The sequence below is a fragment of the Bradyrhizobium agreste genome (assembly GCF_016031625.1).
Lineage (GTDB): Bacteria > Pseudomonadota > Alphaproteobacteria > Rhizobiales > Xanthobacteraceae > Bradyrhizobium > Bradyrhizobium agreste.
Map to the genome: position 1 here is coordinate 1 of NZ_JACCHP010000023.1, position 57,107 is coordinate 57,107.

Below are 57,107 nucleotides of genomic sequence, written 5' to 3' on the forward strand. Positions count from 1 at the left end.
CAAATATCCCACCCGCCCCCGCCGATGCCGCCGCGCGCCGCGCTGCCAAGCCGGCCATCGTCTACCCGGCCGGGACGATGCCCGGGCCGGATATGGCCACGCTCGAAGCAGCCCGCCGTGCGGCGGTCAAGACGCACGAGCTCATCGTGCCGCCACGCGATGCCCGCGCCTTTCGCGTGGCGCGCGGCCAGTTCTTCCGCATCGTCAGCATCGAAGGCCCTCAGGTCGGCGACCTCAATCTCTGGAACGCGGACGATCTCTCCGAGCGCTTCTTCAGCGGCAAGACGCGGGCGCTCCATGGCACGCATGTCGGCATCGGTGACCGGCTCTGGAGCAATATGCCCTATCTTCGGCCGATGGCGACCATCAGTCACGATACGCTTGGCTGGTACGGCTTCGACGCGGATGGCGCCGGCATTCACGACGTGATCGGCACGCGCTGCGACCCTTATACAAATCTCCTGTTGAACGGCACGGTTTACGATTTTTGCTGTCACTCCAACCTGTCGCGTGCGCTGGCGACGGAACTGAAGATGGAGCCGCATGCAGTGGAGCATCATGTTCACGACGTGCTCAACGTCTTCATGTGCACCGGCTTCACCAAGGACACGCACCAGTATTTCATGAAGGCAAGTCCGGTCCGGCCCGGCGACTTCATCGAGCTCTTCGCGGAGATCGACCTGCTCGGCGCGTTGTCGGCCTGTCCCGGTGGGGACTGCAGCGCAACCCATTCCAGCGATGCCGCGGCATGCCATCCGCTCAAGATCGAAATCTTCGAGCCGGATCGAACGACCCTGAAGGGCTGGACCTGGCCCACGCCGAGCGCTTATCACCGTCGCCACGGTGCGCATGCGGGAAGCTGAATCTCAGTCCTCGACCGGCAATCCATCGCCGTGCGCATACCAGTCCGCACGTGATGCCCACTGCAGGTGCCGGTCGCGTGCCGGCAATTCTCAAGAGGGCGCGGCCGATTCCGAGCCCGACCGCCTCACGCGAACTGCGCGATGCCGTGACCGACGGACCAGTTCTCCTTGGGGGCATCGAGCACGTTCACGAACACGTCCTCGGGGCGGATGCCGGGGCTTTCGCCGAGCAGATCGGCGATCCGCCGATAGAGTGCCTTCTTCTGCTCGGCCGTGCGCGAGGCGAACACGGTGATCTGGATCAGCACGGCGTCTTCGCTGCGCGCGACGCCGTAGGCATTGCCGCAGCGGAAGTTGGCCGGCTCATGCTCGGTGATGGCCATGAACGCGTCGCCTTCGGGCACGTTCAGGGCCTCGCGCATGGCGCGGTAAAGTCCGTCGAGTATCGCCTGCCGGTAGCCTTGCGACTTGCCGGCGCGCATCGAAATGTGGAGGAGAGGCATCGCGCGGCCTTTGCATGCGGCCCGACCGGCACGGTGATTTGAACGCCGCCGGTCCCGGCCAATTGAGGAAAACGGACTATCAATCTCAATCAATTTTTGACACGATGTCTAGAAAGCGCATTTTTGACGGCGTGTCAAATATTTTCCGGAGCCAAGCTTGAGACCGCGCGAGTTCGATCATGACGAGGTCCTGCGCGTCGCGTTCGACCAGTTCTGGCGCAAGGGCGTGCGCGGCACCTCGCTGTCCGACATCGCGCGCGATGCGGCGGTCCAGCGCGGGAGTCTCTACAACGCCTTCGGCAGCAAGGAGGCACTATTCCTGGAGGCCTATGAACGCTACGCGGGCGATTATCTCGCAGCACTGCATAAGGCGCTCGCAGTGGGATCCTTGCGCAAGCGCCTCACCTCGTTCTTCGATTTGACCATCACCAATTTTCGCTCGGGCACGCCGCCGCGCGGCTGTCCGACGACGCGCGGGCTGATGGAGCTCGGCGCCGCCGAAGGCGAGGGGCTCGACGACAACGCGCGCCAGGCTTTTGCGCGCCTGATTTCACGCATCACCGCAATGCTTCAGGACACGTTGGTGGCCGCCGCGGCGCGGGGCGAGTTCGACGGCAATCCTGCGGCTGCGGCGCTGCACATCGTTACCGTGACGCGCGGTCTCGCCGTGCTCGAGCGTGCCTTTGGCGACGAGCCCCAATTGCGCAAGATCGCCGGGCACACGATCGATCTCGTGCTCGGCAGGACGGGCGGATAGGTGTCAGCACAGCGCGAGCGCGTTGACCGCGATCGTGAACGATCTCGTCAATGCAGTGTCGCGCTGCCCACAAACCAGCTCTTCATCGCCCTCATCCGGTCATGCTGGAAAGACTGCGCGTGCCGGTCGGGCAGGATGAGGCCGGCCATGCGGAAGATCGTTGCGAGCCCCTGGACCGGCGCGAGCGCCCAATCGGCGCCGACCGCCGGCAGCCAGCGCTCGAATTGCTCGCGCGCGACATCGACGCGATCCTGCTGGGCCGCGGCAATCGCGCGCAAGATTCCGTGCTCGCTGTCGGACATGCGCGGACAGGTGGGGCAGTGCACCTCGATCGCGGTATGTGCGGTGCAGGCAAAGATCTCGATGATGGCTTCCAGCGACAGCACGGCATCGCCGACGCGGAAATGGTCGTACACCTGCTGGATATCGGCCGCCGTCGGAACGGCGCTTCCGCTGCGTGCCTTCGCCCGAAATCCCCAGACGAAGAGCCGCTCCGCCGCGCTCAGCGCAGGAAGGTCGAGGGGCCTGGTGTCAGTCGGTCGATGCATCGTGCCTCTGGCCTCCGGCTGCGCTCGCGCCAGCGCTGGCGCGGTTGATCTGTGCCGATCGTTCAGCCAGAGGGCTCTCCAAGTCAACGCGCGCAGAGCCGATGTCGAGGTGTTCTAGATTGGAAGAATTCGTATCTCGGAAGCAGCCGGTCGCTCGCCCTCGCAGCCATGGAGCAGCAGGGCTGCGCCCGCTCCCGCACAATTGCGGGGATGCCGGAACCCGAATGCTTAAAGATTTGCTAAGGGACTCGGGATAAACTGGCATATCAGCCATCCAATTCTTGTGAGCACCGATGATTTTCTCGCGCATCAGTTTCAAGCTGGTCCTGATTGTCGGCATCAGCCTCCTCGGTATGATCGCGCTGGTGCCGATCGCGCTCTCGACCCTGCGCGCGCAGATGGTCGCCGACCGTCAGGCCAAGACGCAGCAGATGGTCGATGTCGGCTACGGCATCCTGGCGCATTACCAGAAGCTCGAGAGCGAAGGAAAACTCTCGCGCGAGCAGGCGCAGGCCGCCGCGATGGCCGAGATCAAGATCCTGCGCTACGACAAGGTCGAGTATTTCTGGATCAACGACATGACCCCCAAGATGGTCATGCATCCGATCAAGCCCGAGCTTGACGGCAAGGATCTCTCCGGGATGAATGATCCCGCCGGCAATGCACTGTTCATGGGCTTCGTTGACGTCGTCAACAAGCACGGTGCGGGCTTCTACGGCTATCTCTGGCCGAAGCCCGGCTTCGACCAGCCGGTCGGGAAAATCTCCTATGTGAAGGGCTTTGCGCCCTGGGGCTGGATCATCGGCACCGGCATCTATCTCGACGACGTCGACGCCGCCTTCCGCCAGAACGCGACGACATTCGCCTATATTTGTCTCGCTGTGCTGGTCGTGGTGCTCGGCGCTTCGTTCCTGATCGGCCGCAGCGTCACCCGGCCGCTGGCCCGGATCACCGCGCTGACCGAGCGCCTTGCCGCCGGCGACAGCGCCTTCGACGTGCCCTACACCGACCGCCGCGACGAGGTCGGCGGTCTCGCCAAGGCGCTCGCCGTGTTCAAGGACAATGCAGCGGCGGTGAGCCGGATGCATGCCGAGCAGCAGGAGCTGAAGCAGAAGGCCGACGACGAGAAGCGCAAGACCATGGCCGATCTCGCCGGCAAGTTCGAGGCGAGCGTCCAGGCCGTCGTCCGCGACGTCTTCGACGAGGCCCGCGCGATGCAGCAGGCCGCGCAGGGCATGTCGGAAACCGCGAACAAGGCGAGCGACCGTGCGAGCTTCGTCGCCACCGCCTGCCAGCAGGCCTCGGGCAACGTGCAGACGGTGGCCTCCGCCGCCGGCCAGTTGTCCGCCTCGATCGCCGAGATCAGCCAGCGCGTGGCGCAGGCCGCGACAGTGGCCGACAAGGCCGCCGCCGACGGCCAGCGCACCAACGACACCGTACAGGGCCTTGCCGCCGCCGCGCACAAGATCGGCGAGGTCATCGACCTCATCAACCAGATCGCCTCGCAGACCAATCTGCTCGCGCTCAACGCCACCATCGAGGCGGCGCGCGCGGGCGAAGCCGGCAAGGGTTTTGCGGTGGTCGCGAGCGAAGTGAAGTCGCTGGCGAGCCAGACCGCGAAGGCGACCGACGAGATCGGCGCGCAGATCACCGCGATCCAGGCCGAGACCAATCAGGTCGTCGGCAACATCGAGAGCATCCGCGCCACCATCATGGAAGTCAACGAGATCTCCTCGTCGATCGCCGCCGCGGTCGAGGAGCAGGGCGCCGCGACGAAGGCGATCGCGCACAGCGTGCAGGAGGCGGCCTCCGGCACCGACCAGGTCTCGCACAACATCTCCGGCGTCACCGATGCGACCGCCGAGACCGGACAGGCCGCTGGCCTCGTGCTGCAATCGAGCGGTCGGCTGACCCAGAAGCTGCAATCGCTGCAGGACGAGGTCAGCGCCTTCGTTGCGGGTGTGCGGGCGGCGTAGCGGCGCGGATGCGGTCTGCCGCGGCGCGGACAATTCGCCGCGTCACCCTCGCGTGCGGCCCGCTCGAAATTCCGGCTTGCGGGAGCGCTCTTCGCGAGCGGTGTTCTCGCTCTTGACGATCGCGGTTAAAGTGCCGAAGCAGGTTCATCGAACCTGCCGACCCGCGCCTCGCTGCGTGGGCATGGAGACTGCCGCATGCCGTTCAAGAAGCTCCTGATCGCCAATCGCGGCGAGATCGCGATCCGCATCGCCCGCGCGGCGGCCGATGCCGGCATCGCGACGGTCGCGATCCATCCTGCGGACGATGCGCTGTCGCTGCATGTGCGTGTTGCGGACGAAGCGATCGAGATCCCCGGCCGCGGCGCGCGGGCCTATCTCGACGTCGAGGCCGTGGTGAAGGCGGCCAAGAGCGCCGCGTGCGATGCCGTGCATCCCGGCTATGGCTTTCTCAGCGAGAACGCGACCTTCGCGAAGGCCTGCGCCGCCGCTGGAATGACCTTCGTCGGGCCGCAACCGGCCGCGCTCGAACTGTTCGGCGACAAGGTTGCCGCACGTCAGCTAGCGAAGCGCTGCGGCGTGCCGATCATTGCCGGCACCAGCGGGCCGTCCTCGCTGGAGGAGATCACCGCATTCTTTGCCTCGCTCGGCAGCAATGCTGCGATCGTGATCAAGGCGATGGCTGGCGGCGGCGGCCGCGGCATGCGCGTGGTGGAGAACGCGTCCGATCTTTCGGAAGCCTATGCGCGCTGCCAGTCCGAGGCCAAGGCGGCGTTTGGCTTCGACGGCGTTTATGCCGAGCGGCTGATTCGGCAGGCACGCCACATCGAGGTCCAGATCATCGGCGACCGCCATGGCGCGATCTCCCATCTTTGGGAACGCGAATGCACCATCCAGCGCCGGCACCAGAAGCTGATCGAGGTGGCGCCGAGCCCGTCCTTGAGCGATGCCCTGCGCGGCCGCATCATCGAGGCGGCAAGGCAGCTGGCGGGTGCAGCGTCTTACGACAATCTCGGCACGTTCGAGTTTCTGGTCGACGGCACTGCCGAGGACAGCTTCGCTTTCATCGAGGCCAACCCGCGGCTCCAGGTCGAGCACACCGTGACCGAAGAGGTGCTCGGCGTCGACCTCGTCCGCGCCCAGCTCGCAGTCGCGGCCGGCAGCACGCTGGCCTCGCTGGGTTTTGCGCAAGCGTCGATCCCGAAGCCGCGCGGCTATGCCATGCAGCTTCGCGTCAACATGGAGACGCTGGATGAGACCGGCGCGACGCATCCGACTGGCGGCGTGCTCGCGGTGTTCGAGCCGCCGTCGGGCCCCGGCGTTCGCGTCGATAGCTTTGGCTATGCCGGCTACAAGACCAGCGCCGCTTTCGATTCGCTGCTGGCCAAGGTGATCGTGCACTCGCCGAGCGAGGCCTGGCACGACGTGGTCGCGAAAGCCTCGCGCAGCTTGCGCGAGTTCCGGATCGACGGCGTGGTCACCAACATCGCGTTTCTTCAGGCGGTGCTCGCGCATCCCGATTTCAGGACCAACCGCATCGCGACCGATTTCATCGACCGCAACATTGCCAAGCTCGTGGAAGCATCGGATGGCGCGGCCAGGCCGCTTTATTTCGCGGCAGCCGAGCGCAGCGGTGGCCACAGCGCGGAGGCGCACGTCGCGCAAGTCGTGCCCGAAGGCACGGTGATGGTCGCGGCGCCCTTGCAAGGGACCATCGTCACCATCCAGGTGAGGGAAGGCGAGATCGTCCGCCCCGGCCAGCAACTCGCCGTGATCGAGTCCATGAAGATGGAGCATCTCGTCATGGCCGAGCAGGGCGGGCGGGTGACAAAACTCGTTGCCGGTGACGGCGTCACGCTGCTGCATGGCGAGCCGATCCTCTATCTCGAGCCGCTCGACGTCGCGGCCGACAGCACGACGGCGGAAGCCGATGTCGATCTCGATCATATCCGCCCCGACCTTGCCGAGCTGATCGCGCGTCAGGCCAATACGCTCGACGAGAACCGCCCCGCTGCGGTCGAGCGCCGCCGCAACACCAACCAGCGCACCGCGCGCGAGAACGTCGCCCAGCTGGTCGATGACGGCTCGTTCATGGAGTACGGCAGCCTCGCGATCGCGGCGCAGCGCCGCCGGCGCAGGCTCGACGATCTCATCAAGAACACGCCGGCCGATGGCCTCGTCATGGGCGTCGCCACGGTGAATGCAGAGAGGTTCGGGCCTGAAGACGCGCGCTGCATCGTCGTCGCCTATGACTACACCGTGCTGGCGGGCACGCAGGGCCACATGAACCACAAGAAGATCGACCGCATGCTGACGCTCGCGGAAGACTGGCGCGTGCCGCTGGTGTTCTATGCCGAAGGCGGTGGCGGCCGGCCCGGCGACACCGATCGGCTCGGCATGACCGGCCTCGACGGCCCGTCCTTCGTGCAGTTCGCACGGCTCTCGGGTCTCGTCCCTGTCGTCGGGATCGTCTCCGGCTATTGCTTCGCCGGCAATGCCGCGATGCTCGGCTGCTGCGACGTCATCATTGCTACCAAGAACGCTTCGATCGGCATGGGCGGCCCCGCGATGATCGAGGGCGGCGGCCTCGGTGTCTATCATCCGGCCGAGGTCGGCCCTGTCTCGTTCCAGTCGCCGAACGGCGTCATCGACATCCTGGTCGAGGACGAAGAAGAGGCGACATCTGTCGCGCAGAAATACCTGTCCTATTTCCAGGGCGCGGTGACGGACTGGGAGGCCGCCGACCAGCGCCTGCTCCGCCGCGCCATCCCCGAGAACCGCCTGCGCGTCTACGACATCCGCAGCGTGATCGACCTCGTCGCCGACAAGGATTCCGTGCTGGAGCTGCGCCGCGACTACGGTATCGGCATGATCACGGCGCTGATCCGCATAGAAGGCAAACCATTCGGCCTGATCGCCAACAATCCGCGCCATCTCGGCGGCGCCATCGATGCCGATGCCGGCGACAAGGCTGCGCGTTTCCTCCAGCTCTGCGACGCCTTCGATCTGCCTGTTGTCTCGCTGTGCGACACGCCCGGCTTCATGGTCGGCCCTGAAGCGGAGAAGACCGCGATCGTGCGCCACGTCTCGCGCATGTTCGTGACCGGCGCCAGCCTCACCGTGCCGCTGTTCGGCATCGTGCTGCGCAAGGGCTACGGTCTCGGCGCGCAATCGATGATCGGTGGCGGCTTCCATGCCTCCTTCTTTACCGCGGCCTGGCCGACCGGCGAGTTCGGCGGAATGGGCCTGGAGGGCTACGTCCGCCTTGGCTTCCGCAAGGAGATGGAGGCGATCGCCGATCCCGAGGAGCGCGAGACCTATTACCGCAACAAGGTCGCCGAGCTCTATGCCAACGGCAAAGCGGTCTCGATCGCATCCGTGTTCGAGATCGACAATGTCATCGATCCTGCCGAGACGCGGCGCTGGATCATGGCGGGCCTGCGCACGGTGCCGAAGCCCGGGCCGAGGACGGCGAAGAAGCGGCCGTGCATCGACACGTGGTGAGGTTTCGTGCCCCAGTGCCCGCGAGAAAACGCTGGTTTGCGGCCGCAATAGCCGGTATCCCGGAGCAGATCTGCGCATCGCCGTCTCATCGTCGCTGGACGGCGTCTTGCCGATGAGACGAAGGATACGCGTTTCGATGACCGAACCCGCTTATGTCGCGGTGGACTGGGGCACCAGCAGCTTCCGGCTCTGGCTGGTCGATCGCGCCGGCCAGGTGCTGGCCGAGCGCCGCAGCGGCGAGGGCATGCTGGCGGCGGCGAAGGTCGGCTTTCCCGCCGTGCTGCAAGCGCATCTTGCCGCGGTGCAGGCGCCCGCGCATCTGCCGGTTCTCGTCTGCGGCATGGCCGGGGCCAAGACCGGCTGGGTCGAGGCCGGCTATGTCGACACGCCGGCACGGCTCTCGGCCGTCCTGAAGCAGGCCGTGCGCGTACCGGGCGAGGCGCGCGATATCCGTATCCTGCCCGGCATCGCCCAGCGCGATGCCAAGGCGCCGGACGTCATGCGTGGCGAGGAGACGCAATTGCTCGGCGCGCTCGGCCTCGATGCCGCAGGCGAGGCGCTGGTCTGCATGCCCGGCACGCATTCGAAATGGGTGCGGGCGAAGGACGGCACTGTCGAACGATTTTCCACCTTCATGACCGGCGAGCTGTTCAGCGCTGTCTCGCGCGAGACGATCCTTTCGCTCGCGGTCGCCGGCGCTGATGACGCCGAAGATGTTGCGAGCTTCAAGGCGGCCGTCAAGGCCGCGTTCGACGCTCCGGCCTTCGCCGCCAACCTGCTGTTCACCGCACGGTCGCGCCAGCTTCTGTTCGGCGGCTCGCCGGCCGCGGCGCGCGAGACGCTGTCGGGCACGTTGATCGGCGCCGAGCTGGCGGCGGGGCTCTCCGGCGCGGTGCCGCAAGCGGGCGTTCAACTGATCGCCTCGGGGCGGCTTGCGGCGCTGTATCGGCTCGCATTCGAGGCGCTGTCGGTGACCGCCAAGACGGTCGATGCGGATGAAGCCGTCCGCCGCGGCCTGTCGATGGCGGCTGCCGCGATCTGGACGAATTAGAAGGACTGCGAGAGATGAGCGTTCCCTTTCCGCCGATGCAGCGGCCGCTGGTCGCGATCCTGCGCGGCATCAAGCCCGAGGAGACCGAAGCCATTGTCGGCGTGTTGATCGAGGCCGGCATGACTGCGATCGAGATTCCCTTGAACTCCCCCGATCCATTCCGCTCCATCGCGTCGGCGGTGAAGCAGGCGCCACCAGACGTTTTGATCGGCGCCGGCACGGTCCTAACCACGGCGGATGTCGATCGGCTCAACGATGTCGGCGGCAGGCTGATGGTCTCGCCCAATGTCGACACTGAGGTGCTGGCGCGCGCGCATCAGCACGGCATGGTGACCATGCCTGGGGTGTTCTCGCCGACCGAGGCGCTGCTTGCGGCGCGATCCGGCGCGTCGAGCCTGAAATTCTTTCCGGCGAGCGTGCTCGGCGCCGCCGGCATCGCCGCGATCCGCGCCGTGTTGCCATCAGGCGTGATGATCGCCGCCGTCGGCGGCGTCTCCGACCAGAACTTTGGAGAGTACATCAAGGGCGGCGTGACCGCCTTCGGGCTCGGCTCCAGCCTCTACAAGCCCGGCATGACGGCAGCGGATGTCGCAGCGCGTGCGAAAGCGACGATCGAGGCATACGATCGGGCGATCGCGCAGACCTGAGCCGGGCGACCGTGCTAACCGCGCTTCGGCAAAGGCGCGGGCAGTTGCTCGTGACGGCGCTGCAAGCGGTGCCAGTGCAGCACGATGCCGATCAGCAGCGCCGGCACGAAGCCGAGCGCGATCAGGAAATGCGGCAGCTGCTTCGGCGAGATCAAGGCGATGGCGATATCGGAGATCAGCCACAGCGCTGCGAACATCACTGCAAAATCCGTTCGCGGGCAGCGCAGGTAATAGAACACGGCGGTGAAGACGATCGCGGGGCCGATCGCGACCGCGATCAGGATCGCGGTCAGCTCCTTCGGCGTCAACGCGTCGAGCACCATCGACGCCAGCAGCCAGAGTGCGGCGAACATGGCGACGATGTCGAGCGGATACCGCAATCCAATTCCTCTGGCGAAAGGCGCGCTATCGTTGGGGCCGGGACTGCGGCCGTCAAGTGAAAATGCGCTTACTCCTCGTCACGTCCTGGCGTCGGGCGCAGCATGAAATGACCGAAAGCGGTGGCGATCGGCTTCGAAGCATCGTCCTGCCAGGCCCGCGCCTCGAAGGCTACGATGCGTCGGCCCTGCTTCACGATCGAGACGTCGGCCAACGTGTCGAGCGCGCGTCCGGAGCGCAAATAGTTGACGGTGAGGCCGATCGGCTTGGGCGGTGCGGCGGCGCCGAGCTCGCGCGCCACCCCGACGATCGCGGTGGTCTCGAGGAAGGCCCCGGTCATGCCGCCGTGGATCGCAGGCAGGATCGGGTTGCCGATGATCTTCGGCGAGAACGGCATCGTCAGCGTGCCGTCGTCGTTGACGCGGATGCCGAGGCAACGCGCGAACGGGCTGCGCGCGAACGAGCCGTCCGGATCCTCCGGCGCCTCCAGCGTGGGGATGCTGCGTGCATCCATTCGGCGATCGGCGAGCATGTTGGTGCGGTTGGCGCCGATCATGAAGCAGGCAGTCGCGGTCGCGACCGGATCGTCTTCGGAGTCCTGATAGGCGGTGGAGCGCACGAAGGCAATCGAGCGCGTGGTGCGGTAGCAGACCGAATGCGCCTTGATGTCGAGGCCGGGCGTTGCCGGCTTCTGATAGTCGATGCGCAAGTCGAGGGTCGCGATCGCGCGGGTGCCGTCGAGCGCAAGCTGCACCGCCATGCCGCAGCTCTCGTCCAGCATCGCTGTGACGACGCCGCCGTGCAGCACGCCGGTCTCGGTGTCGCCGACGAAGACGGGACGATAGGGCAGGCTCGACCAGGCCTCGCCGGGCGCAAAGCGGTCGAGCTGGAGCCCGCTGATATGGCCGTAGTCGGAACGGCGCCCCTTGATCGCCTCGGCGAGTTCCTCGAAGGCAAGCGTGGTCGGTCTGGTGCTCATGGGGATCTTCTAGACCAGTGCCGGGCCTCGCGCAAAACCCCGAATGAGCCCCGCACGGGGCGGTTTGGTCTCGACAGGGCGCGCTGAAGCGCCGATGGTGGGCGCTCCGTTCGTCGATGAACTGCAAGGAGCGACCATGGCCGACCCCGAAACGCCCTCGACCGCCCAGGGGCCCGTCACCATTTCCACCTCCAGCGCCGAGCGGGCGCCGATCATCTATTTCGACGGCGCATCCTGCTTCGGCCACCACAATGGCGCGATCCAGATCGAGCTCGCCGCAAACCTTTTGATGCCGGTCGGCGCCGCCGTCAGGGTCGACGTGGTCCAGACCGCGCATCTGCGTTGCAGTGTCGCCGCAGCGCTGGCGCTGCGCGAAGCGCTCGACAAGGCGCTCGCGATGTACCAGCAGGGTCAGAAGCAGCCGGTTGCGGAGGAGATACCGGCGGTGAAGAACTGAGATCGCAATTGACAGCAAACTTTCTTTGCGCCACCTTTCGTGCAGGTTGATACGACCTGCCGGTTGCACCCTCCGTGGAATGGTGAACGTATCGAGCCCTGATCGGCCCCCCTTTGCCCGAGCGACCGGGTCAGCAACGCAACCACCTGACACACCTGGATCGCTCATGCAGAGGACGAACCGATGCGCGATTTTCGCGATGCCAAGGCTATGGCGCACACCCTGCGCGAATCCCTGACCACCAAGGCCATTACCATCAGCCACAGCGAGAGCCTCGAACTCGTATCGAGGATGCTGGGTGTTGCCGACTGGAATACGCTCTCAGCGCTGCTTCACGCCGAACGGCGTGACACGGCGGCGCCGGTCGCACAGCTGAAGACCACAACGGCGCACTATCCAGCCATTCCGCTGCGCGATCTCGTTCCGTTTCCCAATGCGACCTATCCCATGTTTGTGGGCCGCGACAGTACCGTCCGGGCGCTGAACCAGGCCTTTGAGGGCGGACGCGAGGTCGTGCTGGCGATCCAACGCGATGCGACCATCGATGACCCCCGATTTGCCGATGTCTACGATATTGGCGTCGTGGCCCAGCTGCTCGAGCTCGAACCCCTCAGCGATGGTACGTTCAGGGTACTGACGCGCGGGCTTCGGCGTGTTGCATTGCGCAGCTTTTCCACTGAAGGGGCTGCCTATCGGGCTGAGGCGGCTGACATCGGCGAGACTGCCGTTCGCGATGCGCGGGATCTAATCCGAAGCATCTATCAGCGATTCCAGGACTACACGGCAGCACACGGAATTCTGGTGCCGGATATCTGGCTGTTCTTTGATCAAACCCGTGATCCCGGACAGATCGCTGATATCGTGGCGACGCGAATGAGGTTGCCCATCAGGGACAAGTACGAGCTTCTGGCGACGCTCGATCCTATCAAGCGGCTGCAGCGGATCGAAGCGTTGCTCGATCTACCGCAGCGCCCGGTTTCGGCGAATTACGTGGCCACCAAACGACGGGCGCTCGATCATGCTGACCGGCGTCGCCATCAATACGCGACGCTCGAGCATCTGCTGCTCGCCCTGACCGATGATGCGGACGCCGCCACCGTCATGCAAGCCTGCGACGCCGATCTTGGCAAGCTAAGACAAAGGCTGACGCAGTATCTCGACAATGAGCTCAAGCACCTTATGGCCGAGGGCGGAAGCGCCATGCCTACGCCGGCGTTCGAGCGCGTTGACCAGCGGGCTGTGCTCCACGCTCAGGAGGTGGGCAATCCCGCAGTGACCGGTGTCAATGCTCTCGTCGCTCTCTTTCCAGAAACGCGAAGCCCCGCGGCGCGCATGCTCGCCGAACACGGCGTGTCGCGCTTTCGCGTAGACAAGGCCATTGTGCGACTGGCGGGCAAAGAGAAAGGCTAACTCACGTCTTCGTCACATGCACCTTCGCGGTCCTGCCGCCGTTCCACTTGCCGTCGAGCGCGCGCTCGATCTGGGCGGCGAGCTGCAAGAGCAGGCCGTCATTGGCCTGCTTGGCGATCGCCTGGATGCCGAGCGGCAGGCCGTGCTCTTGCGCGGCCATCGGCAGCGAGATCGCCGGAATGCCGCAGAGATTGGCCAGCGGCGTGAAGGCGAAGATGCGCCAGAGATTGTCGAACCAGTTACGCACATCGGGGTTGTCGGAGATGGTGAGGTATTCCCTGGTGCCGACCTTCGGCGTCGGCAGCGCAGTGATCGGCGTCAGGATCACGTCCCATTGCTCGAAGAAGCTGCCGAAGCGGCGCGCGGTCGTGTTGAACACGCCCTGCATCTTCGCCCGCTCGGCGAAGCTGGTGTGGCGCCCGGCTTCCCAGATCCGGATGTTCATCGGTTCGATCAGATCCTGCGGCGGCTTCTCCAGTCCGCGCGCGGCGAGCATGTTGGAGATCACCACCGCGAAGTTCGAGATGTAGCAGGTGGTCTGCGCCTCGAAGGCGGCGGGCAGGTCGATCTCCGGCAGCGCATAATCGACGTGATGGCCGAGGCCCTCGAGGAAGCGTCCGGCCTTCTCCAGCTCGGCGGCGATCTCGGGCGTCGCGGGGTAATTGCCCCAGGTGTGAGACAGCGCGATGCGAAGCTTTGCCGGGTCGCGCTTGATCATCTCGGAATAAGGCTGTGCCGTGGTCCAGAACGGCATGAACTCGCCGGGCGCGGGTCCCCGCGCGTGATCGACGAAGGCGGCGGTGTCGCGCACCGAGCGCGACTGGCAGCCCTGGATCGAGACGAGACCGGTGAGGTCGGACATGTGCGGCGCCAGCGAGAACACGCCGCGCGAGACCTTCAGGCCGATATTACCGTTGACACCGGCGGGAATGCGGATCGAGCCGCCGCCGTCGGTGGCATGCGCGATCGGCACCACGCCCGCGGCGACCATCGCGGCGCTGCCTGCCGACGAGCCGCAGGTGGTGTAGTCGGTATTCCAGGGATTGCGGGTGACGTAGATGGCGGGATTGTCGGCCGACGAGCACACGCCGAATTCCGGCGTCGTGGTGCGACCGATCAGGTTGAGCCCCGCCTGGCGGAATTTGCCGGTGAGGAACGTATCGGCGCTCGCGCGATTGCCGCGCATCAAGAGCGAGCCCATCTCCTGCAGCCGGCCCTTCATGGTCGGCCCGAGGTCCTTCATCAGGAACGGCAGGCCGGCGAAGGGACCCGCGAGATTGGCGCCGTCCTTGGCGGGATCGGCGATCACGTCCTCGAACAGCTCCACCACGCCCGACAGCGCCGGATTGACCTTGGCAACGCCGGCGGCGGCCTGGCGCGCCAGGTCCTTCGCCGTCAGCTCGCCCTTGCGGACGCGCGCCGCCAGCGCGACGCCATCGTGCTGCGCCCATTCATTCCAGCTCATCGGCAAAGTCATGAAGTCAAATCCCCTTAAGGTGCGGCGTCACCTTTTTCGCAACGGCCCGCGTGAATCAACCGAGGCGCCGCGAGGGGCAGGGTTGCGCCGGGCAGAGAGGTCGGGCCACCCGGATCGGGACTCCCTCAATCCGACAGTCGCGCGATCACCGCAACCGGGCCGCCGCCGGCCGGGCCCTGATGCTCGGCGCCACCGGACACGTAGACCGCGCCGGTCCCGGCGAGGCCTGCGATCAGGCCGCCGACCGCTGCGCGGGCGTGGCGTGTCGCGCTGATGTCGGTGTCTTCGAGCATGGTGTGGCGGAAGCCGCGCACGGTGCCGTCGGGCGAGGCCTCCGCCTTGGCGAAGATGTTGACCAGCGTGCGGCCCGCGGCGGTTTGCGGCGCCGCGCCGAGCCCGACGCTGTTCAACGCCGATACCACCGCCGCGGCGTCGATCGCATCCTCCATCACGGCATGCCCGATCACACACTCGCTTGCCGATGACGCCGAATTGCCGAGCACGATGACGACATTGTGCATCAGCTCGATCCCCGACGAGGTCGAGGCCACCCTGGAGAAGAGATCGTAGCGCCGCAGCACGTCCGCATCGCCGACGTCGGAGCCGATCTCGCCGAGCGCCACCGCAACGCCCAACGCGGACGCACCGCGCGAATAGGCCATCGAGCTGTAAGCGTTCGTCGTCGCCGTCTTGTTGCCGCGCGCGTTTGCCGCCGCAACGCGATCGCTGGTCAGCAGCGGGCACTTGATCTGCACGAAATGGACGTCCGCGGGATCGTTGATGCCGGCATCGGCCATCGCGGCTTGCACGGCCTTGGCTGTCTCGGTGATTTGCGCGGAGCGGCCGAGCTCCTCGGGCAGGAAGTCCCGCGTGTGCGCCATGCCGATGCTGAGGCGCTTGGCGGACAGGCCTGCCGGCCGCTCGGCCTCGCGGCGCGTGAACACCGTGATGTGCGGGCTCAGCACGCCCTCGGTGCCGCCGGACATCACGAAGGCGATCCGCTGCTCGACTGCCTCCGGCGACAGGCCGAGCTTGGGCGCCAGCGCCGTGCAGAGCGCGGCCACCGCGTATTCCCGGGTAAAATCGTTGACGCCGCCATTGCCCTCGGTCTTGCCGAGAACGGCGAGGATCGATTTGGGATCGATCGCGCCGGAGCCGATCAAGTCCATCAGGCCGGAGACGTCGCCGGGGCCCGTGGTGGCGATCCTGAAGACGCCGACCGATGTTGTACGCATGAATGGTCCTTGGTTCGGTGGCCCGGCGAGCCTACCAGCCGTGGAACGGGGGCGCGTGTCAAGGTGCAAGTGGTCCGTGAGCGAAGCGACATCCGGAGCGGCGCGAATGTTAAAGCGCGATGAATTGAGGTTTGATCGCGCAACGACGGAGGTGCGCTCCCTCTCCCGCTTGCGGGAGAGGGTTGGGGAGAGGGTGCTTCCGCAATGGGACAATCCCTAGAGGAGAAAGCCCTCACCCGGCGCTTCGCGCCGACCTCTCCCGCAAGCGGGAGAGGTGAACAAGCCGCGATAATCGATTCAATCTAAAGCCATTCCGCTTTAGGCCGAGTATCGCTCCGCTGACCCGGCCTACAAGATCTTGCGTTGCCCGATGGGCAAAACACCCGATCGGCGGGTCAATCCGCATGTGCTAAAATATTCGTCTTTACAGAATTTCTGATTTATCGCATTCTCCCGGCACCTCACCCCTTGTCAGAGGGGCGTATCGCGATCGTCACGAACGCGGGGTGAGCTGTGGTGGACGCCAGTTATACCGGCGCGAAGGGTTTTGCAGGGCGGGCAACCGTGAGCGAAATACCCTCGCGCATACGACCGGTGTGATCGGCGTACGGTAAAACCGTGTCGTCCTGACGCCCGGAGTCTGTGCGTCAAGTCTTGCGGTGATGTGGCGGCCCAACCGGGTGCGCGCGTCAGTTATCGGCAAGACGACGGGGGCAATAGTGCATCGCTCCCCGGGGAGAGCACGGCATAAGCCGTAAAACCACTGCGCAGGGAAGGCCGGATGTTTGGCTTCACCTGTATGCCGCTGTGCAGCCTCTTGTAGCGCAAGCCTTCGCACAGTGGACCGTGGGTGCCCGGCCGGCACCCGGTCTTCCCTGCGCCCTCTGACAGAGGGTGAGCAAAGCTCGGGCGAAATGGGCCGCGAGGATGCGAAGTCGTGTCTGCGACCGTAGGATGGGTAGTGCGCAGCGAAACCCATCATATTGCCCCGAGGAGGATGCCCGATGGGTTTCGCTGCGCTCTGCCCATCCTACGAGTGCAGGTCGGAGAAGCACAGTGCCGTCTCATGATGCGTCATGGCGAGCACAGCGAAGCGACGAAGCAATCCAGAATCCCGCGCGGAAAGACTCTGGATTGCTTCGCGGCGCTCGCAATGACGAGGAGGAAAGAGACCGGCCTGAACCTCGGTCTCGTGCCCCGGACGCAGCGCAGCACGAAGTGGTGCGCTGCTGATCCGGGGCCCATCTCGCCGCATGCCGTGCCGCCTTCTGGGTCCCGGCTCTGCGCAGCAGCGTTTCACGCTGCAGCGCGTCCGGGACACGAGAGCGCGGCCGCAAATCGACGAATGTGGCGAGATCGCATCGGTCGCGCAAAAAATCCTCTGTCGACGGTTGCGCCCCGCACCTTGATGAATCAACCTTGGTTGGTCCATAAGCGGCGTCCCGCGGCCGGTGGTTCGCCCCTGCGCCCGCGTGCTTGGATAGAGGGAATCTCGCGTGGCCAACATCAATCAGAAGATTGCGCAGGAGCTTGGGGTTCGCGCCGAGCAGGTCGAGGCGGCGGTGACGCTGCTCGACGGCGGCGCCACGGTTCCCTTCATCGCCCGCTACCGCAAGGAAGCGACCGGTGCGCTCGACGACGCGCAATTGCGCACCCTGGAGGAGCGCCTGGTTTACCTGCGCGAGCTCGAAGACCGCCGCAAGGCCATCCTCGAATCGGTCCGCGAGCAGGGCAAGCTCGATGCCGCCCTTGAAGCCACCATCATGGCCGCCGACAGCAAGGCCCGCCTCGAAGACATCTACCTGCCGTTCAAGCCGAAGCGTCGCACCAAGGCGGAGATCGCCAAGGAAGCCGGCCTCGAGCCGCTCGCCAATCAGCTGATGGCCGAGCCCGGCAATGATCCGAAGGTCGTGGCCGAAGGCTTCATCAACGCGGAGAAGGGCGTGGCTGACGCCGCAGCCGCACTCGACGGCGCGCGTGCCATCCTGGTCGAGCGCTTCGACGAGGATGCCGATCTGATCGGCGCCTTGCGCGAGGAGATGTGGACCAATGCGCGCATGGCCTCCAAGGTGCGCGACGGCAAGAAGACCGAGGGCGAAAAATTCGCCGACTATTTCGATTTCTCCGAGCCGCTGACCAAGCTGCCCTCGCACCGCATCCTCGCGATGTTCCGCGGCGAGAAGGAGGAGATCCTCGATCTGCAAATCCAGGCCGAGGCCGAAGCGGCGCCGCCGGGCGTGCCGAGCGCCTATGAATTGAAGATCATGAAGCGGTTCGGCATTGCCGACCTCAAGCGCCCCGGCGACCGCTGGCTGATCGACACGGTGCGCTGGGCCTGGCGCACCAAGATCCAGGTGCATCTCAACATCGATCTGCGCATGCGGCTGTGGAATTCGGCCGAGACCGAAGCCGTGCGCGTGTTCGCATCGAATCTGCGCGACCTCCTGCTGGCCGCGCCCGCCGGCACCCGCGTCACCATGGGGCTCGATCCCGGCTACCGCACCGGCGTGAAGGTTGCCGTCGTCGATGCCACCGGCAAGGTGGTCGACACCACCGCGATCTATCCGCACGAGCCGCAGCGGCAATGGAACGAGTCGCTGGCGACCCTCGGCCGGCTCGCAATCAAGCACCGCGTCGAGCTGATCGCGATCGGCAACGGCACCGCCTCGCGCGAGACCGACAAGCTCGCGACCGAGTTGGTCAAGGGGCTGCCCGAGCTGAAGATGAACAAGATCGTGGTGTCGGAGGCCGGCGCATCGGTCTATTCGGCCTCGGCCTTCGCCTCGGAGGAGCTGCCGGGCCTCGACGTCACCCTGCGCGGCGCGGTGTCGATCGCGCGGCGCCTGCAGGACCCGCTCGCCGAACTCGTTAAGATCGAGCCGAAGGCGATCGGCGTCGGCCAGTATCAGCACGACCTCGGCCAGGCCAAGCTCGCCAAATCGCTCGACGCCGTGGTCGAGGATTGCGTGAACGCGGTCGGCGTCGATGTCAACACCGCCTCCGCGCCGCTGCTGGCGCGCGTGTCGGGCGTCGGCTCCGGCCTTGCCCAGAGCATCGTGGCGCATCGCGATGCCAACGGCCCGTTCAAGTCGCGCAAGGCCCTCAAGGATGTGCCGCGGCTCGGGCCGAAGGCGTTCGAGCAATGCGCGGGCTTCCTGCGCATCCTCGGCGGCGAGGATCCGCTCGATGCTTCCGGCGTGCATCCGGAAGCCTATCCCGTGGTGCGCCGGATTCTCGAAGCAACCAAGAGCGACATCAAGGCGCTGATCGGCAACAGCGACGTCGTGCGCACGCTGAAGCCGAAGGACTTCGTCGACGAGACGTTCGGTCTGCCGACCGTCACCGACATCCTGCGCGAATTGGAAAAGCCCGGCCGCGACCCGCGCCCGGCGTTCAAGGCGGCGGTGTTCAAGGAAGGCGTCGAGGAGATCAAGGATCTCAAGAAAGGCATGATCCTCGAGGGCACTGTAACCAACGTCGCCGCGTTCGGCGCCTTCGTCGACATCGGCGTGCACCAGGACGGCCTCGTGCACATCTCGGCGATGTCCAAAAATTACATCAAGGACCCGCGCGAGGTGGTGAAGCCCGGCGACATCGTCAAGGTGAAGGTGCTGGACTTCGAGGTCGCCCGCAAGCGCATCTCGCTGACGCTGCGCCTCGACGACGAGGTCGGGCCCAAGAAGGACGCACCCGGCATGCAGCGCGACAACAATTCACGCAACGCAAGCCGCATGACCTCGTCCGCGCCGCGCAAGCAGGAATCCTCGGGCGGCGGCGCACTCGCCGAAGCGCTGCGCCGCGCGGCGGAGAAGAACAACGGCAAGCGGGCGTGACCCCCTTAACCTCTCCCCGCCCTTTGCGGGGAGAGGTTGGGTTCGGAGCACAGCACGATCGTGGTAACAGCCCGAGTCAAATTAACACCCGCGTCAGAAACTGGCGCATTTGTAAGTTGATGGGGACGATCCATTCCCTTCTCCTGATCCTCCTCGTGCAGCGGGACTAGCGCTGCACTGCAAGGAGGATCTTCCGATGAAGAACAGGCTTCTCACAGGGCTCGTCGCGGCGGCAATCGCTGTGACGCTAGCGACTGCGGCGCCCGCTCTCGCGCGCGGTGGTTTTGGCGGTGGCGGCCACGGCGGCTTTGGCGGCGGGCATTTCGGCGGGGGCGGGCATTTCGGCGGTGGCGGCATGCATGTCGGCGGCATGGGCGGGGGCATGCGAGTGGGCGGCATGGGAGGGGCTCATTTCGGTGGCGCCCGCTTCGCGGGTTCCCCGATGGCGGCCCGCGCGGCGATCGGGCCGCGCTTTGCCGGTGCGCCGTTCGCGACCCGCACCGCCTTCGGCCCGCGGATTGCCGGCACCGGCTGGCATGGCAGGCCGTTCATCGGCCGCCATGCCTTCTTCCACCGCCATCGCTTCCACCGGTTCGCCTTCGTCGGCGCGCCGCTCATCTACGCCAGTTACTATGACGGTTGCTGGCGCAGGAGCTGGACGCCCTACGGATGGCAATGGGTCAATGTGTGCGGGTACGATTGGTACTAGCATCGCCGGTCCGCACCATTGTCGCGATCGCCACCGGGCGGTTCCGTCCAGCCCCGGAACGGGATAGTCTGGTGGCGATTGTCGCGCGGAGTATTGCATGACCGGAGGTCACCGTCGCATCCTGGTCGTCGAGGACGATCCGGAAACCGCAGGCCAGCTCGTCGAGGAATTGACGACCTCTGGCTACGACGTCGACCTCGCCGCCAATGGCCGCGAAGCACTCAGCCACGGCGCCGCCCGCGACTATGCCGTGATCACCATCGACCGCATGCTGCCCGATATCGACGGCATCAGCGTGATGCGCCAGCTGCGCGACGACGGCATTGCCGCCCCCTTCCTGATCATCTCCGCGCTCGGCGAAGTCGACGACCGTGTGCGCGGCCTGCGCGCCGGCGGCGACGACTACCTCGTCAAGCCGTTCTCCTTCACGGAATTGCTGGCGCGGCTCGAGGCGCTCGGCCGCCGCAGCGAGACCATCGCCAAGGAAACGCTGCTGCGCGTCGGCGATCTCGCCATCGACCTGATCGCGCGCAGCGCCTCTCGCCGCGGCCGCAAGATCCCGCTGCTGCCGCGGGAATTCCAGCTGCTCGAATATCTCGTCCGCAACGAGGGTCGCGTCGTCTCCCGCGCGATGCTGCTGCAGCACGTCTGGGACCTGCATTTCGATCCGTCCACCAACATCATCGATGTCTATGTCGGCCGCGTCCGCCGCAAGGTCGACGATGCTCAGGCCTATCCGCTGATCCATACCATTCGCGGCATCGGATATTGCCTCCGTGCTCCTGGTTAAGACGCTTCGCTCCTCGACCTTCCGCCTGGCGCTGATCGCGATCGCAGCGTTCGGGGTGATCGTCGCGGCGATCATGGCGTATGTCTATTTCGGCACCTTGGCCTATGTGGAGAGCCGGCTCGGCACGTCCGGCGATCATGACGGCTTCACCGGCATGATCGAGCTCGCGATGGCCGCCGTTGCCGCGCTGCTGCTGGTGCTCGCCGGGCTTGCGGCCGTGCTGGTGACCCGGCGCACTGTGGGGCGGATCGAAGAGATCAATGCCACCAGCCGCGCCATCATGCTCGCAGGCCTCGACCAGCGCATCCCCTTGCGCGGCAGCAATGACGAGTGGGATCGCGTCGCCGAAAACCTCAACCAGATGCTCGACCGCATCGAGACGCTGATGGGGGAAGTCAAGCAGGTCAGCGACAATGTCGCGCACGATTTGCGCACGCCGCTGACGCGCATGCGCGGCCGGCTGGAGAAGGCCTATCACCACGAGCGCAACAGCGAGACGGATGCGGCGCTGATCGGCGACACCATCGCCGATCTTGACGCCGTGCTCGGCATGTTCGCCTCCATCACGCGGATATCGGAGATCGAGACCCGCGCCCGCACCGGCGCCTTCCGCACACTTGATCTTTCCGAGATCGCCGCCGAGGTGGTTGAGCTCTACGATGCCGCCGCCGAGCAAATTGCCACGCGCCTCAGCCTCGATGGCGACCGCGAGGTCGCGATCACCGGCGACCGCGACCTCTTGTTCGACGCCATCGCCAATCTCGTCGACAACGCGATCAAGCACGGCCGCAAGGGCGGGCAGGTGATCGTGAGCTGCCGCAGGGCCGGTGACGGCGCGGTGATCTCGATTGCCGATGACGGTCCTGGCATTCCCGCCGAGCAGCGCGAGCATGTCTTCAAGCGCTTCTACCGGCTCGAGCAGAGCCGCTACACGCCGGGCAATGGTCTCGGCCTCAGCCTTGTCGCGGCAGTCGCGCGGCTTCATGGCGCCGAGATCGCGTTGCGCGACAATGTGCCCGGCCTGAAGGTCGAGCTCAGCTTTCCGCCGACCTCGACGCCATGAGGCCTGATGCTATCAAAGCTCGATGACACCGCGGCGTGCCGCATGCGCCACCGCATCGGTGCGACCGGTGGCGTCGAGCTTGTCGAGCAGCGAGCCGACGTGGAATTTCACGGTGTGCACGGAGATGCCGAGCTGGCGCGCGATCATCTTGTTGGAGGCGCCCTCGGCCATCAGCGCCAGCACGTCGAGCTCGCGCTGCGTCAGCGCGATGTCCGCAGGACTGACACGGGGATCGCGGGCGACGATGGTCGCGGCCGCCTGCTCGCCGGGCGCGGCGAGGCGAAGCCCGGCGACATTGCCGAGCAGGGCCGCCAGGCGGTCGGCGAGCGCGGGATCGTCGATCTCCAGCGATAGTACGATCGCGGCGGTCTTGTCCTCGCTCACGCCTCCGGCCTCTCGCCGACTGTGACCTTGAAGCTGACGGGCTCGCCGCCACGGCGCACGGCGACGTCGACCACCGCGCCGACGCTCGCAGGTCCCAGCGTCCGCGACAGCGCGCGCACGCCCGACAGCTTCTGGCCGTTGACCGCCACGATCACGTCGCCCTGGCGGATGCCGGCCGCGGCCGAAGGCCCGGTCTTGTCGACATTCATGACCATGGCGCCGACGCCGTCGTCGAGCTGCACCGGCTGCAGCCCGAGGCCGAGATAGCCACGCGCGATGCGGCCGCGCGCCTCGAGCTGCGGCGCGACACGCTCGATCGTCGCGGTCGGGATCACCAGCACGCGCCGCGGTCCGAGCACGGCCATGCCGAAAGCGTCGCCCGATGCATCGAGCGCAAGGCCGCCCTGCTGGCTTTCGCGCAGGCGGACGTCGAGCTCGATCCGCGCGTCGATGTCGCCGCCGCGCAAGGAACGCCAGCTCTTGCCTGATGCCGACACCATCCCGAGCGCCGCACTGGGTGTCTCCCGGTTGGTCGCGACCACGACCGACAAGGCGCCCAGCGGCGGGACGGTTGCGGCGAGCTTGACCGGCGCGATGGCGGCCTCCGTGCGCAAGAGCGCGATATCGGTCGTATGGTCGCGGCCGACGATCGTGGCGGCCGCGGTGCCGCCGTCGGCAAGGCCGATCTCGACCTCGCCCTCGTCGGCCAGGGCTTCATCGGCGGTAACGATGAGGCCGGGCTTCCAGGCAAAGCCGGTCGCGCGAGCGCGATGTGAATGCACGGAGACGACGGACGGCGCGGTGCGCGCCACAATGTCTGCGAGTGCGGACGACAGCGAAGACAGAGGAGTTGAATCGGTCATGGCAGGCTCCTGTAGCTGCCCTCAATCTGGGATGTCGCGAGCGTTCGCGAAACTGGCCGGGTGGCCAGGATATGGCGGAGACATGGCGGATGGTCCGCCCTGCGTAGGGCCGCCCCCGACGAATATGTGATTGGGAGCGCCTCACGGGAACGTGTAGCAATCGGCCCGACATTGCGCGCCAAGGCCTCAACCATTTCAGCGAGCTCCGACCGATGACCATCGATCTCACCCGTCGCACCCTGCTGCAGCTCGCCGGCGCCACCTCGCTCGCCATGGCCGCCGCAGCCGCGGCCCGCGCCGAGGGCACGGCGCAGGGCGGGGGCCCCACCTATGCCAGCCGCACGCCGATGCGGGTCGGCATGGTGACGTTGCGGGTGAAGAACCTCGACAAGGTCGCGGACTATTACCGCGACGTGATCGGCCTCACCGTGATGGAGCGCTCGGCGGCCACAGCCAAGCTCGGCACATCAGGCATCACGCTGCTGGTGCTGGAGGCCCGGCCCGATGCCGCGATCGAGCCGCGCAATGCCGCCGGCCTCTACCATACCGCCTTCCTGATGCCGACGCGCAAGGATCTGGCGCGCTGGCTGGTGCATGCCGCCTCGCACCGCGTGCCCTTGTCGGGCTTTGCCGATCACCTCGTCTCCGAATCCGTCTACCTCGATGACCCCGAAGGCAACGGCATCGAGGTCTATGCCGACCGCGACCCCTCGCAATGGCAATGGAGCGAGGGCAGCGTGAAGATGGCGACCGACGAGCTCAACATTCCCGACCTGCTGTCGCTGACCAATACGCGCGTGGCCGATTATGCCAAGGCGCCGGACGGAATGCGCATCGGCCACATGCATCTGCGCGTCGGCGATCTCGCGCAGGCCGAGAGCTTCTATCACGGCACCATCGGTCTCGATCCGACCCGCCGCCGCAACGGCGCCGCGTTTCTGTCGTCCGGACGCTATCATCATCACCTCGGCATGAACGTCTGGCAGAGCCAGGGCGCCGGCCAGCGCGACGATTCCACGACCGGTCTTGCCTGGTTCTCGCTGCTGATGGCGAAGCCCGAGCTGCTCGCCGCGCAGGAAGAACGGCTGCGGAGGGGTGGTGCGAAAGTCACTTCGCTCGCGGATGGGGTGGAGGCGATCGATCCCTGGGGCACGCGGGTGCGTCTGCTCAGGGTTTGATCGCCGGCGCCGGCATTGGTAAGAGCGGTCAGCCGCAAACCAATCGACCGGGATCCGCGCCGCATGTCCGAATTCCACGGTGTCTTTCCGTATCTCGTCTCGCCCGTGGATGCCGACGGCACGGTGCGGACCAACGTGCTGGCAAAACTCTGCGACGACCTGATCGGCGCCGGCGTGCACGGGCTGACGCCGCTCGGCTCGACCGGCGAATTCGCTTACCTCAACGCCGCGCAACGCACGGCGGTGGTGCAGACCACGATCGAGGCCGCGCAGGGCCGCGTGCCTGTTGTCGCCGGAGTCGCTTCGACCGCGACGGCGGATGCGGTGGCGCAGGCGAAGGCCTACCAGAAGTGTGGGGCCGACGGCATCCTTGCGATCCTGGAGGCGTATTTCCCGCTGGCCGATGCGCAAGTCGAATCCTACTTCCGCGCCATCGCTGATGCCGTGGACATTCCCGTCGTCATCTACACCAATCCGCAATTCCAGCGCTCCGACCTCACTCTCGACGTCATAGCGCGCCTCGCCGAGCATCCGCGCATCGGCTACATCAAGGATGCCTCGACCAACACCGGCCGGCTGCTCTCGATCATGAACCGCTGCGGGGATTCCTTGCGCGTGTTCTCCGCCTCCGCCCACATTCCAGCGGCGGTGATGCTGATCGGCGGCCGCGGTTGGATGGCGGGCCCGGCCTGCATCATCCCGCGCCAGAGCGTTGCGCTCTACGAGCTCTGCAAGGCCGGTCGCTGGGACGAGGCGATAGTGCTCCAGCGCCGGCTGTGGCGGATCAACGAGGCCTTCGCCCGCTTCAACCTAGCCGCCTGCATCAAGGCCGGGCTTTCGATCCAGGGCTACGACGTCGGCGATCCCATCCCGCCGCAGGCCGCGCTGACGGCCGAGCAGCGCAGCATTGTGGAAGCTGCGTTGCGGGAGTTGGCATAGCTGATTGTCACGCGGCAATATGTCCTCGGACGCCCTGCCGAAAGTCCTGCCGTTCCTATCTTCCTTGATCAGGAAACTTCCAGCCGCTTGCGACGTTGCTGCGTGAGCGGAGGTCCGTATGCATCGCATTCCGAACGTTGCCTTCAGCACATACTGCTGTGATCGCCCATGAATCGTCGCTACGGAATTGCCGCGGCAGCTTTGGCCGCTCTGCTGCTCGTGGTCACTGCCGCGAAAATCCAGCATGCGCCATGGACCGCTCCCACCGCGCGAGCGATCGAGCAGCGCGGACCGCTGTCCGAAGCCGAAAAGGCCACGATCGACATCTTCGAGCGCGTGTCTCCTTCGGTTGTCCAGGTGGCGGCGAGGTCGGCAGCCAATCCTCTCATGGGTGAGGAAGGCCAGGGCACCGCTTCTGGCACGGGATTTGTCTGGGACCGCGAGGGTCATCTCGTGACGAACAATCATGTCGTGGCCAATGGCGGCGAGATCGCCGTGCGCTTTGCGTCGGGAGAGGTGGCCAAAGTCGATCTCGTCGGCACGGCTCCCAATTACGATCTTGCGGTCCTGCGAATCCGGAGTGTGCGCGAACTGCCTCCGCCGGTGGCTCTCGGCAGTTCGAGCGATCTGAAAGTCGGGCAATCCGCCTTCGCGATCGGCAATCCTTTCGGGCTGGATCAGTCGATGACCTCTGGCATCATCAGCGCGCTCAAGCGCCGGCTCCCGACCCATGGCGGCCGGGAGATCGCCAACGTCATCCAGACCGATGCCGCGATCAACCCCGGCAATTCGGGCGGGCCGCTATTGGATTCTGCCGGCCGGCTTATCGGCGTCACGACCGCAATCATATCGCCGTCCGGATCGAACGCCGGCATCGGCTTCGCGGTGCCGGTCGACGTCGTGAACCGGATCGTGCCCGAGCTGATCCGCAATGGCCGGGTGCCGACGCCCGGCATCGGCATCGTGGCCGCCGGCGAGGATGTCGCGACGCGGCTTGGCGTCGAGGGGGTGATCGTGGTGCGCACGGCCCCTGGCAGCCCTGCCGAGCGGGCAGGAATTCGCGGCGTCAACTTTTCGACGGGAGCGGTCGGAGACATCATCACCGCGGCCGAAGGCAAGCCGGTGCGCCGCCTCTCCGATCTGACCGATGCGCTGGAGCAGACCGGGGCCGGGAAGACCGTTCGGCTCACGGTCAAGCGCGGCTCCGACAGCCGCGATGTGAATGTGAGCATCGTCGATATCGACCGGTCCTAGCCATCCAATCCGCGCCTGCAAGGGGCTCTGACGCGCATTGCAGATGCGCTGGCGCTCGGTTGTCTGGCGCGCAAAATCGGTTAAAACCGCCGCGGTCGTTTTCCGGATCTCGAGGATACAGCGGAATGAACATTCTTCCCGGCAATTTGCGTTTCGGAGCGGGGCAGCCCGTCAAGCGTTTGGAAGACCAGAGGCTGCTCACCGGGAAGGGACAGTTCATCGACGACAAGCCGGCGGACGGCGCGCTGTGGCTGCACGTGCTGCGTTCGCCGCATGCGCATGCGAAGATCGTCTCGGTCGACACCAGCGCCGCGGCATCGATGCCCGGCGTCGCCGCAATCTACACCGGCGCGGATCTCGTCAAGGACGACATCGGCACCATCCCGACGCTGAACATCTTCAAGCGCCCGGACGGCAAGCCGATGACGGTGCCGCCGCGCCGGCTGCTCGCCCACGAGGTCGTGCGCTATGCCGGCGAGGCCGTGGCCGCGGTGGTGGCGTCATCGCGCGTGGAGGCGCAGAGCGCGGCCGAGGCGATCGCGGTCGAGTACGACGTGCAGCCCGCGGTGGTCGATCCCGTCGAGGCGGTGAAGTCCGGCGCGCCCGTGGTGTGGCCGGAGGCGCCAGACAACATCGTCGGCGCCATGGCTTATGGCGATGCCGCCAAGGTCGACGAGGCCTTTGCCAAGGCGGCGCATACGGTCGAGCTCGATATCGTCAGCCAGCGCCTCGTTCCGTCCGCGATGGAGCCGCGCTCGACCATTGCCGAGATCGACAAGAAGTCCGGCCGTCTCCTGCTCCACGTGCAATCGCAGACGCCGGCCTCAACCCGCGACGTGCTGGCGGAAGCCGTGCTCAAGCGCCCGAAGGACAGCGTCCGCGTGCTGGTCGGCGACATCGGCGGCGGCTTCGGCCAGAAGACCAATCTCTATCCCGAAGACGGCATCGTCGCCTATGCCGCCACCAAGCTGAACAAGAAGATCCGCTGGCGCGGCGACCGCACTGACGAGTTCGTCGGCGGCACCCACGGCCGCGATCTCACCTCGACGGCGTCGTTCGCGCTGGATGAGAAGGGCAAGGTGCTGGCCTATCGCGTCAAGTCGATCGGCTGCACCGGGGCCTATTCCTCGGGCGCGGCCAATATCATCCCGCTGGTGCTCGGGCCGTTCGTGCAGACCGGCGTCTACGATCTGCCGCTGGTGCATTTCGAAGTGAAGACGGTGATGACCCACACCGCGCCGGTCGGGGCCTATCGTGGCGCCGGCCGGCCCGAGGCCGTTTTCATCGTCGAGCGACTGTTCGACGCCGCCGCGCGAAAAATCGGCATGGACCCGCGCGCGATCCGCAAAGCCAATTACATCAAGCCGGCGCAGCTGCCCTACACCAATGCGGCCGGGCAGGTCTACGATTCCGGCGCCTTCGCGCACATGCTCGACCGCGCCGTGAAGCTCGCCGACTGGGACGGCTTTGCCGCGCGCAAGAAGGCGGCGAAGAAGAAGGGCCTGCTCTACGGCCGCGGCCTCACCTCCTACATCGAGTGGACCGGCGGCCGCGCCCACACCGAAAGGGTGACGCTGCAAGCGACCTCGCAAGGGCGCGTCGTGCTGCATTCCGGCACCATGGCGATGGGGCAGGGACTGCAGACCACCTACACCCAGATGATCTCCGACACGCTCGGCATTCCCATGGACAAGATCGACGTGGTGCAGGGCGACACCGATCTCGCCATGGGCTTCGGCAGCGTCGGCTCGCGCTCGCTGTTCGTCGGCGGCACCGCGGTCGCGGTCTCCTCCAACGATCTGATCCAGAAGGCGCGCGAGAAGGCGGCCAACGTGCTGGAAACCTCGGTCGAGGACATCGAATATCAGGGCGGCATGCTCACCGTGGTCGGCACCGACCGCCGCATCAGCCTGTTCGATCTCGCCGGGAAGGAGAGCGGTGCCAAGCTCAGCGTCGATTCCGAAGGCGAGGTCGATGGTCCCAGCTGGCCGAACGGCACGCATATCTGCGAAGTCGAGATCGACCCCGAGACCGGCGTCTCCAAGGTCGTGCGCTACACCACGGTCGACGACGTCGGCGTTGCCGTGAATCCGATGCTGGTGACAGGGCAGATCCATGGCGGCGTCGCGCAAGGCATCGGCCAGGCGCTATATGAAGGCGTGTCGTATGATGCCGACGGCCAGCTGCTGACCGCGAGCTACCAGGATTACTGCATCCCGCGCGCCGACGACGTGCCGCCGATCGTGGTGACGTTGGACGATTCCGCGCCTTGCCGCACCAATCCGCTCGGCGCCAAGGGCTGCGGCGAATCCGGCGCCATCGGCGGCCCGCCCTGCGTCACCAACGGCGTGATGGACGCGCTCGCCGAGCTCGGGATCACCCAGCTGAACACGCCCCTGACGCCGCAGAAGATCTGGCAGGCGATCCGGGACGCGAAGGCGGGTTAGCCGCAACCCTTTGTTGCGCTGGCTGTCGCGACACACTCAACTGTCGTCCCGGACAAGCGCGCCATAAGCGCGCGCCGATCCGGGACCCATAACCACAGGGAGTGGTCGTCGCGCGAAGCTGGCAACTCCGAGTCCCCATAACCACCTCCGCCTGTGGCTATGGGTCCCCGCCTTCGCGGGGACGACACCGAGGATGTAGCGCCGGTTCGTCGTCAAATCCCCAGCATCATCTTCGCAATGATGTCGCGCTGGATCTCTGACGTCCCACCGAAAATCGTGTAGGCGCGTCCGTTGAGATATTCCGGCATCACCGTCAGCATCTCCTCAGGGATCGGCGGCTCATGGTTGAGCTTGTAGAGCGGGCGCATCGGCTCGACGGCGAGCGCGTCGTGGCCGATCACGTCGGCCCCTAACCGCGTCACGGCCTGGCGGATCTCGCTGTTGCGCAGCTTCAGGATCGACGACACCGCGCCGGGATTTTGGCCGGTCTGGAGAGCCGAGAGCACGCGCAGCTCCGTCATCTCCAGCGCGTCGATGTCGACCTCCACCTCCGAGATCCGCGTTGCGATGTCGGGGCTGTCGATTGCCCGTCCCGTGAGGTCGGACTCGGCGAGGTCCGCGATCGCCTTCAGGCCTTCGCGCAGCTTGGCCGAGGCGATGCCCGCACCGCGCTCGAACTCGAGCAGATATTTGCCGTAGGTCCAGCCCTTGCCTTCCTCGCCGACCCGATTGGCCACGGGCACGCGCACGTCGTCGAAGAACACCTGGTTGACCTCGTGATCGCCGCCGATGGTGAGGATGGGACGGGTGGTGATGCCCGGCGTCTTCATGTCGATCAGGATAAAGCTGATGCCGTCCTGCTGCCGCGGCCCGTCGCTGGTGCGCACCAGCGCGAACATGCGGTTGGCGTGATGGGCGTGCGTGGTCCAGATCTTGGTGCCATTGATGATGTAGTCGTCGCCGTCGCGCACCGCGCGTGTCTTCAGCGACGAGAGATCGGAGCCGGAGCCCGGCTCGGAATAGCCCTGGCACCAATAGTCCTCGCCGGAGAGAATCCGCGGCAGGTAAAAATTCTTCTGCTCGGGGCTGCCGAAGCCGATGATGACGGGCCCGACCATCTTCACGCCCATCACATTGACGTTGGGCACGCCGGCGCGGGCACACTCGGTCTCGAAGATCCAGCGCTGCGCCGGCGTCCAGTCGGGGCCGCCATATTCGACCGGCCAGCCCGGTGCACCCCAGCCGCGGCTGTGCAGCGCGCGTTGCCAAGCCATGCCTACGTCAGGGTCGGAGAACACCGATGGCGTCAGCGCCGTCGCGCGCTTCATTTCCTCGGTGAGATTCTCGGCAATGAATCCGCGCACCTCGTCCTGGAAGGCGCGCTCCTCGGCATTGAACGACAGGTCCATGATGCGCTCCTTGTCAGGCCGAGATGGCCCTGCGGCCCAGCTCGGCGTGGCGGGCATAGTGGTGCGCGCTGCCGCCGAACAGCGTGTCGAAGGCGACGAGGCGCTTGAAATAGGCGCCGACCTCGAGCTCCTCGGTGACGCCCATGCCGCCGTGCAGCTGGATCGACTGCTCGCCGACGAAGCGCGCGCACTTGCCGATCTTCGCCTTCGCGCCCGACGCCGCCCGGGCGCGCTCGACCGGCGCGCTATCGGCCTTCAGTGCCGCCCGCAGCGCCATCGAGCGCGCTTCGTCGACCTGCATCGCCATGTCGGCGAGGCGGTGGCGGATCACCTGGTTGGCCGAGAGCGGCCGGCCGAATTGTTTCCGGATCTTGGTGTAGTCTAGCGTGGTGTCGAGCAGCGTCTGCATGATGCCGACAGCTTCGGCGCCCAGCGCCGCCATGGCGCGATCGACCGCCCATTCGATCGCGGGCAGGGCATCGCTGCCGTCGCCGAGCAGGGCGTCCTCCGGCAGACGCGCGTCGCACAGCTCGATGTTGCAGGCACGTCCGCCGCCAAGACGCGGATAGTCGCTGATGACGAGACCCGGCGTCGTCGCCTGCACCAGGAACAGGCCGATCCGCCCCGAGGGGCCCCGATGGTCGTGGATGTGGGCGGAGACGATGATCTCGTCGGCGGCATGTCCGTCGAGCACGGCAATCTTGCTGCCGGACAGGCGCCAGCCTTGTCCGGTCTTGTTGGCGCTGGTCGCGACCTTGGCAAGATCGAACCGGGCGGCGCGCTCCGAATGCGCCAAGGCAAGCTTCAGTGATCCGTCCGCCACCTTGGGCAGGCTCGCCTGCTTCTGCTCGATGGTGCCGCATCTTTCGATCAGCGCGGCCCCGAGCACGACGGTTGCGACGTAGGGCTCCGACACCAGTCCGCGGCCGAAGGCCTCCATCAGGATGCCGATGTCGACGGCGCCGCCGCCGAGCCCGCCGAACTCCTCGGGAAGCGGCAGCGCGAGCCAGCCGAGCTCGGCGAATTGCTTCCAAACGGCCGGGCTGAAGCCGAGCGGATCATTCGCCATCTTGCGGCGGTGCTCGGCATCGTAGCTTTCGGCCACAAAGCGTTCCGCGCTCTCGCGCAGCAACTTCTGCTCGTCACTGAGATTGAGGTCCATCGCGTCTACTCCGCGGCGGCCGGCGGCTTGCGCACGGAGGGATGCAGGCCGGATGGATCGACGATCATGCCGAACTCCTGGAGATTGTGCGCGTGGCAGAGCTGGTGCAGCGCAAAGGCCTGGTCGATCGCGGCGGGCTGGCCCATGACGTCGACCGAGCGGTTGACCGCCTCCTTGGTCAGCTTCAGCGCGAAGGACGGCTTTGTCGCGATCCTTCGCGCCAGCTCCAGCACCCGCGACGACAGCTCGGCGCGCGGCACGACCTGGTTGACCATGCCGAGCTGGTGCGCCTCCTCGGCGCTCCAGCTGTCGGCGGTGAACAGGAACTCCTTGGCCTTGCGCGCGCCCAGCTCCCAGGGATGCACGAACCATTCGACGCCGCACACGCCCATGGTGACGACGGGATCGCAGAACTGCGCATCATCGCTGGCGACGATGAGGTCGCAGGCCCAGGCCAGCATCAAGCCGCCGGCGATGCACTTGCCGTGGACCTCGGCAATGGTGGGTTTTGCCAAATTGCGCCAGCGCCGGGTGATCTGGAGATATATTTCCTGCTCGCGCGCGAAGCGTCCGTGCGCGTTCGGCTCGGCAAAACCGCCCCAATTTCCGATCGGTGGAAAATCGACGCCGGCCGTGTTCTTGCCGGCGGGGCGCAGGTCGTGGCCGGAGGAGAAGTGCGGGCCGTTCCCGGCGAGAATGATCACCTTGACCGCATCGTCCTGCACCGCCGCATCGAAGGCGGCGTTGAGGTCATAGGTCATTTGCAGGTTCTGCGCGTTGCGCGCCTCGGGCCGGTTCATCACGACACGGACGATCGCCGGCTCCGGCCGCTCCACGAGGATGGTCTCGAACGAGGACATCGCGTTCCCCCTGGTGCTCTGTCTTATTGTTTCGTCGAGTTGACTATGTCGGCTCGCGATAGGCAAGAGGCTTGCGTCAGTCGGCTGCTGGTCTCGGGCGCGCAATCTGGTAGTTTGCGCCGGATTCCACCGGGAGAAATTTGATGCGCAAGATCCTGACCGTGCTGGCCGCGTTGGCCTCGCTGAGCCTGACCAATTGCGGCTACAACGCGATCCAGAGCGAGGACGAGCAGATCAAGGCCAATTGGTCCGAGGTCGTGAACCAGTATCAGCGCCGCGCCGATCTCGTGCCCAATCTCGTCAACTCGGTGAAGGGCTTTGCCCAGCAGGAGAAGGACGTGCTGCTCGGCGTCACCAATGCGCGCGCCAAGGTCGGCAGCATCCAGGCGACGCCGGAGGTGTTGAACGATCCCGCCGCGTTCCAGAAATTCCAGGCCGCGCAGAGCGAGCTCTCCAGCGCGCTGTCGCGCCTGTTGGTCGTCACCGAGAACTATCCGCAGCTGAAGTCGGACGCCTTGTTCAAGGACCTGATGTCGCAGCTCGAGGGCACCGAGAACCGCATCACGGTGGCGCGCAACCGCTACATCAAGGCGGTGCAGGAGTATAACGTCACTATTCGCTCGTTCCCGACCAATCTCACCGCGATGGCGTTCGGTTACAAGGAGAAGCCGAACTTCTCGGTCGAGAACGAGAAGGCGATCTCGACCGCGCCGAAGGTGGATTTCAATCCGGCGCCGGCGCCGTCGAAGTAAGCGCGTTCGGCTCCGATGCGCGTCCCACCCACCACTGTCATTCCCCGCGAAAGCGGGGAATCCAGTACGCCGCGGCTTCTCCGTATCCCGCCGGCGTCTCTGGAATACTGGATCGCCCGGTCCCGGCTCTGCCAAGGCTACGCCGAGGCTCACACGGGTGCTCGGCGCGCCGAAGCTTCAGCGAAGGCGGCGAGCCGGGCGATGACAGCGAGTGTGTGGTGCGCGATCATCATTGCAGCACTCCTCCTCACCTTTGTCATTCCCACCCGCGCCGACGTCGCCGTCCCCCAGCTCACCGGCCGCGTCGTCGATCAGACCGGCACGCTCTCCAGCAGCGACATCGCCACGCTCACGCAAAAGCTGCGCGATTTCGAGAACCGCAAGGGCAGCCAGATCGCCGTCCTGATCGTCCCGACCACGCAGCCGGAGACCATCGAGCAGTTCTCGATCCGGGTCGCGGAGGCCTGGAAGGTCGGCCGCAAGAAGGTCGACGACGGCGCGATCCTCGTCGTCGCCAAGAGCGATCGGCATTTGCGGATCGAGGTCGGCTATGGTCTCGAAGGCGTGCTCACCGACGTCACCTCCCGGCGCATCATCGACGAGGATATCACCCCGAAGTTCAGGAGCGGCGATTTCGCCGCGGGCATCAGCGCAGGCGTCGACCGCATGATGCGGGTCATCGACGGCGAGCCGCTGCCGTCGCCCTCGCGCAGCGTCAACTTCGCCCACAATCTGGACGATCTCGCGCCGGTATTCGCCGTGGCGCTGTTCGCCTCGATCGGCGTCGGCGGGTTCTTCCGCGCGATCCTGGGGCGGCTGCTCGGATCATTGGTGACCGGGGGCATCATCGCGGCAATAACCTGGCTCATCCTCGGCTCCGCGGCGCTCGCGGCGGCTGTCGGCATCCTCGGCTTCATCGTCGGATTCATCGCCGATCTGTTTTCGGCGATCACGCCGGGCACAGGCGGTTCGCGTGGCGGCTCGTGGTCGAGCGGCTCCTCGGGCGGCTGGAGCAGCGGATCGTCGAGCAGTGATAGTGACAGCAGCTTCAGCGGCGGCGGGGGCAGTTTTGGTGGCGGCGGCGCCTCGGGGAGCTGGTAGCGGTCATGAGCATCAAGCGCATTGCCCGACATCTCGTGCAGCATCATTGGCGCGCGAAGCAGATTTTTCCGCAAGCGGTGCTCGACCGCATCGAGCAGGCAATCAAGCGCACCGAAGCCACCCATTCCGGCCAGGTCCGCTTCGTCGTCGAAGGGGCGCTCGACGGCCGTCCGCTGTTTCGCAACCAGCCGGCCCGCGAGCGCGCGCTCGACGTGTTCTCTCACTTGCGCATCTGGGACACCGCCCATAACAACGGCGTTCTGATCTATCTCCTGCTTGCCGACCGCGACGTCGAGATCATCGCCGATCGCGGCATCGATGCGAAGGTCGGCGCCGAGGGTTGGGAAACGATCTGCCGCGCGATGGAGGCCGAGTTCAGATCGGGCCGGTTCGAACATGGCGTGATCAGCGGCATCGAGGCCGTCTCGCGCGAACTGGCAAAGCATTTCCCGCCGCAAGCGCCGCATGCGAACGAGCTGCCGGATGCTCCGGTCGTGATGTGACAGGCCATTCCGACCCCGTTCATCTTCCCCCGGTTACGAATTGTTTCACGCCCGCCACATCGGTTCCATGTTCCCGGCCCAATTCGGCCCCGGATGAACTCCTAAAATTTCGGTAAGCGGGTCCGAAGGTAAGGATTTCGCAAGCAATGAAAGTTACCAAAAGGTCAACCGAGACTGGAGTATTTGAGCCGTGAGCGAACCAATGCCCGAGCAGGCTGCCCAGGATGCCGCTGCCATCGGCGCCGCAGCGCCGCAGGCCGTCGAGGCTGCCGTCGGTATCGAGGCGCCCTCGATCGCCCCCGACCACGAAGCACCGCCCAAGCCGGATCCAGTCAAGGCCGACGCCCCGAAGGTGGAGCCGCCGCGGATCGAAGTGCCGAAGGTTGAGGCTGAGGCCAAGCCCGAGCCGAAGCTCGGCAAGCTCATTGTCATGCCGCCCTCCGACCGCGCCTTTGAGCGCGAGGAGTTCGCTCCGCATGGGAAGGCGGACGAGCCGCGCGAGACCGGCAGCAAGCGCCGGCTGTCGGCGATGGCCGCGGTGGTGGCGATTGCCGCCAGCGTCGGCGCGATCAGCGGTGCGCTCGCGACCGCGGGAATGATGCATTTCGCCGCACCCGCTCCGGCTCCGGTGCAGGTCGCCGACACCAGTGCGCTGGATGCCTCCGTCGCGCGGATCGATGCCGATCTCGTCGCACTGAAGGCCAATGTCGAGCAGAGCTCGAAGACCGGCCTCACCCAGTTCAACCGGGCCAACGACCGCCTGGACAAGCTCGAGAAGGCGCAGGCCGAGCCGCTGGCCAGGATCGCAAAGCTGTCCGAGACCGTCGACAAGCTGCGCGCCACGCCGCCTGCCGCGCCCGCGCAGGCCGCAACAGCAGCGCCCAAGGAGACCACCGGCTCGATCGCTTCGACCCAGACCCAGGTCGCGACCGCGGCGGCTGCACCGGCCCCGGCGCCCGTAGCTCCCAAGACCGAAGTCGGACGTCTGCCGACGATCGAAGGTTGGCGGCTGCGCAACGCCAGCAACGGCGGCGCGCTGATCGAGGGCCGCGACGGCCTCTACGAGGTCTATCCCGGCGACCCCATCCCCGGCGTCGGCCGTGTCGATGCGATCCGCCGCCAGGATGGCCGCTGGGTGGTCGTCACCTCAAGGGGGCTGATCGTCGGACGCTGAGCGTTTCGATATTCGACTTTCGAGGAGGCGCTTCACCGCGATGTGAGGCGCCTTTTTGCTTGAATAGGCACGCTTGCGCGGTGTTACCTCAGGCATGGGCCGCGCGTTGCGAATTCTCGTTGCTGCCGCCGCATTGCTTGGCGGTGTCGTTTCGCTCTTCGCAGCGGAGAGCGCTGCGCTGACGCGCGGCACCGCGATCACCGATCCAGCTCTGCTGCGCAAGCTCGACCAGAACGACACGCTGACGATCTCGCGTCTTTTGGCGCCGGAGCGGAGTTCGGACGTCCCGCTCACGACCGAGGCGATGTTCGCCTCGCTGCCGCAGCTGAAAGCGATTCTGCCCGCGATCGATGCGGAGTTCGACCGCTACATCGCCTGGTACAAGGCGACCTATCCGGGCGAGACCATCGGCGTCGGCGAGGGTTTCGACGCGCAATTGTTCGATCGGGTCAATCTGACATCGCGCGAGGCGCGCTTCGTGCTCGCCGGCATCGTCAATCGCATGGACCGTGCCTATGTCTCGCAAGAGTCCTGTGGCGAGATCCGGCTGATCTTTCGTCTGGCGCGGTTCGATCGCGGGCCGGATGGTGGCAAGGTCGCAACGCGCCTGCCGATGACGTTCAACCTCGTGATGAAGGCGCGCGATGCGCGCCAGACGGATGCGAACGGCAAGCCGGTCAGCTGCGCCGAGATCGCGCGGCGCTGGCTCGACAATGGCGACTGGCAAGATTTGATCGGCAACCGCCTCCCACCTGACGACGCCATGCTCGACCGCATCGAGACCAACATCCAGGTCTCGGTCGCGCCGAAATCGGCGCTGCACGATTTCCGCTCCGATTATCTGCTCAAGGTGTTCAGGTACGATGCTGCCACCAGGACGTTCGAGGAATCGACGCTGGAGAACCAGATCGACCGCGACCGCATTCTTGCCGACGATGCGCTGCGGCGCGACTTCAAGGCCTGGCTGCTCGCACCCGAGAACTTGCGCGCGTTCGATCGCGGCACGGTGCTGATCCCGGAAAAATTCCTGGCCAGGGCCGCAATGGTGCCGACCCCCGTCGGTCTCGACGCATCGGCCTTGCAGCCGGAGTTCGGCTTGATGCAGGGGGAGGGCCAAGGCGATCCCGTCTTCACCGACAATGACGTGGTCGGCGCGCTGAAGCAGGCGACGGCCCGCGGCCTCGACATGCAGAACATCCGTTCGGTCGCAGGCTTCCAGCGCCGTCTCAACGACATCACCTGCGCCGGCTGTCACCAGACCCGCGGCATCGGCGGTTTCCATTTCCCGGGCGTCGATTGGCTCGAGGACAGACCGTCGAATGCCGCCATCGTGGCGGCCTCGCCGCATTTCTTCAGCGACCAGCTCCGCCGCCGCGACATCCTGACCGCGTTCGCGGCCGAAAAAAGCCCCGATTTCTCACGCGGATTTGCCGATAGGCCGCAGACCCGCGGCAGAAGCGAGCTGGCCGGCAGCGAATATCAGGACGGCTGGGGAGCGCATTGCTCCCTGCAAGATCCGGGATCGGGAACGCCGGACAGGAGTTTTACGTCATGGAGCTGTGCTAACGGTTTGACCTGTCAGGCTGCCACGGCCTCGCGCCGCATCGGCATGTGCTTCATCAAGACGCGTTAGCGCGTGATCCGGAAAGGGTCACGGGCAAGATAAAGCTCGATCGATTTGGATGACCCATGACGGATACCGGCAACGCCAACAAGGCGCGCAATCGCGAGATCGCGCGGAACGAGGAAGCCAAGCAGGTCATCGGCAGCGCGCGCGTGAGCATCTGGGCCGTCGCGGTGGCCGTCATCGTCGGCGGCATTCTGTTCACGCTCGGCTGGCTGTCGCTGAGGTAGGCCGCACTATCTTTCGTCATGCCCGGGCATGTCCCGGGCATCCACGTTCTCGTCCCCGCGCTCAAGATCGTGGATGGCCGGGACAAGCCCGGCCATGACGGAGCTGAGGTTTCGGCGCTGGCACCCTCACTTCGCGTAGTTCGTCATCCGCTTGCCGGGCAGCAGCTCGTAGGCCGGCTTCCAGCCCGGCAGCGCGGCCATGCGGCCAAGCCAGGCATGGATGGCGGGATGGCTCGCCGCGAAATCGAAGCCGTGCTCGTCGCTCGGATAATGCAGATAGGCCATCATCGAGATGTCAGCGACCGTCGGCCTTGCGCCGATCGCGAAGGCATTGTGCTGAAGATGGCCGTCGAGGATACCGAGAAAGTCCTCGAGCCGCCTCCGGAAATGCTTCAGCACCTGCGGGTCGTTTTTCTCTGTGAAGGCGCGCATGAAGCGGTAGGTCGCCATGTAGCCGGTGAGCTTGTGGTTGTCCCAGAACAGCCAGCGCAGCAGCTCGAACTTCTCGTCCTCCGTCTCGGCGCCGAAGCGGCTGTACTGCTCGGCGAGCTTCAAGAGTAGCGGCGCGGTCTGCGTCATCTTCACGCCGTCGATCTCGAGCACGGGAATCTCGCCCATCTCGTTCACGGCCTTGCGCCACTCCGCCGTGCGCGTGACGCCGCCGGCAAAATCGGTCCAGACCGGCTCGAACGTCTCGCCGCAGAGCGTGAGCATCAGGGCCAGCTTGTAGCTGTTGCCGGATTCGGGGAAGTAGTGCAGGCGGTAGCTAGGCATGGGACCTCGCGGCATCGGTGTGTTGCCGATTGTTATAGCTAGGTAGTCCGGCATCGTCATTGCGAGCGCAGCGAAGCAATCCAGCAATGCATCCGCGGAGATACTCTGGATTGCTTCGCTGCGCTCGCAATGACGGAGTTTGTGGAGACGACGGGGCTACCCCACCGCCCCCGACGACCTCAGGGCCATGATCGCCGCCTCGTCATATCCCGCCCCGCGTAAAATCTCGTCACTGTGCTCGCCGACGGCCGGCGGCTTGCGCGGCTGCACCTTCCTGGCGCCGTCGATCCAGATCGGGCTGTTGATGGTGAGCATGGTGTCGTTCTCAAACGGCACCAGCACGTCGTTGTCGAGCATCTGCTTGTCGTTGGGGATGTCGTCCAGGATGGCGACGACGCCGAACACAAGGCCATTGCCGTCGAGGATTTTGCGCCATTCAGCGAGATCTTTCGTGGCGAAGGTCTCGTCCAAGATCTTGATCAGCTCGACCGAGCGGGCGTGGCGGTCGGCCTTGGTGACGAAGCGGGGGTCGTTGATCAGATCCTCCCGGCCCAGGCATTTGGCGAGCGTCGGAAACTGCTTCTCCTCGTTGAGCAGCGACAGGATCAGCCAGCGGCCGTCCTTGCACTGATAATGATTGGCGACGGCGTTCAGCGCGCGCTCGCGCGGGCGCCGCTCGCCGAACTTGGAGCCGCAGAGTTTCGCCTGCGCCAGCACGCTCGCCGCCCACACCCCGTTTGCCATCAGGTTGGAGGCGACATGCGAGCCCTTGCCGGTCTTCTCACGCTGATACAGCGCGGTGACGATGGCGCCGTAGAACGCCATGGCGCAGGGATGGTCGCCCATGCCCGCGACCGAGCGCGCCGGCGTGGTGTCGGTGTCGGCGCGGACGAGATCCATCAGGCCGGAGCGCGCCCAATAGGCATTGCTGTCGAAGCCGGGCTTGTTGGCCTCCTCGCCCTTCTCGCCATAGCCGGTGAAGGAGGCATAGATCAGCCGGTCGTTGAGGTGGGCGAGGTGGTCATAGGTGATGCCGAGCTTGGCGCGCACCGGCGGCGGCATGTTGGTGATGAAGACGTCGGCCTCCGCCACCAGTCTGTAGAGCACGGCCTGCGCTTCCGGCTTGGACAAGTCGAGCGCGATGCTCTTCTTGTTGCGCGCCTCCAGCAGCCAGGCGAAATTGTGCTCGCCTGAGGGATAGCCTGGCAGGTTCGGCAGGTTGCGATAGGGATCGCCAGCGCCCGGCGGCTCGATCTTGATGACGTCGGCACCGAAATCCGACAGCACGGTCGCGGCCGCGGGCGCTGCAATGAAGCTCGCGCAGTCCAGAACCTTCAGGCCCGCAAAAATGCCCTTCTCCATCGCGGCGTCGCTCCCTCGCTTCAGTCGTTTCCCGCGCGCTGGAATTGGCGCGGGCCGGTGATGGGAGCATTAGACCGATGTTTTGCCGGGATGCAACGGCGCCTGGCGCAGGGCCTCACTCCTCCCCCGCAAGCAACGCGGCATTGCCGCCGGCAGCCGCGGTGTTGATCGTCACGGTCTGCTCGGTGGCGAAGCGCGCGAGGTAGTGCGGGCCGCCGGCCTTGGGGCCGGTTCCGGACAGGCCGCTGCCGCCGAATGGCTGCACGCCGACCACGGCGCCGATCATGTTGCGATTGACGTAGATGTTGCCGACCTGGACGCGGTCGATGATCGCCTCGATCGTGTCGTCGATGCGCGAATGGATGCCGAGGGTCAGCCCGTAGCCGGTGCGCGCGATCGATTCCAACACACGTTCGAGGTTCTCCGCGCGATAGCGCACGACATGCAGGATCGGGCCGAACACCTCCTCGGTGAGCTGACCGGCCTCCTTGAGCTCGAAGATATGCGGCGCGACGAAGCAGCCATCCGGCGCGGCGCCTGCAAAGTGCAGCCGCGCCTCGCGCTTCATCCGCGCGATATGCGCATCGAGGCGTTGCTTGGCGTCGAGGTCGATCACCGGCCCGACGTGGGTCGCAACATCTCCGGGATCTCCAATCCTGAGTTCGCGCGCGGCGCCCGCGATCATCTCGATCATGCGGTCGGCGACATCCTCCTGCACGAACAACAGCCGCAGCGCCGAGCAGCGCTGGCCGGCGGAACGGAACGCGGAGGTCACGACATCGTCGGCGACCTGCTCGGGCAGCGCGGTCGCATCCGCGATCATGGCGTTGATGCCGCCGGTCTCCGCGATCAGCGGCACGATCGGCCCGTCCTTGGCCGCGAGCGTCCGGTTGATCTGGCGCGCGACCTCGGTCGAGCCGGTGAAGACGATTCCGGCGACATCAGGATGCGCGGTGAGGACCGCGCCGATACGACCGTCGCCGGTGACGAGATGCAGCGCGTTTGTGGGGATGCCGGCCTCGTGCAGCAGGGCGACGGCCTCGCGTGCGATGCGCGGCGTCTGCTCGGCGGGTTTTGCCACCACGCTGTTTCCGACCATCAGCGCCGCGGTCACCTGGCCAAGGAAGATCGCCAGCGGAAAATTCCACGGCGAGATCGCGACGAACACGCCGCGGCCGCGAAGGCTAAGCGCGTTGCTCTCGCCGGTCGGCCCCGGCATAGCGACATCAACGCCGAACAGCTTGCGGCCCTGCGCGGCATAGTAGCGGCAGAAGTCGGCGGCTTCGCGCAGCTCGGACAGCGCATCGTCCAGCGTCTTGCCGCCCTCGGCTTGCAACAGCGCGATGAAACGGGCGCCGCGGCTTTCCAGGAGATGCGCGGCCTGCTCCAGCGCCGCCGCGCGCGTGCCCGCCGGCGTCCGGCTCCAGCTGGCAAAGCCGGCGCGCGCTGCCGTCACCGCCGCGTTGGCCTGATCCGGCGTGGCATCAGCGACAGGTTTGAGATCGACCGCCTCGCCCCTGACGTCCGTCAGCAGCCGGTCGAGTGCGGCACGCTCACCGAATTCGACGCCGCGCGAATTGCGCCGCTCCGGCGCAAACAGATCTGCCGGCAACGGTATTTTGGCGTGGGGTGCCTGTTGCGGCCGGCCGATGGCATCGGCGGGACGCTGCAGCAGCGCCGAAACCGGCACGCGATAATCGGCGGCCTGCGCCACGAACGAGGAGTTGGCGCCGTTCTCCAACAGCCGCCGCACCAGATAGGCGAGCAGGTCGCGATGACTGCCGACCGGCGCATAGGTGCGGTAGGCGATGTCGGGACGATCCTTTGCGAGTTGCTCGTAGAGGGCTTCGCCCATGCCGTGCAGGCGCTGGAACTCGAAGCCACCGCCATCTTGTGCGAGCTCCAGAACCGTCGCGACCGTCAGTGCGTTGTGGGTGGCGAATTGCGGGAAAATGCGCGGCCGCAAGGCCAGCAACTTCGTCGCGCAGGCGACGAAGTTCAGATCGCTCATCGCCTTGCGCGTGAACACGGGATAGCCGTCGAGCCCGCGCTCCTGCGCGCGCTTGATCTCGGTGTCCCAATAGGCGCCCTTGACGAGGCGCACCATCAGCTTGCGGTCATGCGCGCGGGCGAGCGCATCGACATAATCGATCACCGCGCTGGCGCGCTTCTGATAGGCCTGGATCGCGAGGCCAAATCCGTCCCATCCCTGAAGCGAGGGATCGGCGAGCGTCGCCGCGATCACGTCGAGCGACAGCTCCAGCCGGTCGGCTTCCTCGGCATCGACGGTGAAGTTGAGGTCATGCGCCTTGGCGCGTTGCGCCAGATCGAGCAGCAGCGGCACCAGTTCGCGCATCACGCGTTCGCGGCTGATCGCCTCGAAGCGCGGATGCAGCGCCGAGAGCTTGACGGAGATGCCGGGCCGGTCGGGCAGGGGATGGCGGCCTGCCGCCTTGCCGATCATCTCAATGGCGCTGGCATAGGCATCGAAATAGCGCTTCGCGTCCGCCGCCGTGCGCGCACCCTCGCCGAGCATGTCGAAGGAGTAGCGATGCTTCTGGCCGGAGCGGGGCCGGCCGCGCTCCAGCGCCTGCTCGATGGTCTCCCCCAGCACGAAATGATTGCCCATCAGCCGCATCGCCTGGCGCGTCGCGGTGCGCACGGCAGGCGCCCCCAGCCGCTTCACCAGACGGCCGATGGTGCCGTCAGGCGTCTCGCCGGGCTGGATCACCCGTGCCGACAGGCCGAGCGCCCAGGCCGAGGCGTTGACCAGGAACGCCGTGGACTTGGTCTCGTGATGGATGAAGTCGCCTTCGCCGAGCTTGTCCTCGATGAACTGGTCGGCGGTGCGTGCGTCCGGCACGCGCAGCAGCGCTTCCGCCAGGATCATCAGCGCCAGCCCTTCCTTGGTCGAGAGCGCGAACTCCCGCAGCATGTCCTCGACCCCGCCAAGATTACCTGCAAGCCGGTCGTCGCGCTTGCGGATCGCCTCGATCAGCCGCGTCGCGGTGCGGTCGATCTGGGCCTCCCGTGGCGGGGCGAGATGCGAGGCCGGCAAAAGCTTTGCGGCGATCTCGGCGTCATCGGGAGCATAAGGCGCGGAGAAGGGCGGCGGGATGTTCGGCATGGCGTGTCCTGTGGCTGAAATCCAGGATAAGGCCCGCGTTACCGTAGTTCGATAGACAATCTAGCTTCTTTGCCTTAGAAAATGAAGAGCACTAGCCATTTTGCCACATAAGATATGGAACTCGATCGAACAGACCGGAAAATCCTCTCGATCCTGCAGGAGGATGGGCGTATCGCCAATGTCGAGCTCGCCGAGCGCATCGGGCTGTCGCCGACCTCGATCGGCGAGCGGCTGAAGCGCTTGCAGCGGGAGGGCTTCGTCGAAGGCTATGGCGCGCGGCTCAACCCGCACCGGCTCGGCCTTGGACTCCTGGTGTTCGTCGAGGTGCTGCTCGACAAGACCACGCCCGACAATTTCGAGCGGTTCGCGCGGGCCGTGAGGCTCGCACCTGAAGTGCTGGAGTGTCACATGGTTGCCGGCGGCTTCGACTATCTCGTGAAGGCGCGGCTGGCAGACATGACCGCCTATCGACGCTTTCTCGGCGAGACCCTGCTGTCGATGCCGGGCGTGCGCGAGACGCGGACCTATGCGGTGATGGAGGAGATCAAGCGCGACGCACCGCTGCCGGTGGGTTAGCGAAGTGCAGTCGCGATTGTCATTGCTGTGGTTCGATGAGCGGTCTTCGCAGGAAAAAATAGCTATCCTTGTGCAATCGCAACGCCTGTCGTCGAATGCACCGGCCGTCTTCTTAAATTTTCTTGGCCCGCTCCCGGACTAATCCGGGAGGCAGCAAAGGCTGCGCGGGCTTATACTTTGAGGTTCTCCGCGGAGGTCTTGCCCCGGTTTGCGATCTCTTCGTATTCCACCGTCTGTCCCTCGTTGAGGGTCGACAGACCGGCCTTCTGCACTGCCGAGATATGCACGAACACATCCTTGCCACCCGACGCAGGCTGGATAAATCCATAACCCTTCGTCGGGTTGAACCACTTGACCGTACCTTTAGCCATCACGACTTCTCCGCGGGTCTTCCTCCGAGATCTCGAACCGCCAGTCCCCGCCAACCGGCCGGTTCGGTCCTAACAGGATACGCGGAATGTGGCAGGCTTGGTAGCTCAAACCACATCGCCATTTCGCCGAATTCCGCTCAACTTCGCGGCGTTTTTGCCGGTTTTGCCCGTTTCGCGGTCAAATGGCAGGAGCGCGACGGATCTACCGCAGAGAAAAGATCGAGCAGCGAGCTCGTTCTTACCCTCCCCTGGAGGGGGAGGGTCGATCGCGCGCAGCGCGAGCGGGGTGGGGTGATCTCTCCGCACCGGCAGTGTCGGATGTGGAGAGACCGTCACCCCACCCCGCTACGCATTGCGCTGCGCTCCATACGTAGCGACCCTCCCCCTCCAGGGGAGGGTAAGTGCGCGCGTGCCCTCAATAAGTCGCAGCCAGATAATCGACGATCTTGCCGACATCGGCATCGTCGATCGGTGCGCCATAGACCTTGATCATCTTGGTCACCTCGGCCTGCCAGAACGCCCTCTTGTCCTTCATCGGCGGCTGCGTGGCGACGTAGTCGGACGAATGGCAGGCGCTGCAATTGCCCTGCACGACCTCGAGGTTGGGACCGGGCTTGAAGGCGGCGACCTCATCGGGGGTCTTGTAATTCACCGGCGCTGCAAGCGACGAACCCATCAATGCGGCGACGGCGAGTGTGATGGCGAGGAGAGCAATGCGCTGCATGATCAGTCTCCTTCAGGCCACGTTGACGCGGACGGTTTCGACGACGTTGCGTAAATAGCCCGCCGGATTCCAGCGCGGCGCGTCCGGCTGGGTCTCGCCGCCATTGCCGGTGGCGCGGACCTTGAGCTCGTGGCTGCCGGCCGCGAGCTTCACCGGCAGCTTCCATTCGCGGAAGGCGTACTTGCCGAGGTCCTTGCCGAGCTTGGCGCCGACCCAGGTCTTGCCGCCGTCGGTGGAGACTTCGACCTCCTTGATGCCTTTGCCGCCATCGAACGCGATGCCGCGCAGGGTCACGGCTCCCGCCTTCAGCTTGGCGCCATCAGGGATGCTGGTGATGAAGGAGCGGATGGTGAAGCGGTTGATCGGGATCGTCGCCTTCGGCGCGGTGCCCGGCTCGACCGCGTTGTTCGGCGTGTCGGGGATGCGATAGGCCGACTTCATCCAGAAGCCGTCATAGACGTTGTCGATGACGGTGATCTCGTTGAGGTGCTTGACCCAGTAGGTGCCGTAATAGCCGGGCACGATCAGACGCAGCGGGAAGCCATTGAGGAACGGCAGGTCCTCGCCGTTCATGCCATAGGCCAGCATCACCTCGCCGTCGCTGGCGTGATCGATGTCGAGGGCCTTGATGAAATCCGGCGTCTTGTCGTTGACGGGCCCATCCATGCCGTTGAAGGTGACCTGCTTGGCGCCGCTTTGCACGCCGGCCATCTCGAGCACGCTCTTCAGCGGCACGCCGCGCCAGCGCGCGCAACCCATCGCACCGTTGGCGAGCTGCCCGCCGGCGACGCGCGGCTCGAAGAAGCCGCGACTGTTGCCGGAGCATTGCGCGACGGCGACGATCTCCGTCGGCTTCATTTTGCGGATGTCCTTCAGCGACAATTTCAGCGGCTTGTCGACCTTGCCCTTGACCTCCAGCGTGAACTTGTCGGGGTCGAGATTGTAGGGCAGGTCGGAGAGGTGGTAGCGCACAAAGAACGCGTTGTTCGGCGTGATCGGGCCGTCGTTGAACACCGCAAATGGCGTCTCGAGCTGCGGCGGCCGGCTGGTCAGGCCGATCATCGGCCGCTTCTGCGGATACTTCACCAGCGGCCGTTCGCCATTGGCGAAGGGCAGGGTCACGGTCTCGAGGGCCAGCGCCTTGGTGGAATTCAGTGTGGCCGCCATGGCGGCAAGGCCTGCTCCCTTGAGCAGGTCGCGTCGATCGAACATGTGGTCTCCTCCCGGAGCTTTTCTTCCGGCCGCGGTCATCACCACGGACCTGCGCACATCTGTCGTAACGATTTGAACGAAGTCAATTCGTGCTTTCGCAGCAAGCCCATGCCGCTGCGTTGCAGCAGGCCGGTGTTACGTGGCGATGAGGGGACTAGAGTAGTAACGGTAGCGTGCGCTCGACCTCTCCCGCTTGCGGGAGAGGTCGGCGCGCGCCGGGTGAGGGCTTTCTCCGCTGGGATTGTCCCGTTGCGGAAACACCCTCTCCCCAGCCCTCGCCCGCAAGCGGGGGAGGGAGCGCATCGAGCTTGCCGCTCGATCATCACGCCGCCACCCGCTCGCTGCGATCGACCAGCCCCGCCAGCTCCCTCGCATTCGCCACCACGCGCACCGCGAGCGGCTCGTCGCGGCCGCGGATGGCGACCTCCTGCTGCGGCAGGGCGTCCTCGGCAATATCAGCGGTACGGTGGACTTCTTCCGAGACGATCGCCTCGCAGGCCAGCGTCTTGGTCATGTCCTGCAGACGGGCCGCGACGTTGACGGCATCGCCGAGCGCGGTGAAGACGATGTGATCGCGATAGCCGATGTCGCCGATGATCACCTCGCCGCCGTGGATGCCGATGCCGAAGCGGATCGGCTGGCGCAGATCGTGGCTCAGGAGTTCGTTGAGCTCGTCGATATGCGTGGCAATTCCCGCGGCTGCCTTCATCGCCTGCCGGCAGGCGGTTTGCGGGTCGGCCGCGAGACCGAACAGCGCCAGCATGCCATCGCCGACAAACTGGTTCGGCTGGCCGCCGTTCTCGATCACCGCCTGCGACACCGCGCCGAGGAAGCGGTTGACGATGAAGACGGTGTCGAACGGCAGGCGCTTCTCGGCCAGCTGCGTCGAGCCGCGCATGTCCACGAACAGGCTGACGAGATAGCGCTCCTGGCCGATGCTGGCCGATGTCGTGGCCCCGTCCGCTCCATGCGTGTGAGGTGTGAAGAGCTGGAAGAAGGAGAGGTCCGACGTCGGGCGCAGCTGACAGGCCAGTCGGATCGACGGATCGGCGGTGCCGACGCGGTGGAGCACGAAAGCCTCGCGCTGCGACGGCGTGGGCAAGGCGCCATGATCGCCGATGATGCGGATGCGGCAGGTCGAGCAGCGGGCGCGGCCGCCACAGACGCTGGCATGCGGCACGTTATGGCGCAGGCTCGCCTCCAGCACGGACAGGCCCTTGGGGACCCGCACCGTCTTGCCGTTGCCGTAGGACAGCGCGATCATGCCGCCGCGCCGTTCGCGCAAGGCACGCGCGCCGCGCGCCGCCAGCACCAGTCCGAGCAGTCCGAAATAGCCGATGGTGAGACCGCCCGCGATGCGGTCGAGCGTGTTGCCTTCCGCAACCGTTCCGACCTGGCGGCGGGTGAGATTGTGCGTACGCCATTCGCCGTCGTCACTGTCGGCGGCGACGCTGCGGCCGCCCTGGTAGATGCCGAGCAACGAGAGCGTCGGGATCAGCACGGCGGCCGCGAGCAGATAGGGCGCCGCGCGCGTGAAGAACGGCTTCAGCCGAAGCCAGAAATAGACGCCGATGCAGCCGTGCACCCAGGCAATGAGCAGCAGGATCGTCATCTGCCAGAGCCGGCCCGGCGTCGCGACGAAGAACAAATAGAGCTCCTGCGGATAGAGCTTCTGGTGTCCGTACAGCGTCTGTCCGAGCCGCACGCCGATGACGTGGCCCATGACGAGGACGGGTATGCTGAGGCCGAGCACGAGCTGGAGCGGCTCGATCGTTCGCCAGCGGAACTGCCGGCGCTGATACAGCGCGTAGAGCCCGAGGCCCATATGGGTGAGTGCGGCCGTGTAGAACACGATCGCGACCGGGAGGAACTGCCAGAACAGGGTGTGATAGTAGACCCCGGTCTCCATGGCATCGACCGAGATGTTGCCGAGCGCGTGGTTGAGGAAATGACTGACCACATAGGCGAACAGGATGATGCCGCAAACGAGTCGCACCTGCCGCACGCCGGCGGCGCGGACGACTGACATCTGTCTGGGAGCGGTGGCCATGGTTGGATTGTATCAGTTCATGAAAGAGAACAGCCAGCGTAACGTTTAATTCCTGATGTGGACAGGTTGTGAGGTCACACGCCTGGGAAGCCGCCTCACACCCCGTCGTCATCCCGGATCGGCGCGCGCCTTCAGGGCGCGCTTGTCCGGGACGGCGCGGGAGAGAGCTTGGCCCACATTGACTCCCCCTTCCAAGTCGGGGAAAAGCGCGGCCGTGACGATCGCTCCCGACATCTCTGCGAAGCCGGACGGCGCCGAACGCCGTCTCATCCTGATTGCCGCAGCGATCATCGCCGCGATGACGCTGCTCCGCATCGTCTACGCCTCGGCCATCGAGCTGCGCACCGACGAAGCCTATTACTGGACCTGGTCCAAGGAGGCCGCGCTCAGCTTCCTCGATCATCCGCCCGGCATCGCCTGGCTGATCCGCTTCGGAACCGCGATCTTCGGCGACACCAATCTCGGCGTTCGCTTCGGCGGTATCGTCGCGATGCTGGTGACGCAGCTATTGCTCGCCGACATCGTCCGCCGCCTCACCCATGATGCGCGCGCGATCGTGTTCGCGGTGCTGATGCCGGAGGCCGCGCTGTATTACGGCCTGTTGATGGCCAAGGTCGCGCCCGATGTCGCCATGATCCCGTTCGCAATGGCGATGATGTGGTCCTTGGTGCGGCTCGCGCAAAGCGGCGACGGCCGCTGGTGGCTGGCGGCCGGCCTGTTCGCGGGCCTCGCGATGCTGGCGAAATTCACCGCGATCATGTTCGCGCCGGCGGTTGCCGCCTTTCTGCTGGTGCCGGATTGGCGCTGGCGCTGGCTGCGCAGTCCTTACCCTTATCTCGCCGTCCTGGTCGCGATCGCCGCGTTCTCGCCGGTGCTGATCTGGAATGCGCAGCACGACTGGGCCTCGTTCCGCTTCCAGGGCGTGCGCGCCACCGCCAATTACGGCATCTCGCTGCGTACGATCGGCGACTACATCGGCCTGCAATTCGGCCTGGTCGGCTTCGTCATGCTGCCGGTGGTGCTGACGGGCCTGGTGCTGACGGCATGGCGCGGCTATCGCACGCGCGAGCCGGTCGCGATCCTTTTGTCGACGGCAGTGCTGGTGCCGTTCGTCTACTTCTTCTTCAAGTCGCTGACGCTTCGCGTCGGCGACACCTGGCCGATGTTCATGTGGCCGGTCGGTTTTGCCGCCACCGCGGTCAACCTCGTCACGATGAGGAAAGAGGGATGGTCCGCCCGGATGCTGGAGACCTCGCTGTTCTGGGTCAGGACAGCGATCGTCTCGGGCATCGCCTTCGTCATCATCGTGTTCCTCTACTACGTTGCCGCGCCCTGGAATCTGCTCGGCAAGATCGACCCGATCGGCGCCGAGGCCGGCTACGCGCAAGTCGCCGCGCGGGCCCAAGCCGCCCTCGACGAAACAGGCGCGACCTGGATCGCGACCACGGATTATCGCACCTACGCCATGATGCGCTGGCTGTTCCGGGGCCGCGTGCCCGTGATCGAGATCAACGAGCGCGGCCGCTTCCAGGATTTCCGCGACCCCGGCATGGACCGGATCAACGGCCATGCCGGCATCTATGTCGGGCGCGAGCCGGACAACCGCGCATCGCTGTGGGAGAACATTCCGGCGAGGCGCGAGCAACTCGCCACGGTCGAACGCCGCTGGCGCGGCGTCGTGATGGACACCTATGCGATCGAAAAGCTCACCGGCTGGACCCCCCAGCTCTCGCCGCCAAAGGACTCGCCGCTGTTCCAGTGGAAGGTGTTGGCGGATGCCGGCCGGCGCTTGCGCTTTCCCTCCAGGCCCCTCAATGAGCCTGGAGCGGGAGAGTAAGCGGTCTACTGGACGAGATCGGCGACGGTGGTTGCGGCCTTGAGGCCGGTGCCGGTGAGAACCGCGACCGTGGTCTCGTTCGCCTTGATGGCGCCGGTTGCGGCGAGCTTGTCGAGCGCCGCAGCCGCGCTGGCGCTGGTCGGCTCGGCGAACAGGCCCTGGCGTGCGAGGCGGCGCAGCGCGGCGACGATCTCGTCCTCGCTGAGCGCGATGGTGCCGCCGCCGCTCTCGCGAAGTGCGGCAATGATCTCGCGCAGGCGGAGCGGAGTCTTGATGGCGGTGCCCTCGGCGACGGTCTTGCTCACCTCCCGCGCGACAGGCGTATCGACACCGGCCTTGAAGCTTGCATCGATCGGCGAGCAATTGAGCGGCTGCGCCGCGAACAGGCGCGGCAGCTTTGCGATCTGCCCGGCCTTCAACAGCTCGCGGAAGCCGAAGGCGCAGCCCAGCAGACTGCTGCCGGCGCCGACGGGAACGATGACATTGTCGGGCGCGCGGAAGCCGAGATCTTCCCAGATCTCGTAGGCCAGCGACTTGGTGCCTTCGAGGAAGAACGGCTGCCAATTGTGGCTGGCGTAGAAGGTCTCGCTCGATTGGCGGATGGCCTCGGCTTCGGATTCCTCGCGCGGGCCTTCCACGAGCTGCACGCTCGCGCCGTAGGCGCGCACCTGCGCGATCTTCGCCGGCGAGGTCGAGGCGGGCGCCAGAATCTTGACGCGCATGCCGCCGGCCGCACCCAACCCCGCCATCGACGAGCCGCCGTTGCCGGAGGAATCCTCCAGAATGGCAGAGATACCGATCTGCCGCAGGAACGACAGCATCACCGCCGAGCCACGGTCCTTGAAGCTGCCGGTCGGGTTGAACCATTCGAGCTTGAACAGCGGACGCAGATCACCCCAGTCCTGCTCGACCAGCGGCGTGCAGCCCTCGCCGAGCGTGATCGGCTTTGCAATCTCGACCGGCAGCGCCGCCCGGTAGCGCCAGAGCGACCGCGTCCGGACATCGACGTCCTCGCGCGAAATGCCGGCCCCCGGCATCACCAGCAGCGGCGTGCGCGCGTCCGAGCACCAGCGCGGCTGGTCCAGGGGATAGAGCTTTCCGTTGCGGGGATCGATGTAGCTGGCGGCGGGCATGGCAGTCTCCAGGGGCAGGGGCAGCGCGGTGCGCCGAACTTGAAGTCCGCCGCACGAAACGAAGCAACACCTCCTTGAAAACACGAAAAATAGAACTATTTCAATTCCTTAAACTGGCCTCACAGGCAAAGGCGGCGAGCGTGATGGGCGATGCCGGCAGGCCCGACGGCTATCGATGACGGGAATTTGGCCGCGAACGGCCCCGGTGCCCTGTCGCGATTAACTTGTCTGTCGTCGCCGGCCGCTACAATATGTTGGATTGAGCTTGCGCCGCCGGTTCGGCGTCGCAGGCGAGCCAGGCCCGTCCGAGCGGCGGGCCGTTGGCTTTTTGGGAGCCTGGACATGAGCCGTGCCAACCGTACCGACCACATCCGCCTGACCTCCCATCCGGAGCCGGGCCGGAAGGCCGCCTTTCCCATTCATTGGGGCGCCACTGATGCGCGCGCCCGCGGGCCGGTCATCGGTACGGTGTCGCGCGCCGGGGACCGCAACGTGATCGGCAGCCATGGCGGGTCCTATGCGATGTACCGGGCGCTCGCGGTCTCCGCCGGCGCGCTTGATCCGATTCGAAGGCCCGATCTCACCAACACCTTTCCGGCCGCGACCATCGGCCCGTTCCCGCAATGGAGCGATCCCACCAAGATCGTCGCGCTCGATCCCTGGGGGCATCTGGTCGCCGAGAACTTCCGCCAGGAGATCGCCGAGGGCGCGGACATCCGCCCGAGCATCGCGGTGACGCGGGCGCGACTCGACCTGCCGGAGATCCGCGACGCGCTCGCCGCAAAGCGGTTGCGCGCCGACGGCGAGGTCGTGCACGCCAATGGCAGCGTCTCGGTGGTGAAGATCGCGATCGATCCGGTGTGGTATCTGCCGGGCCTCGCCGCGCGCTTCGGCACCGGCGAGACCGAGCTGCGGCGCACGCTGTTCGAGCAGACCGCCGGCATGTTCCCGGAGCTGGTGACGCGCCCAGACATGAAGGTGTTCCTGCCGCCGATCGGCGGCACCACGGTGTACCTGTTCGGCGATGTGACGAAACTGCCGGACCATCGCACCAGGATCACCTGCCGCGTGCATGACGAGTGCAACGGCTCCGACGTGTTCGGCTCCGACATCTGCACCTGCCGGCCCTATCTGATCCACGGCATCGAGGAATCCGCGCGCGGCGCGCAGGAGGGCGGGCTCGGGCTCGTCGTCTACAACCGGAAAGAGGGTCGCGCGCTCGGCGAGGTCACCAAATTCCTGGTCTACAATGCGCGCAAGCGGCAGGAGGACGGCGATGCGGCCGCCGCCTATTTCGAGCGCACCGAATGCGTGGCCGGCGTCCAGGATGCGCGCTTCCAGCAATTGATGCCGGATACGATCCACTGGCTCGGCCTCAAGCGCATCGATCGCTTCCTGTCGATGAGCGACATGAAATACGACGCGCTGACCTCGCAAGGCATCGACATCGTCGAGCGCGTGCCGATCCCGCTGGAGCTGATTCCGGCCGATGCCCATGTCGAGATCGCCGCCAAGAAAGCCGCCGGCTATTACTCCACCGACATCGCGCCGGAGCAGTCCGTGAACGTCGTCGGGCGTTCGCTGGAAAAATACTGATCGCGATGGCCGACGCTTTGGAATCGCAGGCGCGCGCGCTGCTCACCGCAAAGGCGGTGCGCGCGCGCGCCGGGCAGATGCTCGAGCTCGGCCTCGCCGGCGGGCTCACTTATTTCACTGTCGATCTCGACCGCATCGATGGCGTCGCGGAGGCCGTGCTCGCGGTCACGCGTAGAGCCTATCCGACGCTCGACATTCCCTTTCATGCGCGCTGGCGGCACTTCGTGCTCGGCGGCGTCGACCGCTGGGCCCGGCTTGCCGATGCTGGGTGCTGGCCGGATCGCGCGGCGCGGGCGCGCGCCGAGTTCGACGTCGCCATCGTCAGCGTGCTGCTCGATGCCGGCGCCGGCGCGGCGTGGCGCTATCGCGACGCCGTGACAGGCGAAGCCATCGGCCGCTCCGAAGGGCTCGCGATCGCGAGCCTCGACATGTTCGCGCGCGGGCTGTTTTCGCGCGATGCGCGTGCACCGTTCAGGGCAGATGCGGAGGTGCTTGAAAGACTGCATCTTGCCTCACTCACGTCCGCCTTTCAGGTGACCGACGCCAATCCGCTGCTCGGCCTCGAGGGACGCACCGACCTGCTGCGGCGTCTGGGCAGGCAGGTCTCCGAGCATGCGGACGTGTTCGGCCTGCACGATACGCCGCGGCCGGGCGGGCTGTTCGATCATATCGCGGCGCAGGCGATCGGCGGCACTGTTGCTGCGCCCGCAATTCTGTCCGCGGTGCTGAACCAGCTCGGGCCGATCTGGCCGTCGCGGCTCGCGCTCGCGGGCGTCCCGCTCGGCGATTGCTGGCGGCATCCTGCGATCAAGGCGGACGACGGCACGGCAGGCCTCGTGCCGCTGCACAAGCTGTCGCAATGGCTGAGCTATTCGCTGATCGAACCGCTCCAGCGCGCCGGCCTCGAAGTGACCGACATCGACGGCCTCACCGGGCTCGCCGAATATCGCAATGGCGGCCTGTTCGTCGACCATGAGGTGCTGCGCCTGCGCGATGCCGCGGACGCCGAGCGCGAGCATGAAGTGGATTCGCTGCTCGTCGTGGAGTGGCGCGCGCTGACGGTCGCGCTGCTCGACCGGCTGGCGGAATTGGTTCGCGCCAAGCTCGGCCGCACGCCCGAGACGTTGCCGCTTGCGAGCATCCTCGAAGGCGGCACCTGGGCGGCCGGCCGCGCCATCGCATTTACACGCCGTCCCGACGGCTCGCCGCCGCTCAAGGTCATCAGCGACGGCACGGTTTTCTAAACCCTCTCCCCTTGTGGGAGAGGGTGCCTCGCGACGCGAGGCGGGTGAGGGGTATGTCTCCGCGGACACATCTCTCGCCTGAATTCGTGGAGACAACCCCTCATCCGGCGCTTCGCGCCACCTCCCACAAGGGGAGAAGGAAGAAAGGCAGATCATGGAAGGCGTCACGATCGTCGATCATCCGCTGGTGCAGCACAAGCTGACGCTGGTGCGCGACAAGTCCATCTCGACCAAGTCGTTCCGCGAGCTGATCAAGGAGATCGGCATGCTTTTGTGCTACGAGGTGACGCGCGACCTGCCGCTCACCGACACCGTGATCGAGACGCCGCTGGCGACGATGCATTCGGCCAAGATCGCCGGCAAGAAGCTGGTGTTCGTGCCGATGCTGCGCGCCGGCACCACCTTCGTCGACGGCATGATGGACCTCGTGCCGACCGCGCGCGTCGCCCATATCGGCCTCTACCGCCAGCCGCACAGCTTTGCCGCGGTGGAGTACTTCTTCAAATCGCCCTCCGATCTCAGCGAGCGCCTCGCCATCGTGGTGACGCCGGTGGTCGCCACCGCCAACACCACTGTTGCTGCCATCGATCGGCTGAAGGAGCGCGGTGCCAGGGAAATTCGCCTCGCCTGTCTGATTGCGGCTCCGGAAGGTCTCGAGCGCCTGCGCGGCCTGCATCCGGACGTGCACATCTGGACGGCCGCGGTGGATGAAGGTCTCGACGAGAACGGCTTCATCCTGCCGGGCCTCGGCGATGCCGGCGACCGCGCCTATGGGACGCGGTAAGTGCTGCGCGTTTTAGGAACAGCTTCGACCGCGCGAGGTTCTCCTGCTCTAACATGGAGAGCACGATGACCTATCAAGATGACGACCGCAGGGCCGACAGAGCGCGCCGCAACAGCCCGGTCGGCTGGGCAATCGGCGCGATCTTCGTGATCGCCGTGGTCGCCGCCGTCTTCTTCTACAATGGACGCGAGGTCGGTCCCCAAACCACGACCTCAAATCCGAACACGGCGCCGAACGTCACCACCGGATCAAATCCGCCCGCTACGCCGGCAAAGTGACGGGCCAGAGCATGATCCGGAAAGAGTGCGTAGCGGTTTTCCGAAAAGATCATGCTCAAACAAAAACCTAAAGCGCGATGACGATTTTTCCTGTTCGCATCGCGCTTTAGGGTAGGCCGTCACACCTTCCCGCTGCCGCAAATGCCCTTCAGGGCCTGCCACTCCTTATCGCTCAGCAGCGGCGGGCCGCTGGCGGGCCGATCCTCCGTCGTCATGCGTGCGAGGCGGTCCTCGGTCAGCGGATGGCTGGCGAGAATGTTCGACAGACCGGAGCCGCCCTCCTTGCCGGTGATGCGGAACATCAATTGGGCAGCAGGCTTCGGCGAACGGCCGAGCGCATGCATGATCTCGATCGCGAAAGTGTCGGCGCCGGTCTCCGCTTCGCGCGAATAGGACGCTTCGACCAGGCTGCGCGAGGCGAAGATCACGGCCGATGAGCCGGTGATGTCGCCGAACAACAGGCCGATCAGGAATGAGGTGCCGCCATTGTAGATCAGCCCGCGCATGTTGTCGTGATGCTTGAGATGGCCGAGCTCGTGGGCGAGGATGCCGGCAAGCTCGTCGGGACTCTCGGCCTTGTCGAGCAGCCCCTTCAGGACGAACACCTTGCCGCCGGGCAGCGCGAAGGCATTCGGCACCGAGGTCGGCAGCACGCCGGCCGTCATGGTGTCGTCGAGGCCGGCCGCATCGCGCAGGCGGTTGACGAGCTTGGCGAACGCGGCCTTGCCCGCGGGGTCTTCGCATACGCTGCGGCCGAAGATGGTCTTCATCTGGACCTCGGCCGCGTCGCCGATGCGCCGTTCGACAGGCTTCGGCACCAGCGGCGCGAGCCGGTCGGCGGCGAGCGGCACGCCGAACAGGACGACGCAGACGATGGAGACGGCGGCGGCAACCGACCAGCCCACGATCTTGGCGACGCCGCTGCGCGTCGTCCGGTGCTCGTCGAGACGCGTGCAGCGGGCGGCCACCTCCGCGGCGAGCGCCGCATCGCGGATCTCCAGCCGAGCCAGAGGCGGTGCGGACGTCGCAGCCAGGCGCAGGGTTCCCGGGGGACCGTCGGCGCGACGAATGTCGGCATAGGTCCAGCGAACGGGCGTTGCGCCGTCCTCGGCGATCTCGAGCGCATCGCCGAGGGTCAGCGTCACCTGCCGTCTGCGGCTCGACACGCCGTCGAAGAAGATGGTCGGCTTGACCGGCTGCGCCGGGGTCTCGGCAAACACGTCACTCACAGCTCAGAATCCCGCGACATCGAGTCCGTCGGCAAAGCCTTCGCCGAGCGCGCCGGCAAGCTGACCGCTGCCGCGCACGTCCGCCGCGGCCCAGATGTTGTGCACCTCGACGGTCTCCAGCACCTTGGCCCAAAGATCGCGCTGAAGATAGACGCGCATCACGATGTTGATGGCAAGGGCGAGTGCGAAATAGCCTGTTACCATCATCACCACCATTGGGATGCTCTTCGTCGCATTGTCGCCGGCGAAGATCTCCTCGGCCGGAACGCCGGTCAGCGCGACCACGAGCAAGGCGCTGCCGCCCATATAGGCCGCGAACGCGACTGTGAGCAGCATCCACCAGCCGATCACTTTCCAGTACAGGCCGTAGAAGGCGTCATGAGGCAGGTTCGAGGACAGGCTGACGCCACCGATGCGGATGCCGTCGAGCCACCAGCGCCATTCGCGCGCCTTGAACTCGGCATAGAAGAACGGTGCGAGCGGGAAGATGAAGAGCGCGATTGGGCTGAGCAGCCACAGCCACCAGCCCCGCTTGAAGAAGGTCCAGCCGTCGGCTTCGAAATCGCCGCGGAGATCGCCGTAATGGGTGTGCCGCATCTTATAGCGTTCGAGCGCAGCTGTGCGCCAGGGCAGCGCGAGACCGAGCGTCAGGAACACCAGCAAGCCCCACAGCATGGCGCGAAACGCGTAAGCCCAGCCCGAGCCGTCCATCCAGAAGCGGACGCCGCGCCAGACCGTGCGCGTCAGGCGGTA

Annotated in this window: 49 protein-coding genes (1 of these 49 running past the window's edge); 28 read left to right on the plus strand and 21 right to left on the minus strand. The window is 66.0% G+C overall.

Annotated features, from left to right (window positions below):
- The first annotated feature begins 5 nt into the window (after window positions 1-5).
- On the plus strand, window positions 6-863 hold the full coding sequence (locus HZZ13_RS28620) for an urea carboxylase-associated family protein (RefSeq protein ID WP_197962940.1): 858 nt from the start codon (window positions 6-8) through the stop codon (window positions 861-863).
- 125 nt (window positions 864-988) lie between these two features.
- Here HZZ13_RS28620 and HZZ13_RS28625 read toward each other — a convergent pair whose 3' ends face one another.
- Window positions 989-1,366 carry a tautomerase family protein gene (locus tag HZZ13_RS28625; protein ID WP_197962866.1) on the minus strand — a complete coding sequence of 126 codons (378 nt, stop codon included), beginning with the start codon at window positions 1,364-1,366 and terminating at the stop codon, window positions 989-991.
- Between the two features lie 157 nt (window positions 1,367-1,523).
- Between HZZ13_RS28625 and HZZ13_RS28630 the strand changes: the two genes are divergently transcribed.
- Window positions 1,524-2,123, plus strand: coding sequence for a TetR/AcrR family transcriptional regulator (locus HZZ13_RS28630; RefSeq protein WP_197962867.1), 600 nt, complete (start codon window positions 1,524-1,526; stop codon window positions 2,121-2,123).
- A 47-nt stretch (window positions 2,124-2,170) separates the two neighbouring features.
- Here HZZ13_RS28630 and HZZ13_RS28635 read toward each other — a convergent pair whose 3' ends face one another.
- Window positions 2,171-2,671, minus strand: a complete 501-nt coding sequence (locus HZZ13_RS28635) for a hypothetical protein (protein WP_197962868.1) — start codon at window positions 2,669-2,671, stop codon at window positions 2,171-2,173.
- A gap of 293 nt (window positions 2,672-2,964) precedes the next feature.
- On the opposite strand from HZZ13_RS28635, the gene HZZ13_RS28640 reads away from it, so the two are divergent.
- The 4 genes from HZZ13_RS28640 (at window position 2,965) to HZZ13_RS28655 (ending at window position 9,846) form a co-directional block, all read left to right on the plus strand.
- Window positions 2,965-4,647, plus strand: coding sequence for a methyl-accepting chemotaxis protein (locus tag HZZ13_RS28640; RefSeq protein WP_197962869.1), 1,683 nt, complete (start codon window positions 2,965-2,967; stop codon window positions 4,645-4,647).
- 195 nt (window positions 4,648-4,842) lie between these two features.
- Window positions 4,843-8,148, plus strand: a complete 3,306-nt coding sequence (locus HZZ13_RS28645; RefSeq protein ID WP_197962870.1) for an acetyl-CoA carboxylase family protein — start codon at window positions 4,843-4,845, stop codon at window positions 8,146-8,148.
- Window positions 8,149-8,284: 136 nt separating this feature from the next.
- Window positions 8,285-9,199: a 2-dehydro-3-deoxygalactonokinase gene (locus tag HZZ13_RS28650; RefSeq protein WP_197962871.1), complete on the plus strand. Its 915-nt coding sequence runs from the start codon at window positions 8,285-8,287 to the stop codon at window positions 9,197-9,199.
- A 14-nt stretch (window positions 9,200-9,213) separates the two neighbouring features.
- Window positions 9,214-9,846, plus strand: a complete 633-nt coding sequence (locus tag HZZ13_RS28655) for a 2-dehydro-3-deoxy-6-phosphogalactonate aldolase (RefSeq protein ID WP_197962872.1) — start codon at window positions 9,214-9,216, stop codon at window positions 9,844-9,846.
- 14 nt (window positions 9,847-9,860) lie between these two features.
- Here HZZ13_RS28655 and HZZ13_RS28660 read toward each other — a convergent pair whose 3' ends face one another.
- Window positions 9,861-10,226, minus strand: a complete 366-nt coding sequence (locus tag HZZ13_RS28660; protein ID WP_197962873.1) for a hypothetical protein — start codon at window positions 10,224-10,226, stop codon at window positions 9,861-9,863.
- Window positions 10,227-10,294: 68 nt separating this feature from the next.
- Entirely contained in the window at window positions 10,295-11,203 is a 909-nt protein-coding gene (locus HZZ13_RS28665) for a PaaI family thioesterase (protein WP_197962874.1), read from the minus strand.
- A gap of 136 nt (window positions 11,204-11,339) precedes the next feature.
- On the opposite strand from HZZ13_RS28665, the gene HZZ13_RS28670 reads away from it, so the two are divergent.
- Both HZZ13_RS28670 and HZZ13_RS28675 read left to right on the plus strand, forming a co-directional pair.
- Entirely contained in the window at window positions 11,340-11,660 is a 321-nt protein-coding gene (locus HZZ13_RS28670) for a hypothetical protein (protein WP_025032108.1), read from the plus strand.
- Between the two features lie 183 nt (window positions 11,661-11,843).
- Window positions 11,844-13,070 (plus strand): LON peptidase substrate-binding domain-containing protein, encoded by a 1,227-nt coding sequence (locus HZZ13_RS28675; RefSeq protein WP_197962875.1) that lies wholly within the window; start codon window positions 11,844-11,846, stop codon window positions 13,068-13,070.
- A 1-nt stretch (window position 13,071) separates the two neighbouring features.
- On the opposite strand, the gene HZZ13_RS28680 is transcribed toward HZZ13_RS28675, so the two are convergent.
- Both HZZ13_RS28680 and atzD read right to left on the minus strand, forming a co-directional pair.
- Window positions 13,072-14,547, minus strand: coding sequence for an amidase (locus HZZ13_RS28680; RefSeq protein ID WP_197962876.1), 1,476 nt, complete (start codon window positions 14,545-14,547; stop codon window positions 13,072-13,074).
- 125 nt (window positions 14,548-14,672) lie between these two features.
- Window positions 14,673-15,782, minus strand: coding sequence for a cyanuric acid amidohydrolase (gene atzD, locus HZZ13_RS28685; protein WP_197962877.1), 1,110 nt, complete (start codon window positions 15,780-15,782; stop codon window positions 14,673-14,675).
- Window positions 15,783-17,278: 1,496 nt separating this feature from the next.
- Here atzD and HZZ13_RS28690 point away from each other — a divergent pair.
- From HZZ13_RS28690 to HZZ13_RS28705, 4 genes are all read left to right on the plus strand, one after another.
- On the plus strand, window positions 17,279-19,615 hold the full coding sequence (locus HZZ13_RS28690) for a Tex family protein (RefSeq protein WP_197962878.1): 2,337 nt from the start codon (window positions 17,279-17,281) through the stop codon (window positions 19,613-19,615).
- A 196-nt stretch (window positions 19,616-19,811) separates the two neighbouring features.
- A complete protein-coding gene (locus tag HZZ13_RS28695; protein ID WP_197962879.1) occupies window positions 19,812-20,324 on the plus strand; it encodes a hypothetical protein in 513 nt (170 codons plus the stop codon).
- 97 nt (window positions 20,325-20,421) lie between these two features.
- Window positions 20,422-21,114 carry a response regulator transcription factor gene (locus HZZ13_RS28700; RefSeq protein WP_197962880.1) on the plus strand — a complete coding sequence of 231 codons (693 nt, stop codon included), beginning with the start codon at window positions 20,422-20,424 and terminating at the stop codon, window positions 21,112-21,114.
- Window positions 21,101-22,177 carry a sensor histidine kinase gene (locus tag HZZ13_RS28705; RefSeq protein ID WP_197962881.1) on the plus strand — a complete coding sequence of 359 codons (1,077 nt, stop codon included), beginning with the start codon at window positions 21,101-21,103 and terminating at the stop codon, window positions 22,175-22,177. Before HZZ13_RS28700 ends, HZZ13_RS28705 begins: the two co-directional genes overlap by 14 nt.
- 12 nt (window positions 22,178-22,189) lie before the next feature.
- Here HZZ13_RS28705 and HZZ13_RS28710 read toward each other — a convergent pair whose 3' ends face one another.
- The gene (locus HZZ13_RS28710) at window positions 22,190-22,561 is read right to left on the minus strand and encodes a response regulator transcription factor (RefSeq protein WP_197962882.1); all 372 of its coding nucleotides are present in this window, start codon (window positions 22,559-22,561) and stop codon (window positions 22,190-22,192) included.
- Window positions 22,558-23,424, minus strand: coding sequence for a S1C family serine protease (locus HZZ13_RS28715; RefSeq protein WP_197962883.1), 867 nt, complete (start codon window positions 23,422-23,424; stop codon window positions 22,558-22,560). Before HZZ13_RS28715 ends, HZZ13_RS28710 begins: the two co-directional genes overlap by 4 nt.
- 212 nt (window positions 23,425-23,636) lie before the next feature.
- Here HZZ13_RS28715 and HZZ13_RS28720 point away from each other — a divergent pair, with 212 nt between their 5' ends.
- The 4 genes from HZZ13_RS28720 (at window position 23,637) to HZZ13_RS28735 (ending at window position 29,242) form a co-directional block, all read left to right on the plus strand.
- A complete protein-coding gene (locus HZZ13_RS28720) occupies window positions 23,637-24,602 on the plus strand; it encodes a VOC family protein (protein WP_197962884.1) in 966 nt (321 codons plus the stop codon).
- Window positions 24,603-24,665: 63 nt separating this feature from the next.
- Window positions 24,666-25,541 carry a dihydrodipicolinate synthase family protein gene (locus HZZ13_RS28725; protein WP_197962885.1) on the plus strand — a complete coding sequence of 292 codons (876 nt, stop codon included), beginning with the start codon at window positions 24,666-24,668 and terminating at the stop codon, window positions 25,539-25,541.
- 168 nt (window positions 25,542-25,709) lie between these two features.
- Complete coding sequence (locus HZZ13_RS28730) at window positions 25,710-26,795, plus strand: S1C family serine protease (protein ID WP_197962886.1); 1,086 nt, start codon at window positions 25,710-25,712, stop codon at window positions 26,793-26,795.
- Between the two features lie 125 nt (window positions 26,796-26,920).
- Window positions 26,921-29,242: a xanthine dehydrogenase family protein molybdopterin-binding subunit gene (locus HZZ13_RS28735; protein WP_197962887.1), complete on the plus strand. Its 2,322-nt coding sequence runs from the start codon at window positions 26,921-26,923 to the stop codon at window positions 29,240-29,242.
- Window positions 29,243-29,454: 212 nt separating this feature from the next.
- Here HZZ13_RS28735 and HZZ13_RS28740 read toward each other — a convergent pair whose 3' ends face one another.
- From HZZ13_RS28740 to HZZ13_RS28750, 3 genes are read right to left on the minus strand one after another with little or no spacing between them, the layout of a single operon-like run.
- Complete coding sequence (locus HZZ13_RS28740; protein WP_197962888.1) at window positions 29,455-30,651, minus strand: acyl-CoA dehydrogenase family protein; 1,197 nt, start codon at window positions 30,649-30,651, stop codon at window positions 29,455-29,457.
- Between the two features lie 13 nt (window positions 30,652-30,664).
- Window positions 30,665-31,813 (minus strand): acyl-CoA dehydrogenase family protein, encoded by a 1,149-nt coding sequence (locus HZZ13_RS28745; protein WP_197962889.1) that lies wholly within the window; start codon window positions 31,811-31,813, stop codon window positions 30,665-30,667.
- Window positions 31,814-31,818: 5 nt separating this feature from the next.
- Window positions 31,819-32,673, minus strand: a complete 855-nt coding sequence (locus HZZ13_RS28750; RefSeq protein ID WP_197962890.1) for an enoyl-CoA hydratase — start codon at window positions 32,671-32,673, stop codon at window positions 31,819-31,821.
- Between the two features lie 143 nt (window positions 32,674-32,816).
- Here HZZ13_RS28750 and HZZ13_RS28755 point away from each other — a divergent pair, with 143 nt between their 5' ends.
- The 6 genes from HZZ13_RS28755 to HZZ13_RS28780 all read left to right on the plus strand — a co-directional run bounded on the left by HZZ13_RS28755 (window position 32,817) and on the right by HZZ13_RS28780 (window position 38,057).
- The gene (locus HZZ13_RS28755) at window positions 32,817-33,425 is read left to right on the plus strand and encodes a LemA family protein (RefSeq protein WP_197962891.1); all 609 of its coding nucleotides are present in this window, start codon (window positions 32,817-32,819) and stop codon (window positions 33,423-33,425) included.
- A 201-nt stretch (window positions 33,426-33,626) separates the two neighbouring features.
- Window positions 33,627-34,526, plus strand: coding sequence for a TPM domain-containing protein (locus HZZ13_RS28760; RefSeq protein WP_197962892.1), 900 nt, complete (start codon window positions 33,627-33,629; stop codon window positions 34,524-34,526).
- Window positions 34,527-34,531: 5 nt separating this feature from the next.
- Window positions 34,532-35,029 carry a TPM domain-containing protein gene (locus tag HZZ13_RS28765; protein ID WP_197962893.1) on the plus strand — a complete coding sequence of 166 codons (498 nt, stop codon included), beginning with the start codon at window positions 34,532-34,534 and terminating at the stop codon, window positions 35,027-35,029.
- A gap of 202 nt (window positions 35,030-35,231) precedes the next feature.
- Window positions 35,232-36,203 (plus strand): hypothetical protein, encoded by a 972-nt coding sequence (locus HZZ13_RS28770; protein WP_197962941.1) that lies wholly within the window; start codon window positions 35,232-35,234, stop codon window positions 36,201-36,203.
- A gap of 94 nt (window positions 36,204-36,297) precedes the next feature.
- The gene (locus tag HZZ13_RS28775) at window positions 36,298-37,836 is read left to right on the plus strand and encodes a hypothetical protein (protein ID WP_197962942.1); all 1,539 of its coding nucleotides are present in this window, start codon (window positions 36,298-36,300) and stop codon (window positions 37,834-37,836) included.
- A gap of 56 nt (window positions 37,837-37,892) precedes the next feature.
- Window positions 37,893-38,057 carry a hypothetical protein gene (locus HZZ13_RS28780; RefSeq protein WP_193760502.1) on the plus strand — a complete coding sequence of 55 codons (165 nt, stop codon included), beginning with the start codon at window positions 37,893-37,895 and terminating at the stop codon, window positions 38,055-38,057.
- A gap of 126 nt (window positions 38,058-38,183) precedes the next feature.
- Here the strand turns inward: HZZ13_RS28780 and HZZ13_RS28785 are convergent, their stop codons facing one another.
- From HZZ13_RS28785 to putA, 3 genes are all read right to left on the minus strand, one after another.
- Window positions 38,184-38,831: a glutathione S-transferase family protein gene (locus tag HZZ13_RS28785; protein ID WP_197962894.1), complete on the minus strand. Its 648-nt coding sequence runs from the start codon at window positions 38,829-38,831 to the stop codon at window positions 38,184-38,186.
- Window positions 38,832-38,987: 156 nt separating this feature from the next.
- On the minus strand, window positions 38,988-40,193 hold the full coding sequence (locus HZZ13_RS28790; RefSeq protein ID WP_197962895.1) for a CaiB/BaiF CoA transferase family protein: 1,206 nt from the start codon (window positions 40,191-40,193) through the stop codon (window positions 38,988-38,990).
- Between the two features lie 115 nt (window positions 40,194-40,308).
- Complete coding sequence (gene putA, locus HZZ13_RS28795) at window positions 40,309-43,320, minus strand: bifunctional proline dehydrogenase/L-glutamate gamma-semialdehyde dehydrogenase PutA (RefSeq protein ID WP_197962896.1); 3,012 nt, start codon at window positions 43,318-43,320, stop codon at window positions 40,309-40,311.
- Between the two features lie 114 nt (window positions 43,321-43,434).
- Here putA and HZZ13_RS28800 point away from each other — a divergent pair, with 114 nt between their 5' ends.
- Complete coding sequence (locus HZZ13_RS28800; RefSeq protein WP_036009699.1) at window positions 43,435-43,896, plus strand: Lrp/AsnC ligand binding domain-containing protein; 462 nt, start codon at window positions 43,435-43,437, stop codon at window positions 43,894-43,896.
- 170 nt (window positions 43,897-44,066) lie between these two features.
- Here the strand turns inward: HZZ13_RS28800 and HZZ13_RS28805 are convergent, their stop codons facing one another.
- From HZZ13_RS28805 to HZZ13_RS28820, 4 genes are all read right to left on the minus strand, one after another.
- On the minus strand, window positions 44,067-44,267 hold the full coding sequence (locus HZZ13_RS28805) for a cold-shock protein (RefSeq protein ID WP_008563500.1): 201 nt from the start codon (window positions 44,265-44,267) through the stop codon (window positions 44,067-44,069).
- Between the two features lie 415 nt (window positions 44,268-44,682).
- On the minus strand, window positions 44,683-44,991 hold the full coding sequence (sorB, locus tag HZZ13_RS28810) for a SorB family sulfite dehydrogenase c-type cytochrome subunit (RefSeq protein WP_197962897.1): 309 nt from the start codon (window positions 44,989-44,991) through the stop codon (window positions 44,683-44,685).
- 12 nt (window positions 44,992-45,003) lie between these two features.
- Window positions 45,004-46,203 (minus strand): SorA family sulfite dehydrogenase catalytic subunit, encoded by a 1,200-nt coding sequence (sorA, locus tag HZZ13_RS28815; protein ID WP_197962898.1) that lies wholly within the window; start codon window positions 46,201-46,203, stop codon window positions 45,004-45,006.
- A gap of 322 nt (window positions 46,204-46,525) precedes the next feature.
- A complete protein-coding gene (locus HZZ13_RS28820) occupies window positions 46,526-48,253 on the minus strand; it encodes an adenylate/guanylate cyclase domain-containing protein (protein ID WP_197962899.1) in 1,728 nt (575 codons plus the stop codon).
- 298 nt (window positions 48,254-48,551) lie between these two features.
- Here HZZ13_RS28820 and HZZ13_RS28825 point away from each other — a divergent pair, with 298 nt between their 5' ends.
- Complete coding sequence (locus tag HZZ13_RS28825) at window positions 48,552-50,090, plus strand: glycosyltransferase family 39 protein (RefSeq protein ID WP_246504584.1); 1,539 nt, start codon at window positions 48,552-48,554, stop codon at window positions 50,088-50,090.
- Window positions 50,091-50,095: 5 nt separating this feature from the next.
- Here HZZ13_RS28825 and HZZ13_RS28830 read toward each other — a convergent pair whose 3' ends face one another.
- Entirely contained in the window at window positions 50,096-51,223 is a 1,128-nt protein-coding gene (locus tag HZZ13_RS28830) for a threonine synthase (protein WP_197962901.1), read from the minus strand.
- A 342-nt stretch (window positions 51,224-51,565) separates the two neighbouring features.
- On the opposite strand from HZZ13_RS28830, the gene HZZ13_RS28835 reads away from it, so the two are divergent.
- The 4 genes from HZZ13_RS28835 (at window position 51,566) to HZZ13_RS28850 (ending at window position 55,125) form a co-directional block, all read left to right on the plus strand.
- On the plus strand, window positions 51,566-52,819 hold the full coding sequence (locus tag HZZ13_RS28835; RefSeq protein ID WP_197962902.1) for a GTP cyclohydrolase II: 1,254 nt from the start codon (window positions 51,566-51,568) through the stop codon (window positions 52,817-52,819).
- 5 nt (window positions 52,820-52,824) lie between these two features.
- Window positions 52,825-54,063, plus strand: coding sequence for a URC4/urg3 family protein (locus HZZ13_RS28840; protein WP_197962903.1), 1,239 nt, complete (start codon window positions 52,825-52,827; stop codon window positions 54,061-54,063).
- 154 nt (window positions 54,064-54,217) lie between these two features.
- Window positions 54,218-54,847: a uracil phosphoribosyltransferase gene (gene upp / locus HZZ13_RS28845; RefSeq protein WP_197962904.1), complete on the plus strand. Its 630-nt coding sequence runs from the start codon at window positions 54,218-54,220 to the stop codon at window positions 54,845-54,847.
- Between the two features lie 65 nt (window positions 54,848-54,912).
- On the plus strand, window positions 54,913-55,125 hold the full coding sequence (locus HZZ13_RS28850; protein ID WP_197962905.1) for a hypothetical protein: 213 nt from the start codon (window positions 54,913-54,915) through the stop codon (window positions 55,123-55,125).
- Window positions 55,126-55,244: 119 nt separating this feature from the next.
- Here HZZ13_RS28850 and HZZ13_RS28855 read toward each other — a convergent pair whose 3' ends face one another.
- Together HZZ13_RS28855 and HZZ13_RS28860 are read right to left on the minus strand one after the other, a co-directional pair.
- Entirely contained in the window at window positions 55,245-56,354 is a 1,110-nt protein-coding gene (locus HZZ13_RS28855) for a M48 family metallopeptidase (protein WP_197962906.1), read from the minus strand.
- A gap of 3 nt (window positions 56,355-56,357) precedes the next feature.
- On the minus strand, window positions 56,358-57,107 hold the 3' portion of the coding sequence (locus HZZ13_RS28860) for a YjgN family protein (protein ID WP_376707085.1). The gene runs 405 nt beyond the window's last position; 750 of the gene's 1,155 nt are visible here — the last part of the coding sequence; its start codon lies beyond the right edge, outside the window; the stop codon is at window positions 56,358-56,360.

Excerpts from the sequence above, each read along its gene's own strand:
- HZZ13_RS28625 (WP_197962866.1), bottom strand. The coding sequence starts at position 1,366 with ATGCCTCTCCTCCACATTTCGATGCGCGCCGGCAAGTCGCAAGGCTAC.
- HZZ13_RS28635 (WP_197962868.1), bottom strand. The coding sequence starts at position 2,671 with ATGCATCGACCGACTGACACCAGGCCCCTCGACCTTCCTGCGCTGAGC.
- HZZ13_RS28640 (WP_197962869.1), top strand. The coding sequence starts at position 2,965 with ATGATTTTCTCGCGCATCAGTTTCAAGCTGGTCCTGATTGTCGGCATC.
- HZZ13_RS28645 (WP_197962870.1), top strand. The coding sequence starts at position 4,843 with ATGCCGTTCAAGAAGCTCCTGATCGCCAATCGCGGCGAGATCGCGATC.
- HZZ13_RS28650 (WP_197962871.1), top strand. The coding sequence starts at position 8,285 with ATGACCGAACCCGCTTATGTCGCGGTGGACTGGGGCACCAGCAGCTTC.
- HZZ13_RS28655 (WP_197962872.1), top strand. The coding sequence starts at position 9,214 with ATGAGCGTTCCCTTTCCGCCGATGCAGCGGCCGCTGGTCGCGATCCTG.
- HZZ13_RS28665 (WP_197962874.1), bottom strand. The coding sequence starts at position 11,203 with ATGAGCACCAGACCGACCACGCTTGCCTTCGAGGAACTCGCCGAGGCG.
- HZZ13_RS28670 (WP_025032108.1), top strand. The coding sequence starts at position 11,340 with ATGGCCGACCCCGAAACGCCCTCGACCGCCCAGGGGCCCGTCACCATT.
- HZZ13_RS28675 (WP_197962875.1), top strand. The coding sequence starts at position 11,844 with ATGCGCGATTTTCGCGATGCCAAGGCTATGGCGCACACCCTGCGCGAA.
- HZZ13_RS28680 (WP_197962876.1), bottom strand. The coding sequence starts at position 14,547 with ATGACTTTGCCGATGAGCTGGAATGAATGGGCGCAGCACGATGGCGTC.
- atzD (WP_197962877.1), bottom strand. The coding sequence starts at position 15,782 with ATGCGTACAACATCGGTCGGCGTCTTCAGGATCGCCACCACGGGCCCC.
- HZZ13_RS28695 (WP_197962879.1), top strand. The coding sequence starts at position 19,812 with ATGAAGAACAGGCTTCTCACAGGGCTCGTCGCGGCGGCAATCGCTGTG.
- HZZ13_RS28700 (WP_197962880.1), top strand. The coding sequence starts at position 20,422 with ATGACCGGAGGTCACCGTCGCATCCTGGTCGTCGAGGACGATCCGGAA.
- HZZ13_RS28715 (WP_197962883.1), bottom strand. The coding sequence starts at position 23,424 with ATGACCGATTCAACTCCTCTGTCTTCGCTGTCGTCCGCACTCGCAGAC.
- HZZ13_RS28720 (WP_197962884.1), top strand. The coding sequence starts at position 23,637 with ATGACCATCGATCTCACCCGTCGCACCCTGCTGCAGCTCGCCGGCGCC.
- HZZ13_RS28725 (WP_197962885.1), top strand. The coding sequence starts at position 24,666 with ATGTCCGAATTCCACGGTGTCTTTCCGTATCTCGTCTCGCCCGTGGAT.
- HZZ13_RS28730 (WP_197962886.1), top strand. The coding sequence starts at position 25,710 with ATGAATCGTCGCTACGGAATTGCCGCGGCAGCTTTGGCCGCTCTGCTG.
- HZZ13_RS28735 (WP_197962887.1), top strand. The coding sequence starts at position 26,921 with ATGAACATTCTTCCCGGCAATTTGCGTTTCGGAGCGGGGCAGCCCGTC.
- HZZ13_RS28740 (WP_197962888.1), bottom strand. The coding sequence starts at position 30,651 with ATGGACCTGTCGTTCAATGCCGAGGAGCGCGCCTTCCAGGACGAGGTG.
- HZZ13_RS28745 (WP_197962889.1), bottom strand. The coding sequence starts at position 31,813 with ATGGACCTCAATCTCAGTGACGAGCAGAAGTTGCTGCGCGAGAGCGCG.
- HZZ13_RS28750 (WP_197962890.1), bottom strand. The coding sequence starts at position 32,673 with ATGTCCTCGTTCGAGACCATCCTCGTGGAGCGGCCGGAGCCGGCGATC.
- HZZ13_RS28755 (WP_197962891.1), top strand. The coding sequence starts at position 32,817 with ATGCGCAAGATCCTGACCGTGCTGGCCGCGTTGGCCTCGCTGAGCCTG.
- HZZ13_RS28760 (WP_197962892.1), top strand. The coding sequence starts at position 33,627 with ATGACAGCGAGTGTGTGGTGCGCGATCATCATTGCAGCACTCCTCCTC.
- HZZ13_RS28765 (WP_197962893.1), top strand. The coding sequence starts at position 34,532 with ATGAGCATCAAGCGCATTGCCCGACATCTCGTGCAGCATCATTGGCGC.
- HZZ13_RS28770 (WP_197962941.1), top strand. The coding sequence starts at position 35,232 with ATGCCCGAGCAGGCTGCCCAGGATGCCGCTGCCATCGGCGCCGCAGCG.
- HZZ13_RS28775 (WP_197962942.1), top strand. The coding sequence starts at position 36,298 with ATGGGCCGCGCGTTGCGAATTCTCGTTGCTGCCGCCGCATTGCTTGGC.
- HZZ13_RS28780 (WP_193760502.1), top strand. The coding sequence starts at position 37,893 with ATGACGGATACCGGCAACGCCAACAAGGCGCGCAATCGCGAGATCGCG.
- HZZ13_RS28785 (WP_197962894.1), bottom strand. The coding sequence starts at position 38,831 with ATGCCTAGCTACCGCCTGCACTACTTCCCCGAATCCGGCAACAGCTAC.
- HZZ13_RS28790 (WP_197962895.1), bottom strand. The coding sequence starts at position 40,193 with ATGGAGAAGGGCATTTTTGCGGGCCTGAAGGTTCTGGACTGCGCGAGC.
- putA (WP_197962896.1), bottom strand. The coding sequence starts at position 43,320 with ATGCCGAACATCCCGCCGCCCTTCTCCGCGCCTTATGCTCCCGATGAC.
- HZZ13_RS28800 (WP_036009699.1), top strand. The coding sequence starts at position 43,435 with ATGGAACTCGATCGAACAGACCGGAAAATCCTCTCGATCCTGCAGGAG.
- HZZ13_RS28805 (WP_008563500.1), bottom strand. The coding sequence starts at position 44,267 with ATGGCTAAAGGTACGGTCAAGTGGTTCAACCCGACGAAGGGTTATGGA.
- sorB (WP_197962897.1), bottom strand. The coding sequence starts at position 44,991 with ATGCAGCGCATTGCTCTCCTCGCCATCACACTCGCCGTCGCCGCATTG.
- sorA (WP_197962898.1), bottom strand. The coding sequence starts at position 46,203 with ATGTTCGATCGACGCGACCTGCTCAAGGGAGCAGGCCTTGCCGCCATG.
- HZZ13_RS28820 (WP_197962899.1), bottom strand. The coding sequence starts at position 48,253 with ATGGCCACCGCTCCCAGACAGATGTCAGTCGTCCGCGCCGCCGGCGTG.
- HZZ13_RS28825 (WP_246504584.1), top strand. The coding sequence starts at position 48,552 with ATGACGCTGCTCCGCATCGTCTACGCCTCGGCCATCGAGCTGCGCACC.
- HZZ13_RS28830 (WP_197962901.1), bottom strand. The coding sequence starts at position 51,223 with ATGCCCGCCGCCAGCTACATCGATCCCCGCAACGGAAAGCTCTATCCC.
- HZZ13_RS28835 (WP_197962902.1), top strand. The coding sequence starts at position 51,566 with ATGAGCCGTGCCAACCGTACCGACCACATCCGCCTGACCTCCCATCCG.
- HZZ13_RS28840 (WP_197962903.1), top strand. The coding sequence starts at position 52,825 with ATGGCCGACGCTTTGGAATCGCAGGCGCGCGCGCTGCTCACCGCAAAG.
- upp (WP_197962904.1), top strand. The coding sequence starts at position 54,218 with ATGGAAGGCGTCACGATCGTCGATCATCCGCTGGTGCAGCACAAGCTG.
- HZZ13_RS28850 (WP_197962905.1), top strand. The coding sequence starts at position 54,913 with ATGACCTATCAAGATGACGACCGCAGGGCCGACAGAGCGCGCCGCAAC.